Source organism: Allobosea sp. GW822-FHT05A11 (genome assembly GCF_058800455.1).
Map to the genome: position 1 here is coordinate 838,235 of NZ_JBXAMI010000003.1, position 57,671 is coordinate 895,905.

Genomic DNA, 57,671 nt, shown 5'->3' on the forward strand with positions numbered 1-57,671 from the left:
GATGGAACGCACCATCCCCGGAGGCGTTGAACCCGCCGCGAGGTCGCTGTAACGATGCCCGCTCGGACAGGTCTTCTGAAATCTCGGATATCGCGCAGCGTAATGGCTTCCCGTCGTGGTCAGTTTCGGTCGATTGCACCATGATGTCGGCAGTATCCCTGCTTTATCGCAGCCCGCAGACGATCGAAAAGCGTGGCCGCGGCGCGTTCATCCCTGCCCATCCCGAGCCCTTGCAGCATGATCCCAATCTGCTTCAGATCATCATCGGGGCTCGCCGCAATCTGATCGCGGGCTGGACCGAGGGCCACTATCGCTCCGGCATCGACAGCTTCCGGATACTGGGCCGGCAGATCGTGTTCGTGAACAGTCCCGAACACATCCGCTACGTCGTCGTCACCCGGCACGACAATTTCGAGCGGAAGAGCCCGCAGATGCGGCGCGCGCTCGAAACGCTGCTGGGAGACGGCCTCTTCATCAGCGAGGGCGAAACCTGGAAAAAGCGCCGGCCGCTAGTCGCCGACATCGTCCATAAGCGCCGCCTGCCCGAATTCGGCCAAACGATGGAAGATGCCGCGCTCGCCGTTGCGGCCGAATGGGCCGGCCTGCCCGCCGGGGCGGAAATCGAGCTCACCGAGGAAATGGGGCGTCTCACCGCGACGATCATTTCGCGCGCCGTGTTCGGCAACAACATCGCACGCGACGCCGCCCAACAGGTCATCGACGGCTTCAGCGCCTATCAGCACCATGCCGATTCCTTCAATCTCGGCTATTTCCTCGGCGCGGACGAAGGCTGGCCGGCCTTTGGCGGCAAGCGCCGGCGCCGGGCGGTCGCGATGGTGCACGGCGTCGTCGAGAACGTCATCAACGCCCATCTTGCCGGCGAGGGCGATGCCGGCTCGATGGTCGACCTGCTGATCCGGCGCAACCAGAAGAGCGGCGGGGAGCCGCTGGACGTCGCGGCTTTGCGCAACGAGGCCGCGACGATCTTCATGGCCGGGCACGAAACCACGGCGACGACGCTGAGCTGGGCCTGGTACCTGCTGGCCAACGCTCCCTGGGTCAGGCAGAGCATCCATGACGAGATCGCCGCGGCCTGCGGCGACAGGCCGCCGACGCTCGCCGACCTGCCGCAGTTGCGCTGGTGCCGGGCCGTGATCCAGGAAACGCTGCGGCTCTATCCGCCGGTTCCGTTGCTGCCGCGGCAGGCACGCGAGGCCGACCGCATCGGCCATATCGACGTCGAGAAGTCGGCCCTTGTGATGATCGCGCCCTGGCTGCTGCATCGGTCCCCCGATCTCTGGGACAAGCCGAACCATTTCCTGCCGGAGCGCTTTCTGTCCGGCGCACGGATCGACCCCTTCGCCTATATCCCGTTCGCGGTCGGCCCACGCATTTGCCCCGGCATGAATTTCGGCCTGGATGAAGCGACGCTGTGCCTGGCCATTCTCGCCCAGCGCTTCGAGGTTCTGCCGCGCGAGGGCTACAAGGTCGAGCCGGTCTGCCGCTTGACCCTGCGCCCCAAGGGTGGTCTGCCGGCCCGCGTGGTTGCGCGTGCCCCGCAGCAAGCGATCCGACGGGACGATTAGCCATGCAGGCCCTGGAGAGAGTGCTGCATCGCGCCCTACGGCGCCTGCCGATCCCGCTCGTTTCCGATATCGGCGCCCGGCTGGCCTGGCTCAAGATCCGGCTCATCGATCCCAAGGTCGCCCGGAAGGCCCGCGACAATATCCGGCGCCATTTCCCGGACATGCCTGCAACGGAGATCGAGAGGCTCGTCTGGCGCTTCGTCGACAATGTCGGGCGTCTCATGGCCGAATTCTCCATCGTCCACCGTTTTGCGGAGTCGGGGCGACTGGAATTCCTCGGCGCCGAAGCGGCCCGGGCCCAGGTCGGCAAGGTGCCGACGATCGCGCTCTGCCTGCATCTCGGCAATTGGGAGGTGCTGGCTTCGGCCATGCAGATGATCGGCGTTCCGGTCGCCTCGATCTCGGAGGTGCCGGAGAATGCAGCCCATCGCGACATCGCCGACGCGACGCGCAGCGGCTTCGACGTCAAGGTCCTGCCGCCCGACCGGAACGGGGCGCTCCGGGCCTTGTCCATCCTGAAGGGCAACGGCGTGCTGGCCCTGTTCCCCGACGAGAAGCGGGGCGGCACGATGATGGCGCCCCTGTTCGGGCGGCCGCCGCACGCCAAAGGCAATCTCGCGCTGGCGGCGAAGCTCGCCCGGCGTACCGGGGCGCAGCTCGTGGTGGTCTATTGCGAGCGGCTGGAGGGCGTGCGCTTCCGGCTGCATTTCGAGGGGCCGTTCCACATGGATGCCGGTCCGAGCGATCCGCTCGCGGATGTCGCCCTCCTCAACAGCCGGATCGAGCCTGCGATCCTGCGCCATCTCGACCAGTGGTACTATCTGGACGACTCGCTCGGCCCGATCGCGTAGACCGGACGCACCGCAATCCCCGACGGAGAACGCCCCGTGCCAGCGCCCTCCCCGCCGAAAGTGGCCGTCATCTCCGGCGGCTCCAGCGGTATCGGCCTGGCCTGCGCGCGCACACTTCTCGGGCGCGGCTACCACGTCGCCCTGCTGGCCCGCGACCCGGACCGGCTGCACGATGCCGCCGCCACGCTCGGTGCCGAAGCATGCGTCGATCTCCTGCCTGTCGATGTCGCCGATGCGGCAGCCTGTCAGGCAGCCATCGCCGAAATCGCGTCCCGGCACGGACGGATCGACTGGCTGATCACCTCGGCGGGGATCGTCGAGCCCGGCCTGTTTCGCGATCTCGACCTCGCCGCCCATCGGGTGCAGATGGAAACGAATTATTTCGGGACGCTCCATCTGATCCAGGCCGCCGTTCCGGTCATGCGCGGCCATGGCGGCCGGATCACGCTGGTCTCTTCCGGCGCGGCCTTCATCGGGATCGCCGGCTATAGCGGCTATGCGCCCGGCAAGTTCGCCGTGCGGGCCCTTGCGGAGATCCTGCGCCTCGAGCTTGCGGAGGACGGCATCGTCGTCAGTTTCGTCGCACCGCCCGATACCGAGACGCCGCAGCTGGAAGGCGAGAGACCGAAGCGCCCTGCCGTGACCCGCCTGATCTCCGAACAGGGAGGCACGATGAGCGCAGGAGAGGTCGCCGAACGGATGATCACCCAGGCCGAGACGGGAGCGTTCTTCCTGTCGCCCTCGCGGACGATGGCCTGGCTGGCGCGGTTTCACAGCCTGTACAGACCGGTCCTCGCATGGCAGCAACGGCGCATCCTCAAGCGAAGCCGAGGGACCGACCAAAAACCATGAGCGTATCGACAGCACGCCACCGCCGGGCGATCGGAACACGCGCTCCGCGAGCGCTCGCATGATCTATATCAGCTATGGCATCACGAAATCAGCGAGCACCTTCCTCTACCAAATGACCGAAGAGGTCTTCAGGGCAGCCGGGCGGCCGGTCGTGCGGCTCGGCAAGCCGTTCCGGAAGGCGGATTCCGTCGAGAACTATTTCAATTTCATCGATCATGAGCTGCTGAGCCAGATCCAGGCCCAGATCGGCGACAGGGACATCGTCCTCAAGACGCATGGCCCGCCGCGCGGAAACGTGGCGCAGATGGTGGCCGCGGGCGAAGTCCTCGCAAGCGCCTCCATCCGGGACCCGCGCGAAATCGCCTTGTCGATGGTCGATCACGGCACCCGCTCGCGACGCTGGCGCAACAATGCGTTTTCGGAATTCGTCGATGTGGCGGATACGCTGAACTCGATCGATATCCAGCTCGGCTGCTTCCAGGACTGGGCTGATACCGGCGCGCTCAAGGTCTTCACCTACAACGCCATCTGCTACGACAGCCCGGCCGTGATCCGGGCCATCGCCGAGCAGATCGGCGCGACCATCGATGCTGTGGCCGTTCTCGGCAAGTTCCGCGACAAGGGCGTCATCGGCCAATTCAGCAAGGGCAAGGCGCTGCGTTATTCCGAGATGAGCGCCACCGACCAGACCGTGTTTCGCGAGCGTTATGCCGCGCTTTATGCCGTCTACGCCTTCGACACTGACGAGGCCCGCCGCGTCGCCGCGGAACAGGCGTCGCTCACGCTGCGCGCCTCAGGAGAGGTCGCGCAGTTCATCACCATGCTGCGGCGGCGCTTCGGCTTCTGAAGGGCGCTGGCCGAGCCGCATCGCCTCAGCCGAGAACGCGATCATAGACCGCCTTCACCCGCTCGGCATGCCGCGCCGGCGAGAAGAATTCGGCGCGCTTCCGCCCGCGTTTGACCAACTCCGCGCGCAGATCCGCATCGGCATCCAGGGTCCGGATCGCATCGCGGATCTCCTCGATATGGTAGGGGTTGACCAGCATGGCCGCGTCGCCAGCCACCTCGGGCAGGGAGCTGGTGTTGGAGGTGATCACCGGGGTCCCCAACATCATGGCTTCCAGGATCGGTAGCCCGAAGCCTTCATAGAGCGAGGGGAAGAGGACGCCCCGCGCGCCGCGGATCAGGGACAGCAGCGAGCCCAGTGGGACATAGGGCAAGCGCTGGACGCGCCGTTCCGGCCGGATATGCGAACCGTCGAACCGCCAGCTCAGCAGGCGCTCATCCTTGAGCATCTCGACATCCTGCTCGTAGAGCCAGCCGAGGCCGCCGACCAGGATGAGCGGCCGGGTCGACCCCGATGCGGCATAGGCCTCGACCAATCGCGAGATGTTCTTCTTGGGCTCAATGGCGCCCAGGAACAGGAAATACTCCTTGAACGCCAACCCGTAGCGATTGTCGACGTCGCGCGCTGCCTCCTCGTCCGAAACGGACAGGGCCGCCTCGCTCATCGAGACCGATTGCCAGGTATTGGTGATGCGATCGTCCGGTATCTTGAAGAATTCCTGGACGTCCTTGCGCGTGAACTCCGAGACCGTGACGATGTGATCGGCCTTTTCCGCAAGATGTTTGATCATGGAGTAGAAGTATTTCTTCTTGTCCAAAGTCGCGTAGGGCAGACGTAGCGGCACGATATCGTGGATCGTGTAGATATTCGCCGCGCCCTTGACGAAGGCCGGCGTCGGGCGCGTCACATGGAACAGGTCATGCCGCCCCTCGGACCGCACCGGCATGCGATGCCCGAAGCGGTTGAAATGCATGGAGGCGCGCTCCCAGAGCCGCACCGCGCCATAGGTCGGATGGCTTCGCTCCGTGGAGGCGCCGGAACCTCGGTCGACAACGATGCGCGGGGCCGGGAGGCGCTGGGCCTTGACGCCGCCGGGGACGCCGGTCGTCCAATCGATCGCGCGGGCGACCTGCTTCAGCGGATCGATGGCCTTCGGATCAACGGCATCGTTGAGGACGACTTCCGACAGAAGCGGATCCCGGCGGTTGACGCGCTGCTCGGTACCGATCAGCAGTTCCACATCGTAACCCAGGCCGGTCGCCGTGCTCGCGAGGTTGCGGGCATAGGTCGCGATGCCGGTGCCCTGCTTGAGCAGGGTCGCGTGGGCTTCGAGGAGGATATTCTTCGGCACCGGCTCAGGCCCCTTCTTTGACGGTCTCGTTTCAAGCGGTCGCCCGCAGAGTGATGCGGTCAGGCACGCTTCATCAAGCTCCGATCCGGACCGACCGACCGAGCGCCGATCGATGTCCGGCTCAGCCTTGCAGGATCTGTTTCAGCGACGCATCGCCGAGATTGCGGATTTCCCGGACAAGACTGTCGACGGCATCGTCGATCTGGCTGTCGGTATGGCTCGCATTGATGAAGAAGCGCAGGCGCGCCGCCTTCTCGGGCACGCCCGGCGGAACGATCGGAAAGGCGTTGATGCCCTGATCGAGCAGGCTCTGCGCCAACATGACGGTCGGCACGGTCTCGCCGATGACGACCGGCACGACGCCGAAACCCCAGCTTTCGCCGGTATCGAGCCCGGCATTCTGCGCCCGCGTGCGGAAACGCTGTGATTGCTGCTGGAGCCGCGCGATGCGATCCGGCTCGCGCGCCATCAGATCGAGCGCGACAGTGGCCGCTACCGCATTCGATGCGGGCATGCCGACGCTGTAGACGAAGCCGGGCGCCTGATGCTTCAGCAGATCGACCACGGCGGCGCAGCCGGCGACATAGCCGCCGCAACTGACGAGTGACTTCGACAGCGTCCCGAGCCAGAGGTCGACGCTATCCGGCGCGACGCCCTGATGCTCGAAAATGCCGCGCCCAGTGGCGCCGAGCACGCCCAGGCCATGGGCGTCGTCGATCATCAGCCAGGCGGAGAAATCCTGCTTGATCGCGACGAGGCGCGCCAGATCGGGGCCGTCGCCATCCATCGAGAACAGGCCTTCGCTGACGATCAGCACGCGCTCGAAACGATGCCGGTCCGCCGCCAGCATGGCTTCGAGCGCGTCGAGATCGTTATGCGGGAAGAACCGCCGCGTCGCGCCGGACAACTGGGCGCCGACCACGACGCAGTTATGGATCAGGGCGTCATGGAGGATGAGATCCTTCGGCCCGAGCAGCGTCGCGATCGAGGAGACCGCGCCGGCATGGCCGGAGACGAAGGCGATACAGTCCTCCGCCTCGTAATTGCGGGCCAGCGCCTGTTCGAGATCGCGATGGACGCGGCGCTCGCCGGCCGTGATCCGGCTGGCCGAGACCGAGGTCCCGAACGCCGCCACGGCCTCGCCCACGGCATCGGCGATCTCGCGGTGGCCGTTCAGGCCGAGATAGTCGTAGGAGGCGAAATTGACGACAGATTTGCCAGCGATCACCGAGGTCGCGCCGGCCTGGGCATCGTGCAGGCGGTAATAGGGATTCTGCAGTTTGGCGAAATCGGCAAAGCCCCTCTGGAACTTCATCTGCTGGTAAAGCGGATGATCCTCGAAGGCCATGCTGACGCGCGGTCGCGGCCGGGCGGTCCGCGCAGCCGAAGCCGTCGCGGTGAGCGGCGCCTGCTTCATCTGCATCAGCAGATCGGCGAGGGCGCCATCGGACAGGGGCTTGTTCTCGTCACTCATTCTGCGGCGCCGCGGCTGGGCCGGCGAACCATCTCCTCGATCTCACTCGCCTGTTCCGGGGAGATGTCCATCTTCGAATGGGCAGTGGCAAGCCGGATGATGGTCGCCTGCATGTTCTCCGACGAGGCGGACTCGGCCGCTTCCTCTCCCTCGGTTTGATCGAGCTGGTCGACGATCGTGCCGGCCAAGTCGAGCAGGCTGCGATCGCCGGTGCCGACTACGGCGATCTGGACGCCAATGGCGGCCTCCAGCGCCATGTGAAGCTCCAGCGCCATCAGCGAGTCGAGGCCGAGATCGGCGAGCGGACGCGAGAGATCGACCTTGCCCTCCGCCATGCGCAGGATTTCGGCAACCTCGCGGCGCAGCACACCGGTGACGATCCCGACGGCCTCCTCGCGACTCTTGCCGCGCAAGCTGGAGCCGAGATCCTCGGCATGCATCGTCCGCGCCTCGCCTCCGGGCTGGGCCAGTTCGAGGAAGGCCGCGCTCTTGAGCAGGACGAGCTTATCCGCTCCGGAGCCGGACGAGAGACCGGCATAGAACTGCACGGGATCGGCAGCGTTGCCGAGGCTGAGCAGCCGGCCGAGATGCGCCAGCGCCTCGAAGGCGCGCATCGGGACCACGCCCGTCGCCCGTCGCAGCCGCTGTCCAAGCTGCTTGTCGCGCGCGATCAGGCCGACATCGGAGATCGCACCCCAGCCAATGGCGAGGCCGGGCTTGCCCCGGCTCCGGCGGCCGCGCATGAAACCTTCGAGGAAACCATTGGCGGCGACATAGGCCCCCTGTCCCGGGCTGCCGATCAGCGTCGTCGCCGAGGAATAGGCGACGAAGACGTCGAGCGCGTGTTCTTCGGTAGCATCAGCCAGGTTGATGATGCCGTCCACCTTGGTCCGCAGCACGGCCCGCAGGCGCTCCGGCGACAGATTGGCGATCAGCCCGTCATCGAGATGCACCGCCGCATGGACGACACCCCTGAGCGGGCCATGTTTCCCGGCCAGGCGGCCGATCGTTTCCGCGACGGCGGCCTTGTCGCAGACATCGAGCGCCTCGACGACGACTTCGACGCCGCTCGCGCGCATCTCGGCAAGCTGGGGAGCGAGGTCGTCATCGACGGCGCCGCGGCGGGACAGAAGAGCGATCTGCGAAGCACCCTTCCGCGCAAGCCATTGCGCCGTCGCGAAGCCGAAGCCGGTGGTGCCGCCGACCACGACATAGAGACCGGGGCGGGCGGCATAGTTCAGCGAGGCCAGGTCGGTCCGCGCGGCACGGGGCGGGCGGATCACGATCTTGCCGACATGTTCGGAGGCCTGCATGGTCCGGAAAGCGGCCCCGACCTCATAGGCCTCGAAGCTGCGATATGTCAGCGGCCGCAAGCCCTGCTTGCCGAAAGCCTCGGACAGCTTCGCCATCATCTCGCGCACAAGAGCAGGGTCGGCAGCCAGCAATTCGTCGAGATCGACACCGCTATAGGCGATGTTGCGCAGGAACGGCCGCAGGGCGAGCTGCGTATTGTCGAGGAAGTCGCGCTTGCCGAGCTCGAGGAAGCGCCCGAAGGGCTTGAGCAGGCGGAAGCTCGCCAGCATCGCCGGCCCCGCCAGCGAATTGAGCACGACATCGACATTGCCGATCTGCCTGCGAATCTCGTCAGCGAAGCGCTCCCGGCGCGAATCGAAGACGGCATCGGCTCCGGCAGCCATGGCGATGGCGCGCCGCGCATCGCTGCTTGCCGTGCCCAGGACCTCAGCGCCGTGCAGCTTGGCGATCTGGATCGCGGCAAGTCCGACGCCTCCGGCCGCACCATGCACCAGCACCTTCTCGCCGGCGCGGACATGGCCGCGCTCGACCAGAGCATACCAGGCCGTGGAGAAGGCGACGGGGATCGTCGCAGCAGCCTCGAGGTCGAGGCCTTCGGGGACCGGGAAAAAATGCCAATCGGGGCAGATGATGTGGGAGGCGAAGGCGCCGGCGGCGAAGCCCATCACGGGATCGCCCGGCTGCAGGCGCGTCACGCCGGGCCCGACCCGGCTCACCCGCCCGGCGCATTCGAAGCCGAGCGCCGCGCGCGTCAATCCAGCGCCGAGCAGGTCGTCGTCGAGGAGACCAAGGCCGACCATGAGGTCGCGATAGTTCAGACCGGCGGCAACGACCTCGACCTCGATCTCACCTTCGCCCGGCTCATGGCGTGCTTGCCGCAGCCATTCGAAGCCGTCGAGGCCGACGCCGTCGGCAAAATGCAGGACGGCACGCTCGTCGGAGCCGAGTGGCCCATCGCGCTCCATGCCGCGCCGGACACGGCTAACCTCGATCCCGGAAGCGGTGATCCGCAATTCCCGCTCGGCGTTTTCTGCCTCGAGAATGTCGGCGAGCCCCGCCGCCGGCGAAGACGAGGCGATATCGACGAAGCGCAGGTCGATCTCGGGGAACTCGTTGATCGCCACCCGCATGAAGGCGTGGATACCGGCCTCCTCTCCCGCACGGATGTCGTCGCCGGCCGAGGCAGCCTCGGCCAACACCAGCATCCGGCAAGGACGCTGGGCGGCGGCCAGCAGCTTCAGGACGACGATGAGCGTGTCGATGCGCCCGGACAACCGGTCGAGCGATGTCGAATTCGCGGCTTCAGGCGCCACGACGACCGTCGCGCGCGCGCCTTCCGACAAAGCTTCGAGCCAGGCGGCAAGCTGCCCGCCCCCGTCATCCATGAAGAGCGGAGCCGCCATCAGGCCGTAGTGGCCGCGCGGATCGGCAGCCCCCTGCCCGGTTATGACGGCGACCGCGTTCGGAGCATGATGCGGCGCTTCGACCGAAGCGCCCCGCGCGCTGACCAAGGCCAGCGCCCCATCCTGACTCTGCTCCACTGCGGTGGCGCCGGCCTCCTCAAGCTGGCGGCACATGCCAGCCAGCCCACCATGAGGCAAACTGCCATGCCCCTGCCAGATGGCAGGCGTTGCCGCGCCGAGCAGGAATGAAAGGTGAAGGTCGTCGCCGGGCTGGGCGAGCAGGATCGGCGCGTCACCGGCCAGCAGCCCCAGGGCACCGCGGATCGCCAGCGCATTCGTCTCGTGGAACGGAGACAACGGCATGTCGAAGCCGATCATCGCATCGAAACGACTCGGGGCGGATTTCTCGATACCGTCAATCACGAGCATGTCGAAGACACTGCCCATTCCCGGCCCATGCCTCTGCTCGTCGGCCCTCTCGACATTCGCCACCGCGAAGGTCACCTGGATGCGCCCGGCCTGGACGGCCTCCGCCAGCGCCTCGGTCAACCCGCCATTCCAGCCGCCGGCGACGAGCACGCGCAAGGGCCGCGAGGCCGCCTCGGTCCAGCCGTCGAGTACCTGCTTCGCCACGTCGCGCATCGACGCGCAGATGCCGCGCAGATCCCACTGGTCATAAGCGAAACCGGCGGAGCGGGCGTCGATCTCGCCCCGCCGCAGAAAGGGGCCGGCTTGGACCAGTGCCTGTGCGGCCAGGCGCAATTCACGGTTTGCCGCCGGGAAACGCTGCTGGAGCGTGCCGAGCAGGGCCTGAGGCGACGGCATGGCGAATGTCGCGGAGAGCCGCGTGCCATCCTCCGTGCTGTCCAGACCGCCGGCCCTCGCGAGAATGTCCCTGGCCATGCCGAACAGCGGCTCGGCAACGGCTGCGACCTTGCCCTCGATGACGACACTTTCGAAACTATCGCCACGCTCCGATGAGAGCAGATCGCGGCTGAGGCTCCGCGCCAGGGAAATGGCGAAGGCCTTCAGTAGCAGCGACAGCTGCTGCGCCTCCTCGGACGGGCCGCCAGCTTCATCAAAAGCGGGAGCAGGCAAGGTGACCGGAGCGATTGCGAGACGGTCCTCGCGGAAGGTCCGCTCGATCATGAAAGGCTTGACGAGATGCACGGAGCGCAGGACCGCGGCCTCGATCGAGGCGACGCGTCCGCCATCCTCGTCCATCAACGCGACGGAAAGCGTCTTGAAGCGGTCGGTCTCGGTCTCGAGCTTCGTCACCGAATGGGCGACACCCACGCCCGGCTTCCAGACGCGGATATGCCGGAAGCGGATCGGAAGATGCGCCTTGCGCTCGCCGTCGCGCTGGGGGCGGGCCAGGAAGAGCCCGTGGAAGCTGGCATCCAGCGAGACCGGGTGCAGCACATGCCGGTCGTCGTAAGCGCCGGTTCCGCCCTCGGGAACCCGCAGACGGCTCTCGCCGACGGTCTCGTCCCGGAGCGTCGAGATCACCGCCCGGAAGCGCGGGCCGTAATCGAGCCCGGCACGCTCGGCCGCGGCATAGATTTCGGTCGTCTCGCTCAGGATCGGGTCATGGACCGTCGGGAGCGGCGGTAAGGACAGCGTTGCCGCATTCTGCAAGGGAGCGAGCGCGCCCCGCGCGTGCAGGATCCAGTCGCCGGTGGCGAAGCGGCGCCGACTCCAGATCTCAACGGTGCCGGTATGCTCGAAATAGCGGGTCGAAACCTCGCGGGTCTCGTCATCGCCGAAGGTCATCGCCTTGGTAATGTCGAATTCCGCGATCTCGAGCGGCACCTCTCCAAACAGTTCGCGGCCGGCGGCCAGCGCAAACTCGATCAGCGCTGCGGCCGGCATTACCACGCCACCATCGACGCGGTGATCGTCGAGATAGGGCAGCAGCACGGGATCGAGCAGATTGCGCCACTCCGCCGAGCCGTCCGAAACGCGCGGCCCGAGCAGCGGATGCAGCGGCAGGCTCGCGATCAGGCGGCCATGGACGCTGATCGCCTCGACCGTTTCGTCGAAGCGATATTCCTCCGGCTGGAAAGGGTACGGCGGCAGAGATTCGACCATCGTCGGGGCAGACCCGAAAACCGCCTCCCGGTCATGGGCGACACCGTTGACCACCAGGCGCACGACGACGCCGCGGATCGGGTCGCGGTCGGCAAGATCATTGGCCGCCAATGTCGGCAACACCGGATTCTGCGCCTCTCCTGCTCGCAGGATGTCCGAGATCGGCCCGACCAGGAGCGAGCGCGGCGCGATTTCGACAAAGGCCGCATCCGGCTGAGCAGCCAGTACGGCCGCAACCGCATCGGCGAAGCGGACGGGCCGGCGGATATTATGCCACCAATAATCCGCATCGAGTTCACCGGGGACCAGCAGCTGCCCCGTCACCGTCGAATAGAATGGCACGCGCGGGGCCTGGACAGCTATCGTGCCGAGATCGGCGACAAGCGCCTCCTGAATCTCGTCGAGCGCCCGCGAATGGAAGGGATAGTCGACATGCACCGGGACACCGGCGATGCGGCTCTTGCGCGCTAGGCGCGCCAGCGCCTCAAGCTGGCCGGCAGGGCCGGAGACGGTCGTCGAGGTCGCGCTGTTATAGGCTGCGATATCGACATCCTGCATGCCGGCTTCGGCGAGCAATTCCTCCACTTTCAGTGCGGGGCAGGCGAGGACCAGCATGCGCCCCTTGCCACGCACCGTTTCCTGATGATGACTGCGCTTGTGCATGATCCGCAGCGCATCGCGCCGGGAGATCAGGCCGGAACATTCCACCGCCGCGATTTCCCCGACGCTATGGCCGAGGCTGCCGACGGGACGAATGCCGTATTCGGTCAGAGCGACGGCGAGCGCGGACTGAACCGCGAAAATCAGAGGCTGTGCGATCGAGGTCTGTTCGAGCTCATCGTCCGAAACCCCGTCGCGCAAGCGATCGGCGATCGACCAGCCGGCAATCTCCGCATAGATGCGGTCGATATCGTCGATCTCCCGCCGGAAGGTGGCATTGGCGCGATAGGCTGCGCGCCCCATTCCCACGAATTGCGCGCCATTGCCGCTGAATACGAAGACCGCAGGCCGCTCGGCGCCATGGACCACGGCGGCAGTACTGTCCTTGCGGGAAGCGGAACCTTGCGCGAAGGCCCGCAGGCTTGCCGCCAGATCCGCTGCGGCGGGCGGTTTCTCCTGGATGGGAACGGCGAGCCGATGCGGCAGCAGCTCGCATTGATAGGCGAGCGCACTTGCAACGCGCGCGACAGACAGATCGCCCGAAACTGCCTCTGCAACCTGCAGCGCGCGCGCTTTCAGCGCATCGGCCGTGCTTGCCGAGACCAGCAGCACCTCGGCCGGACGGGAAGCCGCGCCATTCGCTCTGCCCTGCTCTTCGCCGCGCGCCGAGCGCAGGATCGCATGGCCATTGGTGCCGCCGAAGCCGTAATTGCAGACACTGGCGAAGAGATCGCGCCCATCGGACGGCAAGGCGAGGGGCTGGACGAGAGGCCGCAGATTGAGATCGTCGAAAGGAATCGCCGTGTTGGGCACTTCGGAAAACAGCGATCGGGGAACGAGACGCTGTTCCAGCGACAGGCTCGCCTTCAGCAAGCTCGCGAGCCCGGAGGCCGCCTCCAGGTGACCGAGATTAGACTTGATCGACCCGATCGGCAGTGGCGCCGCGCGATGCCGGCCGAGCGCCTCGCCGATGGCAGCCGCCTCGATGGGATCGCCGATCTTCGTTCCGGTCCCGTGCGCTTCCACAAAGGCCAGGGCCTCGGGATCGAACCCGGCATTCCGATAGATCGTCTCGATCAGATGCTGCTGGGTTTCCTGCGACGGCAGCGAGATGCCGTTGGTCCGGCCATCTGCATTCGTGCCGGCGGCGACGACGACGCTGCGAACCCGGCGGCCGGCTGCGATCGCCTCGGTCTCCCGCTGCAGCACCAGCACGACCGCTCCCTCGGAGCGCACATAACCGTCGGCGGCCTCGGAGAACGGCCGGCACAGCCCCGTCGCAGACAGCATGCGCGCCTGCGAAAAGCCGATGAAAGGCACGGGCGAGAGCAGCATGTTCACGCCACCGACGATGGCAAAATCGACTTCGCCGGCACGAAGCGCCGCCACGGCCTGCGCGAGCGCGATGAAGGAAGAGGAACAGGCCGCATCGACCGTGAAGCTCGGCCCCTTCAGGTCGAACACGTAGGATAGCCGGTTCGCCAGAATCGACAGGGCGTTGCCGGTCATGAAGTGGCTGCCGATGACGGCCGGATCGAAGGCGCCGGCACTCTGGTAGTCGGCGAGCGAGGCGCCGACATAGACGCCGACATTCCCGCCGGCCAGCGTCGAGGGCGGCAGGCCGGCATCCTCGAAAGCGCGCCAGGCAGCCGTCAGCAGCAGGCGCTGCTGCGGATCCATCTGCTGGGCTTCGCGCGGGGAGATGTTGAACGGCGTCGGGTCGAATCCGAACGCATCGTCGAGATAGCCGCCGGCGAAACTATAGGAGAATCCGGGAGCGGGATCGCCCGGCCGCAGGAAGCGCTCGACATTCCAGCGCCCGCGAGGCCGCCCGGAAACAACGTTGCGACCTTCCAGCAGCAGCTCCCACAGCGCTTCGAGGCTATTCGCACCGGGTAGAATGCAGCCAGCGCCGATAATGGCTGCCTCTGCGTCAATTGATTGCTTGTGAAACGGCATAGACTTCGACAATCCCAGTGATCTCACGCAATCATGGCCGATATGTTACGGCAAACTAGTCTCGCTCCCATCCTTGCTCGCTGATACGGGGCATTGCGGAAAAAAACAATCCAAACTCAGTCTAAAGCTGCTTCACCGTCTTCGATCCTTCGAATGAACGACGATAGCGCGGCGAAGTACTCGGTCCAGGTCAGGCTGGCATAGTCCGTAGAAGGCGCCAAACGACGCGGCCCGGCCGGCAGGAACGAGGCAATCGCCGCCTCCCAGCCGAGACCGTCGATGGGATCGACAAAAACCGTCTCGGGATGGCCGACTTCACGATGCGCCGGAATGTCGGAGGCGACGACCGGCGTACCAAGCGCCGCCGCCTCCACGACCGGCAAGCCGAACCCCTCGATGAAGGACGGCATCAGCAAGGCACGCGCGCCGCTGATCACCCGCTTCAGTGCGGGCGTGGAAAGGCCGTGGAGCGCATGGATATAGGTGCTCACATCGCCGGAACGCCGCAGACGATCGAGAATCAGATCGCCCTGCCAGCCCTTGGCGCCGGCGATCACGAGATGCGGCGTGGCCGCGCCAAGTCTGCGGTGCAGCCGCTTCCAGACCTCCAGCAGCAGGAGATGGTTCTTCCTGAGTTCGATCGCGCCGCAGACGACGAAATACGGAATCGCGGCGAGCGTCGGGTCGGGGTCGGGCGGCTCTCGAAAGATCGAGGGAACAGGCAGAGGCAGCGCCAGCGTCGGCAGCGTCCTCGCACCGCGGCGCTCGAGTTCAAGTTCGATCGCCAGCTGGGCCGTGCGGGTCGTGACGATCAACCCGGCGGCATAACGCGCCGTCTGATCGACCATCGCCGCGTGAGCCTTGACCGCACCGGGCGAGACATATTCCGGCATCTCCAGCGGGATGACGTCATGCAGCATGAAGAGCGGGCGCACGTCGGGGCGCTTGTTCAGCCAGCGCAGCAGGTACGGGACCGCCAGGCCGATCTGGCCGACATTGACGTAGACCGTCCCGGGTTTGAGGGTTTTCACGACGTCTTTACCGAATCCGATGCCCGTTGCCTTGAGCAGCGAGGTCATTCGGGTGGAGACGGCAAGACCGCCGTTCCGCGGAAGATGCCAGGACGACTTACCTGCCTGCATCGTCGGCGCGAGTGACATCCAGGCGCCGTCGGCCGCCGGCTGCCTGTTCTCGGCCCAAAGCTCCTCGAGCCGCGTCAGTCCGCGTAGAGCTCTCTCCCGCGGGAACGCGCGCGTGCCCCAAGCCGTGGGCAGGATAGCCCAGCAGTCATCGTTCGAATGCTCGAAAAAATGGCGTGCATAGGCGAGATCGACCCGATCGATCCCGCGAGGCGTCAGGGACAGTGGCCCCAAGAATAGCCGTGTTGCATCATAGGCGATCGGCACAACAAGACCCTGGCACAGTCAGCTGAAATCGGTTGCCGATCGTCACAATCTTTACACAGCACAACGAGCCGGAATGCCCAACAGTCGCATGGCATACGTTTCTCGCAACCGCAACACTTGAAACGCATTGCTAGCTCGGCAATAGCTAGCCAACCTCTTCCGCACCGAGCAGTCGACTTCATTGATACGCATCAACAACAGCCTCGTCGGCGCCATCGAGCGTAGGGCCTTGGCCTGGCTCGTCCGGCGGATGCCGCGGAGCGTCACCCCCGACAAGCTGACCGCCTTCGGCATCTTCGGCGCGGCACTCACGCTGGTGGGCTATGTCCTGACGGCCTGGTCGCCAAGCTTCCTGTGGCTGGCCTCGCTCGGCCTCGTCTTCCACTGGCTGGGCGATTCGCTCGACGGCAGCCTCGCACGCTTCAGAAAGATCGAGCGGCCCAAATACGGCTATTTCCTCGACCAGACCATCGATGTCGTCGGCAACCTGCTGATCTGCGCGGGCATGGGTCTGTCCGCCTATGTGCGCATGGACGTCGCCCTGCTGGCGCTCGCCGGCTATCATGCCTTGTCGATCTATTCGCTGGTCAAGGCCTGCGTTTCCGGCGAGCTCCACATCTCGCTGGTCGGCTGGGGGCCCACGGAGATGCGCCTGCTCATCATCCTGATGAACACGACGATCTTCTTCTTCGGCGCACCACCCTTCACAGTCGTCGGCCTGACCATGACCTGGTGCGACGTCACCATCCTGCTCATGGCAGCCGGTCTGTTCACGACCTTCGTCTGCCTGCTCGCGAGCTATGCGGCCCAGCTTGCGCGCGAGGAAGCCGCCAGCCGCAAATAGGGCCAAAGCGGCCGGGAGATGCCGTTTTCGCCGCCCCTTAGCCGTAATAGGCGATGTATTTCCGGAAATAATCTTCCCAGGTCAGCCATTCGCCGCGCACGAGATATTTGCGCCTGGCATCCGCCCAGCCGATCCCCAGGGCGGCCGCCACCTTCGGATGGATCGGCACCTGCAGCCGGCGCAGCGAATTGAGCGATCCCGGCAGCCAGAAATTCAGCGACAGCCCCAGTTCCTTCGTGACCTGCCTGACCAGCATCTTCATGATCCGGCCATTGGGATGGGCCGTCGTGTAGAAGGTCTGCTTCGTCCTGAAATTATCGAGGATATAGGCGCCGATTCCCGCGGGGAATTTCCGATCCATCTCCTCGAGCCTTGTCTGCTCGAACTGATGCAGGCGCTTGAAATCGATCAGCCGCTCGATCGCCAGCGATTCATAGGTCCGGAAGCGGAGTTCGGGGTCGGGAATCTGGCGCCGCAGCCGCCCGAGCAGCCCGTCGAAATAGGTGAACTCGAAATTGGGGAGGTCGCGGTTGCGGGCGAGCCTGTCGTCCGGCCCGTTGAAGGCGTCGAAAGGCCAGGGCGAGGCGAAGCGCACGCAAGGGTAGCGCAGCGTCGGCAGGTCGCTCGGCACATCGGCGCGCAATGGATATTGCTCCCATTCCCGGATGTCCTGGATCAGGAGGAGGTCGCATTCCTGCAGGTCGCGCCGGCCCTGCTCGTGCAGGTTCACCGGCAATTCCATGTAGTGATGCTTGACCGAGAAATGGCGCGTGAAGCCGGAATGATAGCGCAGCGCCTCGGCCAGGAGATTGCCCTGGCAATTGCCGAAGATGACGATCTGCTTCTTCCGGCTCCCGGAGGAAGCGGTCCCCCCGGACGACGCCGGCGACGCCACGGCCGGGGCATCGGCCGAGACGCGACGCAGATCGAGTGAGCGCAACAACAGGCTCGCATTGCGGAAATGGCGCAGGCGGATATCGATCGTGCGCGGCACGCCGGCATCGAGCCCGATATCCTGAGGCACGGTGAATTCGAACGAAACACGGCCTGTTTCCAGCTCGCTCGCCAGGAAGCGGCCCTTTCCGAGCAAAATGCCGTCCCGGGTTTCGACCTCGACCGCCAGAGCAGCCTCCGACGGACGCCGGGCTCGCTTCAGTTCGCAACCGATCTCGGCGCGATAGAGCCCGGCCGGTAGCCGCAGGATCGCCGAACTGCGCCACAGTTTCAGGGGCGTGATGGAAAGCGGCGACAGACGAACCGCGCCGGGCAACGGCAAGGTCCGCAGCCGGCCGAGCAGGCGCCAGGGCTCGAGCTCGGCCGCAACGTTGTCGAGCCCCGTCGCTGCCGGTTCTCTATGCAACGTCACCGCGACCATGGTCAGCAGGGCGTTGCCGAAATGCGTGAAGCGGAACTCGAAGGGAACATCGGCACCGCCTTCGATACCCAGCTCACGCGGCACATCGAAGGCCAGGCTCTGCTCGCCACCGCGCAGCTCCGCCGCGCTGTAGTCGCGCCAGGCGCGCAGGATGCGGTTCTGCGCGACGATTTCGAGTCCCATGACCGGGTGGGCGCCCTGAAGGGGCATGCGCACCCGGCAATGGAAGGACAGGCGATAGCGCCCCTCCGGCAAACGCAGGAAGGGGCCGTAGAGAAAGGCCTGGGCCGGGACCAGCAGGACGACGGAGACCGAGCCGTCCGCCCAGCGTCTTGCCGGCTCGCGCACCTCCATGACGGGCAGCAGCGAGCGGGAAGCGCCGTCATCCGGTTTCGGCATCGGTTCCAGCGGCGTCCCCGCTTGAGCTAGCGTATCCATCCTCGGTTCCAGCGAGTCGCTTTCGGCTTTCATGCGTCCATGACGAAGCTGATCGGCGCATGCTCTAGCATCACTCGCGCGAACATGCAGCCGGCACCTTCGCACCGATGCAGGTTGATCTCGCCGGAAGTGCACTCCATAGAAGGCAACACGCTTTCTCGACCTCATCCCGGCACGGAAGAGCAAGCGACAGTTGCAATATACTCCCGGCCACTGGCGATGCTTGTTCCGTAGATCGATTGCGATGAGCCATTTTTCGTCACTGGCCGAGGTTCTGCAGCACCAGGCCATGTCTCGGCCGGATATCGCCGCCGTGACCGTCTATTCCGATCGCCCCGGCGAACGGCCGAGCCTGACCTTCGCCGCGCTTCACGCACAGGCCGCGGATCTCGCGCGCCAGCTCGCGGCCGAAACCGCACCGGGCGATCGCGCGCTGCTGATCTTCCCCTCCAGCGTCGAATTCGTCGTCGCCTATTTCGCCTGCCTGATGGCGGGCGTGGTCGCGGTGCCGATGATGCAGCCGCGCCGCAACGCAAATCACGACGCCAGCGCGGCGATCATCGCCGATTGCACGCCGCGCCTGGCACTGAGCCCGGCTTCCGATCCCGATCCGCGCGGCCTGCTGCGCGAGCGCCTGGCCGCGCATGGCATCCGCCACCTCCCGGTCGCGCTGGCGCCGGAGCCTGCGCCCCTCGACGCCTTCCGACCCAATGCCGACGGCCTCGCTTTCCTGCAATACACCTCCGGCTCGACCTCATCGCCCAAGGGCGTGATGGTGAGCCACCGCAACCTGATCGACAATCTCGCGATGATGCGGGAGCGGCTGGGGAACCACGCGGATTCGGCGCATGTGAGCTGGATTCCGCTCTACCATGATCTCGGCCTGATCATGAACCTGCTGCAGCCGATCTATCTTGGCGCGCCCTGCGTCCTGCTGACGCCGTCAGGGTTCATGCATCGCCCGCTGAACTGGCTTCGCGCCATCCACGAGCATCGCGCCGAGGTTGGCGCCGCCCCGAACTTCGCCTTCGATCTCTGCGTCGACCGCTTCCGACCGGAACAGATGGAAGGCATCGATCTCAGCAGCTGGAAGATCGCCCTCAACGGCGCCGAACCGGTGCGGGCCGCAACGCTGGAACGTTTCGCCGAGACCTTCGCCCCCTACGGCTTCGCACCCGAAGCGATGCGCCCCGCCTATGGGCTGGCCGAGGCAACGCTGCTCGTGACCGCCGCCAAGCGGGGCTCTCTGCCCCGCACGCTCGACGTCAGCGCGAAGGCGCTCAAGGCCGCCCGCATCGCGCCGCCCGAGGACGCCGCCGATCGGCATGTCAGCGCCAGTTGCGGCTCACCCATGACCGGGCTGACGATCGCCATCGCCGATCCGCAGACGCGGCGCCCGCTGCCGCAAGGGGCGATCGGCGAGATCTGGATACAGGCCTCCAGCGTCGCCGGCGGCTACTGGCAACGCCCCGAGGAGAGCGAACAGACCTTTCGGGCCAGGCTGGAGACAGATGCCCCTGGCTCCGGCGGCTCCTGGCTGCGAACCGGCGATCTCGGGCATCTCGACGAAGCCGGTGAGCTCCATGTCGTCGGCCGCATCAAGGACGTGATGATCATCCGCGGCGTCAATCACTACCCGCAGGATATCGAAGCGACGGTCGCAGCCAGCCATCCCTCGCTGCGACGCGACCATGGCGCAGCCTTCACGATCATCGACGAGCATGACATCGAGCGCATCATCGTCGTCCAGGAAGTCGAGCGCACGCAGCGCCGTGACATCGCCGAGGCCGAAGTCGTCGCGGCCGTGCAGGCGGCGGTGGTCAACAATCACGATGTCGCCCTGCACAAGGTCATGCTGATCCGGACGGGCTCCCTGCCGAAGACGACCAGCGGAAAGGTCCAGCGCAGCCTGACCAGGCTCCGGTGGCTGGAGGGAACGCTCGAGCCCTGGACCCCGTCGGGAGATGCCGAGGAACGCAGCGCGGCCTCCGCTTGACGGAAGTCCGCCAGCGCGGCAAGCGAAAGCCCCGCGCCCAACCCGACGGATCATCATGCCGCCCGCTTCCGAGATCGAACGCTTCTGCCGATCCAGTCTGGCCGCGATGCTCGACATCGACGAGGCCGGGATCGTGCCGGCAACGACGTTCGCCGGCCTCGGCCTCGACTCGGCTGCCGCCGTCCATTTCGTCCTGGAAGTCGAGCAGGAATACCGGGTCGAGCTCTATCCCGGCGTCACCCAGGACTACCCGACCGTCGCCCAGTTCGTGGACTATCTCGGCACCTTGAAACCACTCTAAGCTACGGGCGTTTCAATCGAATTTTTGCAGGACAATCCTGCATCAACTGCCCTTTTCTGCGTGATCCGACCTCGACGGCACCGATGATCGGCGGTAGGTAGGCCCGGCCGACGGACCGATGCGGCAGGACGCTCCACCGGATGGACCAGCGCTGATGGCACATGCTTCAAACACGGCAGGCAGCCAGCACATGGGCAATGCCGAGGACATCATCCCGCGCGATATCCGCTTCGGCATCCTGGAGAACGCCCAGCGTCACTGGCTGGAAGACGACATCATCAAGACCGTGCTGATCGACGGGCTGTCGATCTTCCTGCCCGAGGGCGAGCGCTTCTTCATTCGCTCGCTGAAGCATTACGGCCCCAAGCTGCAGGACAAGGAGCTCGCCGCCGAGATCAACGGCTATTCCGTGCAGGAGGCCTATCACACGCGCGAGCACGAGGAATACAATCGCGCGATGATGAAGCTCGGCTACGATGTCGAGAAGATGGAGAAGCCGATCCGGCAGGGCTTCGAGATCGTCAAGAATCCGCTGCACCGGCTCTCGATTACCTGCGCGATCGAGCACATGACGGCGACCCTGTCGACGCTGACGCTGCGCCACCCGGAACTGATGGAGAAGGCCGCACCGGCCTATCGCCGGCTGTGGATGTGGCATGCGCTCGAAGAGCTGGAGCACAAGGCCGTCGCGCTCGACGTGCTCAAGGCGGCAACGCCGGGGATGTCGAGCTGGAAGCGCTATTTCGTCCGCGTCTTGGGCATGAACGGCACGTTGTTCCCCTTCCTCGCGCTCTTCCTGCGCAACGTGCCGATCTATGCGAAGAACGATGGGGTCAAGACGGGCCTGCGCTTCTGGCTGCGCTTCTTCTGGGTGACCATGGTCTATCCCGGCTATTGGCGGCGCTGCCTGCCGAACACGCTGCGCTACTACCTGCCGGGCTTCGACCCCCGCAACAGCGACGACCAGGAGCTGATGCGCAAGGGGCGCGACTGGCTGGCGGCCAATCTGCCGCCGCCCGCCACGGCTGCCCCCAAGCCCGGCGTCTGAGGCGCAGCACGGTGGCAAGCCAAGCCTTCTCCCGCCTGCTGGAGGCCATCGACAGAGGCGCCTTTCCGCGAACCCGGAAATGGCTCTGGCGCGGCCTCTACAACATCCTGTCGCGGCGCTGGCACGACGATGACTGGCGCTTCATGAATTACGGCTTCCTGCCGCCGGGAGCAGCCTTTCCGCTTGAGCCAGGCGACGAAGCCGACCGCCCTTTCATCGGTCTCTATGCCCAGGCCGTCGCGGGCCTGCCAATGGAAGGCGCGCGGGTTCTTGAGATCGGCTCGGGCCGCGGCGGCGGCGCGCGCTATATCGCCCGCTATCACGGCTCCGCCGCTGTCACCGGGCTGGATTATTCGCCGGCAACGGTGCGGCTGGCGCGCCGCCTCAACCAGGACACGGCAAGCCTGACCTTCGAGATCGGGGATGCGGAGAAGCTGCCGCTCGCCGATGGCTCGGTCGATATCGTCGTCAATATCGAATCCTCGCATTGCTATGGCGATGTGCCGGCCTTTGCACGCGAGGTCGCGCGTGTGCTCGCTCCCGGCGGCTGGTTCACCTTCGCCGACATGCGCGGCAAGAGCGCGCTTCCCCTGCTGCGCCAGCAGCTGGCGGTTCCCGGCCTCACGCTGCACACCGAGACCGATCTGTCGCAAGGCGTCATCGCCGCGCTTGACGCGGCCGAGCAGCGCAAGCGGGCGCGCATCTCCAGGATCCGCTTCATGCGCGGCTTCATCAGCGAATTCGCCGGCGCGAAAGGGTCGGTGCTTTATCGCGAGCTGAGCGAGGGGGGCGTCGTCTATCTCGCCCAGCGCTACCAGAAGAACGGCCGCGCCTGAACGCAGGCCTTCAGCCGTGATGCTTCACGGACGCTCCGGAGCACGCGACTCGGGCGCACCCGGCTCATTCCCGCTCGGCTCGAAGCTTTTCAGCGTGTTGTCGTAGCGCGGATGCAACGTACCCATCCAGCGATCCCAGAGCGAGAAGGTATGGCCGTAATTGAACCTGAACGTGCCGTGATGCTGGTCGTGGAACACCGTGCTGGCGAGCGGCCAGGGCGAACGGCCGGCCGGTGAGGCGAAATGCTCGAAGCCGGCATGGCCGAGCATCCCGCTGATCTGATCGTAGAGCTTCTGCAGCACGAGCATCTGCCACGGGACCGGCAGGACGAAGACGATGATCGCGTAATAAGCCTGATTGAGAAGCGCCTCGACGACGCTCTCGTGATGGTTGCTCCAGACCGTCGGTGCCACGCTCTTATGGTGAAGCGCGTGGAAGCGATAGAAGACGCGGCTGTGAAGCAGGCGGTGCACCCAGTAGAACCAGGCATCGTAGAGCACGACCGAGATCATCAGCATCAACGGTCCGGACCACCAGGAGAGCTCCAGCGGCACCAGAGACCAGCCCTGCTGCTGCGCGAACAGCCCGAAGGCGAAGCAGACCGAGAGCGTGAGGATCGAGATCGGCGCCTGCCGCAATTCCTTCCATTTACGCCGGTTGACCCGGTCCTTCTGGATGCGGCGCTCGGGATGGCGGGCATTCATGATCTCGAAGAACAGCCCAGTCAGCAGCATGACCGCAACGACTGCCCCGACCACGAGGCCGAGAAGGCGAAGAAAATCGAGCAGCAGCGCCACCATCAAACCCTATTCCGATCACCAGCCGCAGCACCACGACGTCCACACTTGACGAACCTGCCCGCGTTGCAGCGCCGCCGGTCGAGGACCGCGCCTATGCAGCACCATCCAGGTAAAGCAGGCGATCCTCGCGATTGGTCGGATCGAGCAGCTCCTGGTCCGAAACCGGAGCAACCTGCGCATAATAGTCGAGGCTCCTCAGCACGGGGTAGGAGGCCCGCAGCCGGACGAGCAGCGCCTGGGGATCACGACACCGCCCCGGATTGAACTCAAGCACGATCCGCGGCCGCCAACGCTCGATGACCTGGCTCAATCCGATGATGATGTCCTCCTCCGCTCCCTCCGCGTCGATCTTGAGGAAATCGACGCGGGGAAAGGCGCGGAGGAGCGAGTCGAGGCTATGGATAGGGACCGCGACCGCTTCCGCCTCGTCGTTCGGCAAGGCCTTGCTGACCAGCGTCGCATTCTTCGGCTCTCCCGCCGGGACCATGAGACGTCCCTCGCCCTCCCCCGAACCCGCCGCGGCCGCCACAATGGTGCTGCGGCCGGCAAAGCCGTTGAGCTCGAGGGTCCGCTTCAGCGTGTCGGCAACGGGGGGGTTGGGCTCGACAGCCAGCAAGCGGCCATCGGGGCCGACGAGATCGGCCAGCAGCAACGCATAATAACCGAAGTTGGCACCGATATCGGCGACATGCATGCCGGGCGCGACGAGGCGGGCAATGAATTGCGTCAGCCACATCTCCCAATAGCCGTCGAGCATGACATGCGCACCGAAGCCCCGATCCCGCGTGTCGAGGAACATCTTGTAGCGCCCCAGAACGCGGGCGAGGACCGCATGCTCGCCAAGATAGACGGTCTGGCTGGCCGCCCGGCAAATACACTCGGCGCGGTAGCGATCCGGCCCGCGCAACTCGTCCAGCGACAGGAGGCTTCCGGGTTGGATCGGCAATGGTGCCGGGATGTGCTTGTTCTTCATAAACCTGCCTACTCCGGCCAGATATCCCGGCACATGAAGGGCTTCGACGGGTGGCCCCATCAGATCATTTTCTTCATGTGGGCGGACCCCGCTTCGCTCGACGGCGCCCCGGAATCCACCAGGGACCATCGGATGATCCGACGCCGACGTCTGGTGCTAATCCAAGGTGCCAAAGGACGCAAACCTTCCGGGGCACGACGAAGAGCGATACGGCAGCCGCGCAAAGGCGCAAGCCCTGCCGATAAGGTCAAATTGCTTCCATGGCTCGTAACAGCCTCTGGAGCCGGAACGGTGGCTTCGCGGGCCAGAACGCCTTGGCAGCCAGATGGGCGAGGACCGTCGAATCCTTGCCTATCGAATAGAGCATGACCGGGTTCCGAAACAGGGCGGCCGTCTCCCGCAGCAGGAAGACCGCCTCCTCCTCGAGCCTCTGGAGCTGGTTCACGTTCCGCTTCTTCGTCCAAACACCGCGCTGTCTTCGACGAGCGTCGTGCAGTGGCGACGCTCGTATGTTTCGCCTCGTCTCGCCTATGAGAACCTGGCGGCGACGCTGGTGCCCTGCACGATGGGCGAGGTCAGGCTCTGGAAGATGGAGAAGGCCTTCTGCACATCGGTCAGAGGCGCGTTCGAGACGTAGAGGATATCGCCCCGCTGCATCCGCAACCCCTGCGCCACGAAGAGCCCGTTGGGATCCCGCAGATTCACGCGATAGACGACCGGAATCAGGCGGCGGCCCTGGCCGAGAAGCGGACTATCCGGCTTGATCCGCCGCAGCGTCTCCGCGGTTTCGAACCGGTACAGGAACACGCCCTGCGGGTCCGCCCGGAAGTCGAGCAGACCGCCTGCCTTCGCGATTGCCTGCGCCAGGTTCATGGCGTCGGCGTTGAAAGGAATCTCGGTATTCTGACCGGTGGCACCGGCCGCGATGAAAGTCTGCGGGTTGCGCACCAGCGTCAACGTATCGCCGCCGCGCAGGTAGATGTTCTCCCGCGGGTTGTTGACGATCGTGATCATCGGCACCGCGAGTGTGCGCGAGCCGCGCGTCAACCGGACTTCCGTCTCGTTGACGGGCGCGCGGATACCACCGGCGGCAGCGATCACCTCGAGGACACGGTCGCCCTTGTTGGACAGAGGAATGCGGCCGCCCGATGCCACCTCGCCAGTGACGGCGACCGAGCTGCTGATCGCCCGGCTCAGCGTCACCAGAACCTGCGGCTGGATCGCCTTGCCGGCAAGCCGTTCCTGGATCGCGGCCTCAACCTGAGCGCTGGTCTTGCCGGCCACGTTGACGCGCCCGGCATAGGGCACGGAAATCGTGCCGTCACGGGCGACGGCCTGTTCGGGAATCGTCGCCGTACGCGATCCCGGCGTGAAGCGATCTGTCGTCAGCGGCGCGGAGAAGAGGCCACCGGCGCCGGCTTCCCAAATCGTCACCGCGAGAAAGTCGCCGATTCCAATCCGGGTCTCGGTCGCTCCGCTCCGGTCGCCAAAGCTTCCGCTAAAACTTTGATCCGAGCGGCCATTGATCGCGACCAGCGAAGTCGGCGCCAGATCGACCAGCTCGAAGCCGAGATTTACATCCTCGCCCTGCCGGGAGACGATATCGGCGGTGGACGGACCACTGGCGGGCAAATTAGAACAGCCCGCCAGCACCATGGCGGACAAAATCGCGACTATCCCAACCCGCACCGATCCCATCTCCTACACTCCCCGCCGACTACCATTGATCGCCCGATTTGAAAACCAAGCTGGGGCGACGGGGGGCCATTCGCCGAGGAGTGTGGTCTCATCGCATCGCCGACCGGTTACGACGGCCGCGGCTTCGGTAAACATGATTACTAAAATGCCAAGGAACCGGCCGAGAGCCGGCCGCCCGCATCGGACGCAGTGTCCATACCGACGAATGCCGGATGCCTGCAGAAAGCCAGACGTCGCGCCCAGCCGCCCCCCGATGCGGCAACCCGCAGCCTATTTCATCTTGATCGCGTGCTCGCGAACACCGGCGAAGAGCAGCCAGCCCACGAAGAACAGGAGCAAGCTCCCGGCGAAGGTCAACAACACGCCTCGCAACCGACGCGGCCGCTCGGCGAAGTCGGCGACATGGGGTTCCACCACACGCTCGAGATAGAGCTGCTGGCGACGCGCCTCGTTTCGGGCGACTTCGAGGCTGCTCATGGCGGAAGCGAGCGCCTTGACCGCAAATTCACGCTGAAGGTTGAGCCTTTCATAGCCGGCGACCTTCTCCGCCAAGCCGTCCGAAGCATTCGACACGCGCCGGCGCTCCAGCGTGATCTGCCCTTCGAGAGCTCCTATCCGGCGTTGCAGGCCGGAAATCTGAGGAGAATTCGGGGACGAAGCCTCGATTTCCCGGAGTTGCGCCGTCACGGCGGCGAGTTCGCTCGACAGGCGGCCGATGAGCTCGGCAATGAAGAGCGAATTTTGCGACGGGTCGAACATCAACTCGCGATTCCGGAATTCCGTAATCGCGATCTGAGTCTCGACCAGTCGTTCCTCGCCCCGCTTGACCTCCGTTTCCGCGAAGCGGATGGCATCGGCGCGAATCCGTTCGTTCATCCGATTGACCACCGCTTCGCCCAAGCCGAGCAACGTCCGGTTGATCTCTACAGAATCTTCAGGGCGGAACGCCTCCACGCTCAGGGTCGTCAGACCGGTCGTCGCACCATGGACGACGGTGACGCGCGACTTGTAGTATTGGAACAGTTCTTCCTCGCTGGGCCCGCGAATCAGATTGGGATATCGCGCGACAAAATCCGCGCCCGGGCGGTTGAACATCTCTCGCAACGGCAAGCGCTGCGAGAGCGCAGTCACCGCATCACGCGACAGAAGATATTCCTGCACGGAATAGCTGTCGTCCTGTGACCGGGTGATGCCAACGATCTGCAAGAGCCCACCGAGCCCGCCGGACAACGGCGCCTTGGCCGAGCGAACCACGAATGTGGATTCGGAAACGAACCGATCCGTGGCGATCAGGCCGAAATAAAGCGCCGAGACCAGCGTCGGCAACGCGACAAGCAGCAGAAACGCGGCATGGCTCCAGCTGAGACGGATGGTGCGGCGGGGCCGCGACGCGGCATCCGGCACCGTCCCCACGTCGTCGGCCGTTCCGGGCAGCGGCAGGCGAAAGTGTTTGGCCGCGAGAGGCCGCGCCACATGAACGACCGGGCGCAACCGGCGAGAGATCTTCTCGAAGCGCTGCCTCATGCCGGTACCATATCATCCTGGCCGGTTCTCGAAGATGAACTCATCGCAGATATATACCCATGGCAGCGGCAACTCCCGGTTCGCCATTCCTATCGAGTGGCCAGCCTGCTATCTAGCATCCAAGTGTCGAGATCAGAAGACGACGATGTCCCAAGGTATAATAGAGGAAAATGTCACTGATTATGTTGAACTCGTTCCCCTGCGAGTCAACGAAACCGGTGTCGACTTGCCTTTGCGGAAGCCTCTACCGGGCTGGCTGGTCGCGCTGCGCCGGCATGCGCTGATCCTCGTCACATTTGCTCTGCCATGCCTTCTGGCCGTTCTCTATTTCGGATTGATCGTAGCGGACCGCTACACCTCCGAGGCGCAGTTCGTGGTTCGAAGCCCCAGCCGGTCGGGCCTCGGTCAGTTGGCGGGTATGATGCCGGCGACGGGAACGGAGCGCGCGCCCGACGAAGCCAGTGCCGTCCATCAGTTCGTACAGTCTCGCGACGCCGTCGAACTGCTCGTGCGGAAGGCGGATCTGCGCGCTATTCTGTCACGACCGGAAGGCGATCCGTTCTGGCGCTTCCCGGGATGGTTCTCCAGGGACCTGCGGGAAAAGCTCTTCGACCGCTATCTTGATTTCGTCTCGATCAAATCGGACAGCAGCACCGGCATCAGCACCTTGATGGTGCAGAGTTTCAGGCCCGACGATTCCGTGAAGATGGCTCAGGTCCTCCTCGAAGGGGCGGAGGCGCTGATCAACCGGCTGAACGAGCGCGCCCGAGCCGACACGATAAGCGCCGCCGAACGCGAAGTGGAAACAGCCAAGGCCCGCGCATTTGACAGGCGGGAGGAACTTACAGCCTTCCGGATGAAAGCCGGAACGGTCGATCCGGCGAAATCCTCCCAGAACCTCCTGGAGACGATCGGAAAGCTGTCTTTCGAGGTCGCGCAGCTCAACGCCCAGCTCGCCGAAGCGCAACGGAATTCGCCTCAGGGGCCGCAGATCGCGAATCTGCGCAATCGCATCCAGGCGATCGAACAGCAGATCATCGAGGAGAAGCGGCAGATCGGCGGCTCGGCTCAGGCCTTGGCCCCGATCATCGCGGACTACGAGCGCCTGGTTCTCGAGCGCGAATTCGCCGACCGGGCGCTCGCCTCTGCTCTCGTCTCCCTCGAAAACGCCCGCATCGAATCGCAGCGCCAGCAACTCTATCTCGAACGCGTCGTGGAACCGCACGCCGCCGACTACCCGAGCCAGCCGAAACGCCTGCTCTGGATCGGCATCATTTTCCTGCTCAGCTTTTCGGTCTATTCGATTGGACGCTCGCTGGGCAATTACCTCCGCCAGCGCGAGGATTGAGGCGATGCCGCCCACCGCCGCTTCGTCTCGGCCCGATGCCGCCCCGCAGGCACGCATCGAGCGCGCAGTGCGCGCCGACAACATCGTCAAGGAATTTCATACCGAACACGGACCCCGGCGCGTGCTGGACGGAATATCGTTCAGCGTCGGCGTCGGCGAGCGGATGGCGATCCTGGGCCGCAACGGCGCCGGCAAGTCGACGCTGATCAAGATCCTCGCGGGTGTCGAGCGGCCGACCCATGGCACGATCCATCGTGGCTTGAACATGTCGTGGCCGCTGGCCATCGGGGGCGGTTTCGAAGGGCAGATGACCGGCTACGACGCCTGCCGTTTCATTTCCGCGCTGTACGGCGCCCCCCTCAAGGACACCATCGAATACGTTGCCGATTTCACAGAGCTCGGCAGCCAGCTCTTTACCCAGGTCCGCTTCTATTCGGACGGGATGAGGGCGCGCCTGGCTTTCGCTCTCTCGCTGGCGATCGACTTCGAATGCTATCTCATCGACGAGGTCATCCTGGTCGGCGATCGACGCTTCCAGCAACGCTGCCACGACGAGCTCCTCGTCAAGCGAAAGAGCCGGGCCATGCTGATGGCGATCCATTCCGTGGAATTCGCCAAGGAATTCTGCAGCTCCGCATTGGTTCTGAAGCAGGGGCGCGGCCGCGTCTTCTACGATCTCGACCTTGCCTGTTCGATTTATGCGACCTTGTGAACCGACAAGCAGCGCGCTCCGTCTCCCGGTGAGTTCCCCGATATGACCGTCATCGTTCTAGGCGTCCCGAGCGCATTCTCCGCCTGGGGCTTCGACGTCATGCGCCGGCTCGCGAAGGCGACCCGGCCCGCAGCAGAGTTGCGCTGGATCGATCGCGGCGATTTGTTCGAAGACGATCCGGACGCCAACGAAATCATCTGTTCGCAATTCCCCTCACGCTCGCTGCGCGAAGCGGCGCGGAGGCCGCAAACGCGCCTCATCGTCTTCACCGCCGACAGCCTGGAAGCCGTCAGCTTTCAGCGGCAGCGGCAGCCGAAACTGCTCGACGCCGTGCGGACGGTCGGCGCCAGCGTCGCCATGATCGGTGACTGCCAACCGCAAAAGCGGGCGCTCTTCCTCAACGCTGCCGCGCTCCCTTCGGCCGAACTGGCGACGCAGCTCATCGCCAGCCACATCGATTGGCCTCTGCCTGCCAATTTTGCCGGTGTTCTAGCATCCGCGGGTCCGATACCGACCAGCTCCGCGCCGGCCTCCTCCCTCACGGAAGCAGAGGAAGGCATCGTCACGCTCGTCCTGGAGAATGGCATCGCGCATCTGCGTGACGCCAGCATTCCCCTGAGGTCGATCTGGCCGCACCGCGTCTTCTTCGCGGGGGACCGGCCGAACGAAGAGGCTCCGCTCGTGACCGACGCGACCGGCGGATCACGCATCCTGTATTACGGTCCCTATTTCCACCTCGCCGAGGGTAGATGGCGAGCCAAACTGACCCTCGGCTTCACCAAGGAGGCCGTCGGGTTACCGCTCAAGATGTCGGCATTCGGGCCGAATGTTCTAGGCGAGGCACGGCTGCGGCCGCGCAAGGAAGGGATTTTTGCGGCCCATTTCACCTTCTCCGTCACGGAACCGGAAAACCCCGTGGAATTCCACGTTCGCACCGAGGAAGGTGCCATCGAAGGGCGGATCGCGCTCGCCCAGGCGGAACTCAGCTATCTCGGCTCTGAACCGGCCCAGCCATAAGCGCCTGCGTGCCGGTCCACCCGCTTGCCGGCGACACTCTGAAACTTCGGCCCGCTGCCGGTTTCCGTGGGCACCGAGATCAGGTGTTTCATGAAACTGGAGGTGGCGTATGCAGCGAAGACAGTTTGGGTGTGAGTTCAAGATCGAGGCAGTCCGCCTGATCAAGGATCGGAGAGCAAATGTGGCGCAGGCATCTCGGGACTTGGCTGAACGACCTCGAAATCAGCCGCCGTCAGCCACTTTGGCCCGCGCTGCGTCGCTGGCTGCACTCCTGGCACCGTGTTGTATGGAGCAGAGACGACGATATTGTCGTCAAGCGGCCGGCATCGCTATGAGTGGTTTACGGTCTCAGCAAAGCTAAGCAAGGGTGTAGCAGCTCATGTCCGATGAGGAGACCGTTCAGTCATGACAGGCGAGACACCCAGGCTCACGCTCGATTTTTTGATCGGCATGCTGAAGCAGGTTATCGAGCAAAATTCATCGCGCGCTTTCGGAAAAAGCACGAGCACAGCTTGGGGTCCGGAGACCTTGCTGGAGGACACCGGCTTCAACTCTTATGATTTCGTCGAGATGATATTCAAACTTGAAGACCATTTCGACATCGAGATCGACTACAATGCCAATAACAACATCAACGACGTGAAGACGATCGGCGAGCTCTACAACGAAATCCTAAAGCTGCTGGCAAACAAGCAGGCGGCATGACGCGTATCGTTGTTTCAGGCCTCGGCATCGTTTCGCCAATCGGCAACGACACCGGCAGCTTCTGGCAGACTCTGCTGACCGGAAGCGGGAATTTCAAGGAAGCCTCGGCCTTGCCGGGCAAGGGCATTCGCGTCGCGGAAGTCCAAGGCCAAAGCTTCATGGAGGGGTTGGGCCTTTCTCCATCGGCTTGTGACCGCAACGCGCTGTTCGCCGTCGCAGCGGCGCGCCACGCCCTGACAACCGCCGGCCTGGACGCAGGCTTGCCGCGCCCCGAGCGCGTCGGCGTCATCCTCGGGAATTCCGCCGGCGGGCAATGCAGCACCGATGAACAATATGCCCGGCTCTATACCCAGAACAAGCGACCGCACCCGATGACCGTGGCCAAGGTGATGGTGAGTTCTTCCGCCAGCTGGGTATCGATGACATCGGGCGCAACCGGGCCCTGCTTTGTGACGTCAAGCGCCTGCGCCTCGTCCAGCCACGCTATCGGCACAGCCATGCAGTTCCTGCGCGCCGGCCTTGTCGATATTGTCATTGCCGGTGGTACGGAAGCCCCGCTCTCGGCAGGAACCCTGCTCGCCTGGGACGCCATGAAGATCATGTCGCGTACCGCCTGCCGGCCGTTTGCCCTCGGCCGCGACGGCCTCATGCTCGGTGAAGGTGCCGGCATCATCGTGTTGGAGACGGAAGCCCATGCGCGCGACCGCGGGCTCATTCCCAAGATCGAGGTCGCTGGCTTCGGCTTCAGCGCCGATGCAGGCGATATTGTCGCGCCCAATCTCGACGGCATGACGCGCGCCATGTCCCTCGCGCTGGTTGATGCAGGGCTACAGGCTGGCGACGTTGCCTATATCAATGCCCACGGTACCGGGACGCGCGCGAATGACCGTGCCGAGACGCAGGCGCTGAAGCGCCTGTTCGGCGACCGGCCCGTGCCCCCGACATCATCGATCAAGGGCGTGACCGGCCACGCGCTAGGCGCCGCCGGAGCCTTCGAGGCGATTGCGACGATCATGGCGATCGAGAACGGCATCGCCCCGCCGACCGCCAATTTTGATGCAGCGGACCCGGAATGCGACATCGACTGCATCCCTCATCAGGGCCGTGCGATGCCGATCCCGGTCGCCATGTCGAATTCCTTCGCATTCGGCGGGCTCAATACCGCGCTCGTCTTCAAGGACATGCGATCGAATTGATGGCTTTCGGCAAGCTTGCCGCCGGACTCAAGCCGCGCTTTCGGCTTCCCTGCCCTCCGGCACGACGATGCCGCGGCCGACATCGACATAGGTGAAACCCTTCTCGCGCACCTGCTCGGCGCGATAGACGTTGCGGAGGTCGACGAGAACCGGCGCCGCCATCGCTGTCTTGACCCGGTCGAGGTCGAGCGCGCGGAAGATGTTCCATTCGGTCACGATGACCGCCGCGTCGGCACCCGCCACACATTCATAGGCGTCGCGGCAATAGGTGACGCCCGCCGGCAGCACAGCCTTCGCCTGCTCTATCCCTTCCGGATCATAGGCGCGGATCGTGGCGCCGCCGTCCATCAGGGCGGTGACCACTGCGATCGAGGGTGCGTCGCGCATGTCGTCGGTGTTCGGCTTGAAGGTGAGACCGAGCACCGCGATCGTCTTGCCTCGCACCGAGCCGCCGCAGGCCGCGACCACCTTGCGCCCCATCGCCCGCTTGCGCTGCTCGTTCACCGCCGCCACCGTCTCGACGATGCGCGAAGGCGTGCCGTGATCCTGCGCCGTCTTGATCAGCGCTAGTGTATCCTTCGGGAAGCAGGAGCCACCATAGCCCGGCCCGGCATGCAGGAACTTGCCGCCGATACGGTTGTCGAGCCCCATGCCGCGGGCAACGTCCTGGACATTGGCGCCGACCTGCTCGCAGAGATCGGCGATCTCGTTGATGAAGGTGATCTTCGTCGCCAGGAAGGCGTTGGCCGCGTATTTCGTCAGTTCCGCCGTGCGCCGGCCGGTGTTCAGGATTGGCGCGTTGTTGAGATAGAGCGGCCGGTAGATATCGGCCATCACGGCGCGAGCGCGCTCGTCATCCGTGCCGACGACGATACGGTCCGGCCGCTTGAAATCCTCGATCGCCGCGCCCTCGCGCAGGAATTCCGGGTTGGAGACGACGGCGAAATCGGCATCGGGCCGGAGCTCGCGGATGATGCGCTCGACCTCGTCGCCGGTGCCGACCGGCACCGTCGACTTGGTCACGATCACCGTATAGCCGCTGATCGCCCCGGCGATCTCGCGGGTCGCGGCGTAGACATAGGACAGGTCGGCGAAGCCGTCGCCGCGGCGCGAGGGCGTGCCGACCGCGATGAAGACCGCATCGGCACCCGCGACCGGGCCGGCGAGATCCGTCGTGAAGGACAGCCGCCCCGCCGCCGCGTTGCTGCGCACCAGATCCGACAGGCCGGGCTCGAAGATCGGAATCTCGCCGCGCTTCAGCGCCGAAACCTTGCTCTCCAGCTTGTCGACGCAGACGACCTCATGGCCGAAATCGGCAAAGCAGGCGCCGGAGACGAGCCCGACATAGCCCGAGCCCACCATCACGATCTTCATCGTTTGCTCCTTGTATCAAGCGCTCCCGGCAGCCCGGGAGGCGCCGTTGTCGCTTTGGCATAGTGCAATCGTTGCAAAACCAAAACCGGGTTCTCGCCGGCCAATTCAGGGAAACCGCGGGATGGCGGCCCTTTCGGCCGGTCATCCCGCCACTGCGCAGATGCCCCTGTATCGGCAGGCAGCCTATCCTGCACCACGATAAGGCACCGGAATTTGACATGTTCCCGCTTCGGAGGGCATCGAAGCGGGCGCGCCTCCGCGGACCCGGCAAGGCATGCGCCCGAACCTGATATCGACGGACCACCCGGCATGACCAGCCTGAAATTCGGCACCTCCGGCCTGCGCGGCCTCGTCACGGAGCTGGTCGGCCTGCCGACCTATGCCCATGTCCGCGCCTTCTGCGCCATGCTGCAGGAGGACAGGGCGGCCGGAACGCGCGGGGAGGTCCTGATCGGCCGCGACCTGCGATCGTCGAGCCCGCTCATCGCGGCGCAATGCGCGCAAGCCATCGCCGATGCCAGGCTTGAGCCGGTGGATTGCGGCGCCGTGCCGACGCCTGCCCTGGCACAGGCGGCGATGGCCGCCGGAAGCCCGGCCGTGATGGTGACCGGCAGTCATATCCCCGATGACCGGAACGGCCTGAAATTCTACCGCGCCCAGGGCGAGATCGATAAAGCCGACGAAGCGCGCATCCTGGCCCATCATGAGGCGCTGGCACTGACGGCTGCTCCGGATGTCTCGGCGGAACCGCAGCGGCGCGACGTCGTCTCCGGCTATCGCGCCCGCTATGTCGATTTCTTCGGGCGCGCCCTGGAAGGCCTCACCGTCGGCGTCTACCAGCATTCCTCCGTCGGCCGCGACGTCATCTGCGACGTGTTGTCGGCGCTTGGAGCCACGCCGATCGTGCTGGGGCGCAGCGACAGCTTCATCCCCGTCGATACCGAGGCGCTCCGTCCGGAGGATGAAGAACTGGCCCGGCGCTGGGCCGGCGAGCGCAGGCTCGACGCGATCGTCTCGACCGATGGCGACGCCGACCGTCCGCTGGTTGCCGACGAAACTGGCCGCTTCCTGCGCGGCGACCTCGTCGGCGCGCTCACCGCGCGCTTCCTCGGCGCGGATGCGATCGTGACGCCGGTCACGTCGAACTCGGCGCTGGACCGCCCCGGATCGTTCGCGAGGGTCGTGCGTACCCGCGTCGGCTCGCCCTATGTGATCGCGGGCATGGCGCAGGCTCAGGCCGAAGGTGCCAGGACCGTCATCGGTTTCGAGGCGAATGGCGGCGTCCTGCTCGGTTCGGAGGTCGTGCGGGACGGCCGGCGGCTTGCCGCCCTGCCGACGCGCGACGCCATGCTGCCGATCGTGGCGACGCTCGCGCTGGCGCGCACCGCGCAAAAGCCGTTGAGCGCCATTGCGGCGGAAGCCCGCTTCGCCATCGCCCTGTCGAACCGCCTTCAGGAGGTCCCGCAGGACAGGACCACCGCCCTGATCGCCCGGCTCGACGCCGAGGATTCCGGTTTCCGCGATACGGCTTTCGCGGCCCATGGCGGGGTCGCGGGGCGCGATCGCCGGGACGGGCTGCGCCTGACGCTCGGCAATGGCGCGACGGTGCATTTCCGGGCCTCGGGCAACGCTCCGGAACTGCGCGTCTATGTCGAGGCCCCGGCGCTGGCAGCGGCCGAAGCCCTGCTCGCCGAGAATCTCGCTTTCGCAGCGGCGCAAACGCGCTGAGTGACGACTTCCAGCCCATCCGCCAGACCGGCAAAGCCATTCGAAGCCGCGCCTGACCAAACCGCCTTCGAGACAGCAGGATCCGTGACATGACCGAAGCCTTCATCTGCGCCTATGTCCGCACGCCGATCGGCCGGTTCGGCGGCTCGCTGTCCTCCGTCCGTGCGGACGACCTCGGTGCGGTGCCGCTGAAGGCCCTGGTCGAGCGTCATCCGCAAGTCGATTTCGGCGCCGTGGACGACGTGATCTTCGGCTGCGCCAACCAGGCGGGCGAGGACAACCGCAATGTCGCGCGCATGTCGCTGCTGCTCGCCGGCCTGCCCAAGGAGGTGCCGGGCACGACGATCAACCGGCTCTGCGGCTCCGGCATGGATGCCGTCATCGCAGCCGCGCGCGCGATCAAGGCGGGCGAGGCCGAGCTGATGATCGCCGGCGGCGTCGAGAGCATGTCGCGCGCGCCCTTCGTCATGCCCAAGGCCGACAGCGCCTTCTCGCGCCATGCCGAGATCCACGACACCACGATCGGCTGGCGCTTCGTCAACCCGCTGATGAAGGCGCAGTACGGCATCGATTCCATGCCGGAAACCGGCGAGAACGTTGCGGCCGACTGCCATATCAGCCGCGCCGACCAGGATGCCTTCGCATTGCGCTCGCAGCTCAAGGCGGTCGCCGCCCAGCAGAACGGCCGGCTTGCTAAGGAGATCGTCCCGGTCCTGATCCCGCAGCGCAAGGGCGATGCGATCCGCGTCGAGATCGACGAGCACCCGCGCGGCGACACCACGCTGGAGAAGCTCGCCAAGCTCGGCACGCCGTTCCGCAAGGAAGGCGGCACCGTCACGGCCGGCAACGCGTCGGGCGTCAATGACGGCGCCGCGGCGCTGATCATCGCCTCGGAGAAGGCCGCCGCGAAATACGGGCTGACGCCGATCGCCCGCGTTCTGGGTGGCGCGACCGGCGGCATCGCGCCGCGCGTCATGGGCCTCGGCCCGATCCCGGCGACGCGCAAGCTCTGCGAAAGGCTGGGCCTGAAGCCGACCGATTTTGACATCGTCGAGCTGAACGAGGCCTTCGCCTCGCAGGGCATCGCGGTGCTGCGCGAGCTCGGCATCGCCGAGGACGGGGCGCATGTGAACCCGAATGGCGGCGCGATCGCGCTCGGCCATCCGCTCGGCATGTCCGGTGCCCGCATCACCGGCACGGCCGCGCTCGAACTGTCCCTGACCGGCAAGAGGCGCGCGCTCGCCACCATGTGCATCGGCGTCGGCCAGGGCATCGCAGTGGCGCTGGAACGGGCGTAGGCGCCGTCACGGCCGGTTTTTCCCGCACCACAGGCTCCGCCCCCTAACCATAAGGGGCCTTTGTTTCGCCGCGGTTCGGGCGTTTCGCTGTCGCGCAAAGGCAGTTCATGATAGGGCCGCAAGGTGAAAGGGGGGTATGAGTTGAGACCGACGGCCAGAACCGCCGATCCGGGCGCGTGCGCCTCGTCCGCTCATTCTCCGCGCCTTCGCGATCGCGGCCGCCAGGATTACCTCTTATGCCTCTGAGATTTCTCGTGACCGGCGGCGCCGGCTTCATCGGCTCGGCGGTGGTGCGCAAGCTGATCGGCGAGACGGAGCACGAGGTCTGCGTCGTCGACAAGCTGACCTATGCCGGCAACCTCGCCTCGCTGGAACCGGTCTCCGGCAGCAACCGCTACCGGTTCGAACAGGCCGATATCGGCGACGGGGAGCGGATGAAGGCGATCTTCGCCGATTTCCAGCCCGATATCGTCATGCATCTGGCAGCCGAGAGCCATGTCGACCGCTCGATAGACGGACCGGCCGCCTTCATCGAGACCAATGTCGTCGGCTCGTTCATGCTGCTGCAGGAAGCTCTGCGGCATTTCCGGGGGCTGCCGGAGGAGCGCAAGGGGCGCTTCCGCTTCCACCATATCTCGACCGACGAGGTCTTCGGTTCGCTGGGTGCTGACGGCTTCTTCCGCGAGGACACGGCCTATCAGCCGAACTCGCCCTACTCTGCCTCCAAGGCGGCGTCGGACCATCTCGTCCGCGCCTGGCACCATACCTACGGCCTGCCGGTGGTGATGACCAACTGCTCGAACAATTACGGGCCCTATCATTTCCCCGAGAAGCTGATCCCGCTGATGATCATCAATGCGCTCGAGGGCAAGAAGCTGCCGGTCTACGGCAACGGGCTCAATGTGCGCGACTGGCTCTATGTCGACGACCATGCCGATGCGCTGATCACCGTCGCGACCACCGGCAAGCTGGGCGAGAGCTACAATATCGGCGGCCATAACGAGAAGACCAATATCGAGGTGGTGAAGACCATCTGCGCCCTCCTCGACGAACTCCGACCCGACTCGAAGGGTCCGCGCGAACGTCTGATCAGCTATGTCACCGACCGACCGGGCCATGATGCACGCTATGCGATCGACGCCGGCAAGATCGGCCGCGAGCTTGGCTGGACACCGAAGGAGACCTTCGAGACGGGCCTGCGCCGCACGGTCGAATGGTATCTCGCCAATCCGGCATGGTGGGGCGACATCCGTTCCGGCACCTATCGTGGCGAACGCCTCGGCGCGGCCTGAGCGGGGGGAAGACATGCTGAACGTCGAAGACACGGCGATCCCCGCCGTCAAGATCATCACGCCGAAGAAGTTCGGCGACCATCGCGGTTTCTTCTCGGAAACCTGGAGCCGCAACGCCTTTGCCGAGGCCGGGCTCGATCTCGATTTCGTTCAGGACAATCAGTCTCTGTCGGCCCCGGTCGGAACGCTGCGCGGCCTGCATTTCCAGTCCCCGCCCTGCGCGCAGGACAAGCTGGTGCGGGTCACGCGCGGGCGCATCCTCGATGTCGCCGTCGATATCCGGGCCTCCTCGCCCAGCTTCGGCAAGCATGTCGCGGTCGAGCTCTCCGCCGAGAACTGGAGGCAGCTCCTCGTCCCCATCGGCTTCGCCCATGGCTTCGTCACGCTCGAGCCGGATACCGAGGTGCTCTACAAGGTCACCGCTCCTTATGCGCCCGCGAACGATCACGGCCTTGCCTTCGACGACCCGGCGCTCGGCATCGACTGGCGCCTGCCGCTCTCGGGCCTCACCCTCTCCGACAAGGACCGCAAGCATCCGCACCTCGCCGAGATGCTGCGGTATTTCGACTGATGACACTTCGCATCGCCGTCACCGGTTGGACCGGCCAGGTCGTCTGCGCCATGCTGGAGCGCGTGCCCGTCGGCGTCGAGGTCATCGCGCTGCGCCGGCCCGATCTCGACCTCGCCGTCCCGAAGACGGTCGCGCCGGCCCTGCGTTCGGCGAGGCCCGACGTGATCGTCAACACGGCCGCCTATACCGTCGTGGATCAGGCCGAGAGCGAGCCCGAACTCGCCATGCGCGTCAATGGCGAGGCTGCCGGCGAAGCGGCGCGTGCTGCAGCGGCGCTGGGCATCCCCATGATCCAGCTCTCGACCGACTATGTCTTCGACGGTGCGCTCGACCGGCCCTATCGCGAAGACGATGCGACCGGCCCGATCTCGGCCTATGGCGCGAGCAAGCTCGCCGGCGAGCAGGCCGTCGCGGCCGCCACCGACAACCACGCCATCCTGCGCACGGCCTGGATCTACAGCCCCTTCGGCAAGAACTTCGTCAAGACGATGCTGCGCCTCGCCGAAACGCGCGACGAGGTCGGCGTCGTCGCCGACCAGGCGGGATGCCCGACCAGCGCGCTCGACATCGCCGATGCGATCTTCACCGTGGCGCGCAACCTGACTGCGCGGGCGGATGATGCGGACTTGCGCGGCGTGTTCCACATGAGCGCGGCGGGCGAAGCCGTCTGGGCCGATGTCGCCGAGGCGATCTTCGCCGAGCGCGAACGGCATGGCCGCGCACCGGTCAGGGTCAGGCGCATCGCCACGGCCGATTATCCGACGCCGGCGCGCCGGCCCACCAATTCCCGGCTCGATTGCGGCAAGCTCGCGCTCGCCCATGAGGTGCGGCTGCCGGAATGGCAAAGCTCGCTCCGGCCTTGCGTCGCACGACTTCTCGAAGATCAGGCCAAGGACCAGAGGTAACGATGAAGGGCATCATCCTGGCCGGCGGTTCCGGCACCCGGCTGCACCCGATGACGCTGGCGATGTCGAAGCAGCTCCTGCCCGTCTACGACAAGCCGATGATCTACTACCCGCTCTCGACGCTGATGCTCGCCGGCATCCGCGACGTCCTGATCATCTCGACGCCGCACGATCTGCCGCATTTCAAGCGCCTGCTCGGCGACGGCTCGGACTGGGGCATGAGCCTCACCTATGCCGAGCAGCCGCATCCCGGCGGGCTGGCGCAGGCCTACCTGATCGGCGCCGATTTCGTCGCCGGCGAGCCCTCCGCCCTCGTTCTTGGCGACAATCTCTATTACGGCCACAGCCTGCCGGAGATGATGGCCCGGGCGACGGCCCGCACGGAGGGCGCGACCGTCTTCGCCTACCATGTCCGCGATCCCGAGCGGTACGGCGTCGTCGCCTTCGACCAGACCGGCAAGGCGGTTTCGATCGAGGAAAAGCCCGAGGTTCCCAAGTCGAGCTGGGCCGTCACCGGCCTTTACTTCTACGATGCCGAGGTGGTCGAGATCGCCCGGTCGCTGAAGCCCTCGGCGCGCGGCGAGCTCGAAATCACCGACGTCAACCGGATCTATCTGGAGCGCGGCCAGCTCTCGGTGGAATCGATGGGCCGCGGCTTCGCCTGGCTCGATACCGGCACGCCCGACAGCCTGCTGGAAGCCGGCGAGTTCGTCCGGACCCTCGAAAGCCGCCAGGGCCTGCGCATCGCCTGCCCCGAAGAGATCGCGGCACGACAGGGCTGGATCTCGACGGCACAGCTGACACGGCTCGGCGAGAAGCTCGCCAAGGGCGATTACGGCCAGTACCTCATGCGGATGGCCCGGGATATCGCCGGCTGAGCGGGAGATGCCGGGCTCTCTCGGCAAGCCCCTTACGGATACCCGCCCCGCTCCGTTATCGCTTGACAGCAAGGCCCGCCGCTCGTCATCTGCTCCCGTTCCCAGGGGGGCCTCGCTAGGAGGCTGAGATTCCGCCGGCTGGGCTTTCGAGCCTTAGGCAACGCGGTGACCCTCCGAACCTGATCCGGATCATACCGGCGTAGGGATGCGGGACATGCGGCCTTGAGGCCCTGATTCCAGCTTGCGCTCGTGATCCTCCAGCGATCGACGCCCCGGCTTCGCCGTGTGCGTCCGAACGGAGTGGCTTCAAGTGACGCAAGCCGAGATCATCGCGGCGCTCCTGGCGTTCATCGCGCTTCCCGACGCATCGGAAGCCGAATTCGAGGCCGTGGCGCTCAAGGTCTTCGCCTATCAGTTCCGCAACAACGAGCCCTATAAGCGCTTCTGCCTGCAGCGCGGCCGCACGCCGCTCTCGGTCCGGCGTTGGCGCGATATCCCGGCCGTGCCGATCACCGCCTTCAAGGACCTGACGCTGAGCTGCAGCCCGCCGGAAGCCGCAAGCCACGTCTTCATGACCAGCGGCACCACGCAAGGCATCCGCGGCCGCAGCTACCATCCGACGCTCGACGTCTGGAAGCGCTCGATGCTGGCGAATTTCCGCGCGCGCTTCATGCAGGGCCGCGAGCGCATCCGCATGGGCATCCTCTTCCCCAACGAGGCGGAGCTGCCGAATTCCTCGCTCGCCACCTATCTCTCGCTCGCCAAGCGCGAATGCGGCACGGCGGATTCCGAGACCTTCATCGATGCCGCCGGGCTCGATCTCGACGGTCTTCTGTCGGCACTGGAGCAGGCTGAGACAAGCGGTGAGCCCTATGCCCTGCTCGGCGCGAGCTATTCCTTCGTGCCCGTGCTGGACGCGCTCGCGGCCAGCGGCCGACGCTTCGCCCTGCCGGAGGGCAGCCGCATCCTCGATACCGGCGGCTTCAAGGGCCAGTCGCGCGAACTCGGGCCCGACGAATTCTATGACGGGCTCAGCGCCGCCTTCGGCGTGCCGCGCGCGTCCTGCATCAACATGTACGGGATGACTGAGCTGAGCTCACAGCTCTATGACGACGGCAATGCCGTCTGCCCGTCGGTCAAATCCGGCCCGCACTGGATCCGCAGCCGCGTCGTCGACCCGCTGACCGGCGCGGACCTGCCCGAAGGCGAGCGCGGCGTGATCGTCCATCACGACCTCGCCCATTTCAATTGCGTCGCGGCGATCCTGACCGAGGATGCCGGCGAGATCGTGCCCGGCGGATTCAAGCTGCTCGGCCGCGTCGATGGCGAGGCCTCGAAGGGCTGCTCGGTCGCCGTCGCCGAATTCCTCGCAGCGGCACGAGGCTGACGACGGTGATCGAGCATGCGGGTCATCTGCCGGGCCTGAACCGCGCGGCGCTGCGCTGGCGCGAAGTTAGCCATAGCGCCTGGGGCGAGAGCGTCGCCATCGCGCTGCCGGAGCTCGACGAAGTGCAGGCCGCGGCGCTCTGTGCTCACGTGCGCGACAACGCGCGCGCCCGGCTGAAGCGGATGGAGACAGCCCGCATCGTCACGGCGATCGATGCCGCCATCGCGCGCTTGCTCGATCGCGAGCACCCGCTGCGGCGCAAGGCTGAACATCTGCTGCCGATCGTCACCGGCTATGATCGCGAGACGGTGCGCCTTGGCCTGACCGGCTATCTCAAGACCTTCCGCAAGCCGCAGCTCCTGCGCTTCCTTGCCGAGGATTTCGCCAATCCCGGCGTGCTCGACCGTTTCCAGCCGACGCCCAAGGGCGGCTATCTGCGCGCCCATGGGCCGGGGCTTCTGCTCCATATCTGGGCCGGCAATGTGCCCGCGCTCTCGCTCTGGAGCCTGATCTGCGGATTGCTGGTCAAGGCCGGCGGTGTCGGCAAGCTCGCCTCGGCCGAGCCGCTGACCGCCGGCTGGTTCGCGAGCCTGCTGGCCGAGATCGATCCCGAGATCGGCGAATGCCTCGCGATCACCTGGTGGAAGGGCGGCGAAGCGGCGGCCGAGCCGGTCTTCTTGCGCGAGGCGGACACCGTCATGGCCTATGGCGGCAACGAGACGCTGACGGCCCTGCGCGCCAAGCTGCCGATCACCACGCGCTTCCTGCCGCATGGCCACAAGATCGGCTTCGGCGTGATCGCGCGAGAGGCGCTCGACAGCCGCAAGGCTCCTACCTTGGCCCGGCTCGCGGCGCATGACGTCACCCGCTACGAACAGCAGGGCTGCTACTCGCCGCAGATGCTCTTCGTCGAGCGCGGCGGCAAGGTCAGCCCTGCAGAGTTCTCCCGCTACGTCGCGCAGGAACTCAGCTCCCTCTCCTCCCGCCATCCGCGCCGCGCGCTTTCGCAAGACGAGGCCTCCTCGATCGCATCATGGCGCGGGGCGCAGGAAACCCGCGCGATGGATGGCACCGCCGAACTTCTCGGCGAGCTGTCCGATCCCTGGAACGTCGTCCATGTCGAGACCCAGGAGGCCCTGAGCCCGACCGGGCTGAACCGCACGCTCAAGCTGGTCGCGGTCGAGAACCTCGACAATGTCCCTGCCCTCGTCGCCCCCTATCGCAGCTTCCTGCAGACAGCCGGCATCGCCGCATCGCCGGAGCGGCTGTTCCGGCTTTCCGAACAGCTTGGCGCAATCGGTGTCAGCCGCATCGCCCCGCTCGGCCGCATGACCGCGCCGGAGGCGGGCTGGCACCATGACGGGCGCTTCAGCCTGCTCGACCTCGTCACCTTCACCGAGATCGAACAATTGGCGGAAGCCGCGGCAGAGGGGTTTGCGCCCTATGTCGACTGACCCCACCAAAACCGGTTTCGTCACGATCGAACGTACCAGCTATCGCTATGACGCAACCGGCCCGGCCGTTGTCGATGCGATCGACTGGACGATCCCGCGCGGCGAGATCCATTGCCTGCTCGGCCGCAGCGGCTGCGGCAAGACCACCTTGCTCAAGCTCGCAGCCGGCCTGCTGCTGCCGAGCGAGGGCACGATCCGCATCGGCGGCGAGGCACTGGCCGGGCCGAGCCCACACGCCGGCTTCGTCTTCCAGGCGCCGACGCTGCTCGACTGGCTGAGCGCGCTCGACAACGTCCTGCTGCCGGTCTCGCTGAAGCGCCGCCCGACCATCGCCGACAAGGATGCCGCGCTCGACCTGCTGGAGCGTGTCGGCCTCGCGGATTTCGCCACGCGCCGCCCGGCCGAACTGTCCGGGGGGCAGCAGAGCCGCGTCGCGGTTGCCCGCGCTCTGGTCGGCAATCCCGACCTGCTGCTGCTCGACGAACCCTTCGCCGCGCTCGATGCCTTGACGCGCGAGGAATTGCAGGACGATCTGCTGCGCCTCTGCGCGCTCAACGGCACCACCGCGCTCTTCGTCACCCATGATATCGGCGAGGCCGTCTATCTCGCCGACACGGTCGCAGTGATGGAAGCAGGCCGCGTGACGCATGTGCGCCGGATCGAGCTCGTCCGCCCGCGCCATCGCGACATGCGCTATGCGCCCGCTTTCATCGCCGCCTGCCGCGCCTTGCGCGACGCGATGGATGGCGTCGCCACGGCCAGCCGGAGGCCGGCGGCATGATGGCGCGCCTACCCTCTCTCCTGCTGCTCGTCGTCCTGTTCGCCGGCTGGGAAGCCTGGTGCCAGCTCGGCGGCTTGTCGCCGCTCGTGCTGCCTGCGCCTTCCAGCGTGCTCGCGACGCTGTGGAGCGAGATCGCGACCGGCCGGCTCTGGCCGCATCTGGCGATGACGGCCACGGAAATGGCGCTCGGTCTCGGCATCGGCGCCGTTGTCGGACTTGGTGTCGGCATCCTGCTGGCGGAATTCCCGGCGCTCAGCCGCCTGCTGCGGCCCTATGTGCTGGCGAGCCAGCTCGTGCCGAAGCTCGCGCTCGGGCCGCTCTTCATCATCTGGTTCGGTTTCGGCATGACGCCGACCGTCGTCATCACCGCGCTGATCTGCTTCTTCCCGCTGATGGAGAACACGCTAACCGGCATCAGCGAGGTCGATGCTTCCAGGCGCGAACTCTTCCGCATGCTCGGTGCCGGGCGCCTCCAGACCCTGCTGCGCCTTAAGTTGCCGGCGGCGCTGCCCATCATCATGGCGGGCCTGCGCGTCGCGGTCGTGCTGGCCTTGGTCGGCGCGGTCGTCGGCGAGTTCATCGGCGGGCGCATCGGGCTCGGCGCCTCGATCATCGCCGCACAGAGCGTAATGGATTCGAGCCTGATCTTCGCGCTCTTCATCGTCATCACCGCCCTTGGAATGCTGCTCTACGAGGCCGTGCGCCTGATCGAGCGTCGCGTCCTGCACCGCTTCTCGAAAGGCTGATCCCCATGTCTGCGCTGCGCGCCTTCCTCATGCTTGCCCTCTCCTGCCTCGTCGCGGCGCCCGCGACGGCTCAATCGCTCGACAAGGTCACCGTCGCCGGCTGGAGCCAGCCGATCAGCGAGATCACCAACCTGCTGGCGGAGCCGGACAAGGGCTTCTTCAAAGCCAAGGGCATCGCGCTCGACTATGTCCCCGGCAATGGCGGCGGCGCGGCCTTGCAGAACATGCTCGCGGGCCAGGCCGACATCGCCTTCACCGATCCGGCTGCGCTCTATCTCGCGCTCGACAAGGGCGAGAAGCTCGTCGCGATCTACAACATCTATCCGCAGAACGTCTTCAACGTCGTCGCGCTGAAGAGCAGCGGCATCCGCTCCGCCGCCGATCTCAAGGGCAAGCGCATCGGCGTCTACAGCCTCGCCAGCGGCACCTACCAGAACCTGCTCGTGCTGCTGCATCAGGTGGGGTTGGGCGAGAAGGACGTCACCATCCAGCCGACCGGCCTGCTCAATTTCGCGCCGCTGATGCAGGGGCAGGTCGACGCCACCGCCGCGACCGATACCGGCCTACTCGTCGCCCGCGCCAAGGGTCTGGCCGAGGCCAACGTCATCGAAGTCCGCGACCAGCTCAACCTGCCGAGCGACATCTTCGTCGTGAAAGAAAGCTATTACGAGCAGAACAAGCCGCTGCTGAAGCGCTTCCTCGCCGCCTATCGCGATTCTGCCGCCTGGATGATCGCCAAGCCCGAAGAGGCCGCGCGCATCGCCGTCACCCGCGCCATCAATGGCCGCGACGAGGCCGTGAACCTCGAGATCATCAAGCTGCGCAATGCGTCGAGCGTCTCGCCGACCACCGAGCGCGAGGGGCTCGGCCGCTTCGATCTCGAGGCCCTGCAGAAGGGCGCCGACACCTTCCGCAGCCTCGGCCTTATCGCCCGCCAGATCGACATGAAGGCGGTCGTGAAGAGCGACCTGATCCCGCCGAAGGATGGCGCGCCGTGAAATTCCGCGACCGGGCCATCCTCGTCACCGGCGCGAGCCGCGGCATCGGGGCGGCGATCGCGAAAGCCTTCGCCGCTGAGGGCGGGATCGTCATCGTCAATTACCGGACGGACGAGGCGGCTGCCGAGGCCGTCGTCGCGGAATGCCGCGCGCTCGGCGGCGAAGCATTGGCCATCGCCGCCGATGTCACGTCCTCCGACGCGGTCGCCGCCATGGCGACGCGCATCGCGGAGGAGGTCGGCCGGCTCGATGTCGTCGTCAACAACGCCTTCGCGCCCTATCGCTTCGACCCGGGTAACCGCGCCCGCTTCTGGGAAACACCCTGGGAGGCCTATGAGCAGCAGTTCGAGGGCGCGGTGAAGGCGGCCTATACGGTCAGCCGCGCGATGCTGCCGCTGCTCCAGCGCCGCAGCGGCGGGGCCATCGTCAATCTCGCCAGCGATCTGGTGACGCGGCCGAGCATCCCCTATCACGACTACACCACCGCCAAGGCGGCACTGGTCGGCTTCAGCCGCAATCTCGCGGCCGAGCTCGGCCCGCTCGGTATCCGTGTCAACTGCGTCGCGCCGGGGCTGGTCTATCCGACGCAGGCGAGCGCGACGACGCCGGAAGAGGTGCGGGAAATGCTGATCGCGCAGACGCCCTTGCGCCGCATCGCGACGCCGGAGGATGTCGCTGGCCCGGTGCTCTTCCTTGCCAGCGACTGGAGTCGCTTCGTCACCGGGCAGGTGCTCCATGTCGATGGCGGGCTGGTCATGACCTGAGCAGAGGGCGAGGAGCAGGCCTCCTCTCCGCTCGAAACCTGTGGCATGCCTGAAGGCTCAGCTCCGTGAGGAAGCCATGACCCGGCTCGACTTCATCTTCATGCTCACGCGCCATGACCGGACGGTGCCGGACGCCATCGACCATGTCGCGACCGCGCTGGCGGCCGGCATCCGCCATATCGGCTTCAAGGATATCGGCCTGCCCTTCGCCGAACTCCGGACCGTCCACCGCCTGATCAAAGCCGGCGGCGCAACGAGCTATCTCGAAGTCGTCTCGCTCGATCGCTCCAGCGAGATCGCCTCGGTGAGAGCGGCCATCGATCTCGGTGTCGACAACCTGCTCGGTGGGACCCATGCCGAGGACGTGCTGCCGCTCCTGCATGGTACCGGCATCCGCTACTATCCCTTTGCCGGACGCATCTCCGGCCATCCGAGCATTCTGGAAGGCTCCGTCGCCGAGATCGCCGGCAGCGCCCGTGCCATCGCCAACCGGGACGGCGTCGATGGGCTCGATCTGCTGGCCTACCGCTCGAATACGGATGCGGAAGCGCTGATCGCGGCGGTCTGCGCTGCGACGGACAAGCCCGTCCTCGTCGCCGGCTCGATCGAGCGTCCCGAGCAGATCGCAGCGATCCATCGCTGCCGAGCCGCCGGCTTCACCATCGGCACGGCCGCGCTGGAAGGCCGTTTTCCCGCCTCCGGCCCGGCCTTGCGGGCGCAGCTCGACGCCATTGCCGACTGTCTCTGAGCAAGAGCAGCCGGACCATTTCACGAGGTCCGGCACCAGAACGTCGTCACTCAGCCTTCTTGCCGGCGGCGTCGAACTGCTTGAGATAGGCTAGGAGGTCGGCGACGCGCTTCTCGTCCTTGAGACCGGCATAGATCATCTTCGTGCCAGCGACCTTGGCGCGGGGGTTCTGGATGTATTCGGCGAAGGTCGCCTCGTCCCAGACCAGGCCCGAGGCCTTCATCGCCGCGCTGTAGCTGTAGCCTTCATGCGCGCCGGCCTTCTGGCCGATGACGCCGTTGAGGGCCGGCCCGACCAGATTCTTGGCGGTTTCGCCGACCTGATGGCAGGCGCGGCACTGGGCAAAGACCTTCTCGCCGGCAGCGGCGTCCTGGGCACGGGCGGGCTGGACGGCGGCCGCCAGCAGGGCGGCGCCGGCGAGGACTGCGAATTTCATCACGAGATATCCTATGGCTTCGGAGCGAAGGGATTGACCCAGCCACCGTTCTGGGCCGGCGCCTTCGGCGGGAAGGCCTGGGCGAGATAATCGAGCAGGGTCTTGCGCATCTCCGGATCGGGTTCCGGCATGCCGTGCTTTTCCGCCATCCAGTGGAGCGTCTCGTCCCAGCGGGCGCGATCCATGCCCTGCCGGCCGACAACCGTCATCGAATGGCAGGCTATGCAGTAGCCGAAGGTCTCTTCGCGGCCGGGGAAATCGGGCAGCGTCTCGGCGGTCTCCTCCTGCGCGAAGCTCAAGGAGGGGGCGAGGAGGATGGCCGCGAGAGCGGCCATCCGAAGCGATTGCGCGAATACCATCGTCAGCCCACCAGGACCGCGATGCGGTGGAGCGGGTTGGAGCCGTAGCCCTGCGGGTTCCAGTTGGTCGCGACATGCGGCTGGGCGACGCCGCGGGAATCGGTCGCGCGGGCCCAGAGCTCGAAATAGCCGTCGCTCGGCAGCTTGATCTTGCCGGTCCAGCGCACCCAGTCATAGCGGTTCTTCGGCTTGGCGAGCGTCATGGCGTGCCAGCGCTGGCCTGCGTCGAAGGAGACCTCGACCTTCGCGATGGTGTGGTCGCCGGCCCAGGCTGCACCGCGCAAGGCGACCTCGCGCGTCGCCGCCGGCAGGCGCGCGCCGTTGGCGGGCGCGGTGATGATCGAGCGCACCGGCATCGAGGTCAGGTCGGCGAAGTTGGTCTTGCCGTCGGCATTCGAGCCGGGGACGATCGGGACGGTCGGGACGCGGTAGGAGGTGCCGCCCATGCCCTGCCCGTCATGCGGCGTCGCCCGGACCAGGATGCGGTTGAGCCATTTCGACGAGAGCGAGGCCGGCCAGCCCGGCACGACCAGGCGCAGCGGGCCGCCATGGATATGCGGCAGCGGCTCGCCGTTCATCGCCCAGACGATGAGAGAGTGCGGCTCCAGCGCCTTCTCGATCGGCATGCCGCGCGAGACCGCGTCCTTGGTGGTGTCGCCGGAGAGATGCGGATCGGCGCCGTAATGGCCGGTGAACTTGGCGGAGGCCTTGAGGCCGGCCGCCTTCAGCACGTCGGCAAGGCGCACGCCGGTCCATTCGGCGCAGCCCGCGCCGCCATTGGTCCACTGGTTACCGCGCGCCGCCGGCGTGTAGAAGGAGCGGCCGTTGCCGCCGCATTCCAGCACCATGCGGAAGGTATGCGCCTTGAAGCGGGATTTCAGCTCCTTGACCGTCAGCGTCAGCGGCTTGTCGACCTCACCCTCGATCTTGAGCTGCCAGCCATCGACATCCTTGATCGGCTCCGGGATCTGGCCGTTATTGCGGACGAAGAATTTCGCGATCGGCGTGGTGTCGTCGTCGAGCAGGTTTGCGGGCGTCTCGGCGACGAGGGGGCGATCGCCGAGCAGGGTCAGACCCTTGTCCTTGCCGGGATAGTCGAAGGGCTGCGGCCCCTTGGGCGGCGCAGCGGCGGGGGCAGCGCCCTGCGCGGCAGCAGGCGAGATCATGGACAGGCGCGGCAGGCCGCCGGTAGCCAGACCCAGAGCGGCGAGGCTGCCGCCGAGCAGAAGACGTCGCGATGTACGGGGGGTATCAGGGGCGCCGGCAGCAGGCACGGCATCGGTAGCGGCTGCGCCATCGCGCAGGTCTGCTTCGTTGAGCATGGCGTTTCTCCCGAGGACATATTCCTCACTGGAGACGACGCATCAGCTCTTCGATTTATTCCAACCTAAGAGAATCTTTTTTCAGCCGAGGCAGGCCGGCCCCACACTGCGGGCCTCGGCCAGCGCCGCGACCTGCTCGCGCGGGACGCCGGGCTCGTCGCGCGTGATCCTTGCGACCAGCGCGGCGATGCCGTCGAGGCGGGCGGGGTCGATGCCGCGCCCGAGCAAGGCATAGCTCGCGCGCTCCCCCCGCCATGCACGAACCAAGAGGCCATCTCGATCCTGCACGGCCGGCTGCTGTGGCAGCGCCGCCTCGACCGGCGCAATCCAGAGGCCAACGCGGCAGCCATTCGGACCGACATAGCCGGCGAGCATGCCGCCGCCGCCACGCCCGGCAGGGTCGAGCGAGAGATGCACGAGACGCAGCGAGGCGAGCGACAGGTCCGGCAGAGCCCCGGCTTCGGCACCAGCGAGCTCGACGCCGAGACGCGGCGCCGTGCCCGTCGGAGACTGCGCCAGCCAGAGCTGATGGGCGGCGATCGCGGCGGAGAGGGACGAGGCGCCCGACTGCCGCTGGCCGATGCCGAGCGAAGCCGCACCGATGAACAGAGCAAGACAGGCCGCGGCAGCCCAAGGCGCCCAGCGCATCGCCCGCGAACGGGCTCGCGGCAGCGCGAAAGGCGGTGGCGCGGACATCGGCGATGCGGCTTTCACCGCCGCCCGCAGCCGCGTCAGCGTCGCGACCTGAGCGGCAGCCGCGCGATCATCGGCGAGTGCCGCCGCGACCTTGGCGGCTTGATCGGGCTCCAGCTCGCCGTCGACATAGGCGTTGAGCATGGTCCAGGAGAGGCGTTCGCTATCGGTCACGTGTCGTTGGCTCGTTTGCGCTGCCGCGCGGCGAAGGGGCGGACAGTGCCGCCCTCGATCGCATTCAGAAGCAAAAGCCGCGCCCGGCTGAGGCGGCTCATCACGGTTCCCACGGGCACGCCCAGGATATCCGCCGCCTCGCCATAGCGGAAGCCGGCGAGATCGACCAGTTCGATGACCTCGCGATGAGACTGGTCGAGACGTTCGAGCGCCTGCCGGACGGTGATGACCGCGATCATCCGGTCGTCGCGGCGCCATTGCTCGTCTTCCAGCGCCTCCTCGGCTGCCGCGGCATTGACCGCGCTGCGGCGATGCTCGTCGATCCAGATATTGCGCAGGATCGCGAAGAGCCAGGCGCGGATACGTTCCCCGTCTTCCGGCGGTGAAGCGGCGAGTGCCTTGGTCGCGCAGGATTGCAGGAGATCGGCCGCGCCGTCGCGATTGCCGCTCAGGCGCAGCGCATAGGAGAACAGGCGCTCCCAGTTCTGGCGCAGCGCATGCTCGACGATGATACGCAAGGACGAAGCCCTCCGCAGCGGATTCGCCCTGTCTAACCCGGCCGTGAGGCGGCTCCAAGCCTCGCCATGGGAGCAATGCCGACAGAAAGCCCCGCCGGCTGGGCCGGCGGGGCTTTTAGCGAACCGATGCTTCCGCTCGATCGTCTCAGGCCAGATCGGCGCGGTCGGCGTTCATCACCTTGGCCCAGGCCGCGACGAAGTCGTCGACGAATTTCCGGGCATTGTCGTCCTGGGCATAGACCTCGGCATAGGCGCGCAGCACCGAGTTCGAGCCGAAGACCAGATCGACGCGGCTGGCGGTCCACTTCACCGCGCCGGTCTTGCGGTCGCGGATCTCGTAGAGCCCGTTCGCCGCCGGCACCCAGGCGTAGGCCATGTCGGTCAGGTTGACGAAGAAGTCGCTGGTCAGCGCGCCGACCCGGTCGGTGAACACGCCATGCTTCGTGCCGCCATGGTTGGTGCCGAGCACGCGCATGCCGCCGAGCAGCACCGTCATCTCAGCCGCCGTCAGGCCCAGCAGCTGGGCGCGGTCGAGCAGCATCTCCTCGCCGGTGACGACATAGGCTTCCTTCTGCCAGTTGCGGAAGCCGTCGGCGAGCGGCTCCAGTGGGGCGAAGGAAGCCGCATCGGTCTGCGCATCGGTGGCATCGCCACGGCCCGGCGCGAAGGGCACGGTCACGTCGAAGCCGGCAGCCTTCGCCGCCTTCTCGACCCCGACATTGCCGGCGAGCACGATGATGTCGGCGACGCTCGCGCCGGCAGCGGCCGCAATCGGCTCCAGAACAGCCAGAACCTTGGCGAGACGCGCCGGCTCGTTGCCGGCCCAGTCCTTCTGCGGGGCGAGGCGGATGCGGGCGCCATTGCTGCCGCCGCGCTTGTCCGACCCGCGGAAGGTGCGGGCGCTGTCCCAGGCGGTCGAGACCAGATCGGCGGTCGAGAGGCCGCTTTCGGCGATCTTCGCCTTGACGGCAGCGACATCGTAGCCGACGCGGCCGGCCGGGACCGGGTCCTGCCAGACCAGCTCCTCGGACGGAACGTCCGGGCCGAAATAACGCGAGGCCGGGCCGAGATCGCGATGGGTCAGCTTGAACCAGGCGCGGGCGAAGGCATCCGAGAACGCCTCGAAATCGTTGAGGAAGCGCTCCGAGATCGCTCGGTAGGCGGGGTCGACCTTCAAGGCCATGTCGGCATCGGTCATCATCGGGTTGTGGCGGATCGCGGCGTCCTCGACGTCGACCGGCTTGTCCGCATCGGCGATCGAGACCGGCTCGTACTGCCAGGCGCCGGCCGGCGACTTGCGCAGCTCCCAGTCATGACCGAGCAGCATTTCGAAGAAGCCGTTGTCCCAGCGCGTCGGATGGGTGGTCCAGGCGCCCTCGATGCCGCTGACGACCTGGTCGCGACCGATGCCGCGACCCTTGCGGTTCATCCAGCCGAGGCCCTGATCCTCGAGCGAGCCGCTTTCCGGCGCCGGGCTGAGATTGGCGGCATCGCCATTGCCATGGCTCTTGCCGATGGTGTGGCCGCCGGCGGTCAGCGCCACCGTCTCCTCGTCGTTCATCGCCATGCGGGCGAAGGTCTCGCGCATCATCGCGGCGGTCTTGAGCGGGTCGGGCTTGCCGTTCACGCCTTCCGGGTTGACGTAGATCAGGCCCATCTGGACGGCGGCGAGCGGGTTCGCCAGCGTCTTGGCATTGGCGAGATCGCCATAGCGGTTGTCGCTCGGCGCCAGCCACTCCTTCTCCTCACCCCAGTAGATATCCTTCTCGGGGTGCCAGATGTCCTCGCGGCCGAAGGCGAAGCCGAAGGTCTTCAGGCCGGCGACTTCATAGGCGATCGTGCCGGCGAGCGCGATCAGATCGGCCCAGCTGACGCGGTTGCCGTATTTCTTCTTGATCGGCCAGAGCAGGCGGCGTGGCTTGTCGGTATTGGCGTTGTCCGGCCAGGAGTTCAGCGGGGCGAAGCGCTGGTTGCCGGTGCCGGCGCCGCCGCGGCCGTCGGAGATTCGATAGGTGCCGGCGGCATGCCAGGTCATGCGCGCCATGGTGCCGACATAGCTGCCCCAGTCGGCCGGCCACCAGTCCTGGCTGTCGGTCATCAGCGCGCGCAGGTCGTTCTTCAGCGCCGCGACGTCGAGCTTCTTCAGCTCCTCGCGGTAGTTGAAGTCCTTGCCCAGCGGGTTGGTCTTGCTGTCCTGCTGGTGGAGGATGTCGAGGTTCAGCGCGTTCGGCCACCAGCTGGTGACGGAGCCGCCGGTCTGGGTCATCCCGCCATGCATGACCGGGCACTTGCCGGTCGTCTTCGCGTCACCACCGCTCATGATATCCCCCTTCGGAGCCTGCTGAATTGGATCTTTCCGGAAGGCGATCGCCGCCTCACGCCGGAACACGGCTACGTCCCGCATCCGCCCTCGCAGATGCCGCGCCGTTCCATTCGAATGGTTCTAGGGAAAAGCCACCATAATGAGAACTTGAATTTTCAAATCACTACGATAATTTTTTCAAATGATATCGATCAAGCATCTGCGCTATTTCGCGGCCCTGGCGCAGCACCGCCATTTCGGCCGCGCGGCGGATGCCTGCGCCATCAGCCAGCCGGCGCTGTCGCTGCAGGTCAAGGATCTGGAGGCGCTGCTCGGCGCGCAGCTGGTCGAGCGCGATCGCCGGCAGATCCGGCTGACCAGCCTCGGCGAGGCCTTTGCCGGGCGGGCGCAGCAGATCCTGCGCTCGGTCGACGAGCTGGCCGATCTGGCCCGGGCTTCAAGCCCGTCGCTCGGCGGCCGATTGCGCATCGGCATGATCCCGACGGTCGCGCCCTATCTGCTGCCGGCGGTGATCCGGCGCCTGACGGAGCGATTTCCCGCCGTCGACCTGCGTCCGCGCGAGGCGGTGACCGGCAAGCTGACCGAGGACCTCATCACCGGCGGCCTCGATGTCGCGGTGATGGCCCTGCCCGTCTCCGAGCCGTCGCTCCAGGATCATCCGCTATTCGAGGAGGAGTTCGTCCTGGTGCGCGCCCTGGCCGACCGCGGCAAGCCGCCGCCGGGCGTCGAGAGCCTGCGCGCGATGCGCCTGCTGCTCCTGGAGGAGGGCCATTGCTTCCGCGATCAGGCGCTGGCCTTCTGCAAGATGACGCCCGGCCTCTCGCAGGACCCGATGGAAGGCAGCTCGCTGGCGACACTGGTGCGCATGGTCGGCGCCGGCATGGGCGTGACGCTGATCCCGGAGATGGCGGTAGCCGCAGAAACATCCGCCGTGGAGGTCAGCATCGCCCGGCTGGCGGAGCCGCGGCCGGCGCGCAGCATCGGCCTGATCTGGCGCAAGACGAATCCCCTGGCCGAGCATTTCATGCAGGTCGGCGAGATCGTCCGTCAGGAACACGACATCCTGCGGCAAGGATGCGTGGTGTCCCCGATCTGACGAACAGCTCCGATCGAGGTCGAAAAAAAGCGGCCCGTCACCGGGCCGCCGATCCGTTGCGAGTACTCTGCGTCCCGATTACCAGCCGCGGTGACGACGATAATGGGGGCGCGGGCCGTAGCCGGGACGCGGGCCGTAGCCATAGCCCCGGCTATAGCCATGACGGGGGCCATAGCCGTAGCCGCCGCGACCATAGCGCTGTTGCCGCTGGGTTTCGCGCATGATCATGTGCCGCCGCTCGGCAGCGGCCGACCAGGTGTATTCTGCGTCCTGCTTGTCCAATCGCTGCGCCATCGACGCGGGCAGCTGTTCCGAAGCCATCGCCGGGGCGGCCAGCGAAACGCCAAGGCCCAGGGCAGCAAGTACGAGGAATTTGCGCATATGTTTTCTCCTTGATCCGATCGCATTAAACGCGCCAACGCCTCAACGGTTCATGAACCGCGTTGTTGGCTTACGTTCATCACGCACCGATTGCCGCCCTATTATCAGGCTCCGGCTTTCCGCAACGCCATTCGAAGGCCGAGTTTTGCAAGGGTGCGACACGGTTTCAATGCCTGGGAATGGAAGGGCGGCGATGCGCTCAACGTGCATGGCGCGGCCGATACACAGGTCCGCAAAGCGCTTGCGCCCGCCAATTCGGCCATTCTAGGATCGGTGCATTGGGATTGCAGCGACGTAACCTTAAGCGTCCTTTCCATCTCCTCGGCAGAGGGCTCACGGCATGAAGCGTCGGACATTTCTGGGTGTCGCTGCGGGTGCTGCGGTCTCCGCGATTGCAAAGCCGGCTCTCGCGCAGCCGACGAAACTGCTGAAATTCATTCCGGAATCGGATGTCGCGATCGTCGACCCGGTCTGGACGACGGCGACCGTGACGCGCAATCACGGCTACCTCGTCTTCGATACGCTTTACGGCCAGAACGCCGCCTACGGTTTCGAGCCGCAGATGGTGGCCGGCCATACGGTCGAGGACGACGGCAAGCTCTGGCGGCTGACGCTGCGCGAGGGCTTGCGCTTCCATGATGGCGAACCGGTCCGCGCGCAGGACGTCGTGCCGAGCATTCGCCGTTTCTCGGCACGCGACGCCTTCGGCCGCGCCCTGATGGATGCGACCGACGAGCTCTCGGCCGAATCCGATCGCGTCGTGAAGTTCCGGCTCAAGCGGCCTTTCCCGCTGCTGCCGGCGGCGCTCGGCAAGACGGGAACCTCGATGCCCTGCATCATGCCCGAGCGCTTCGCCGTCACCGACCCCAACAAGCAGGTCACCGAGATGATCGGCAGCGGGCCGTTCCGCTTCAGGGCCGATGAGCGCGTCCCGGGTGCGCTGACCGTCTATGAGCGGTTTGCCGATTATGTTCCGCGCGCCGATGGCTCCGCCACCTTCACCGCGGGCCCCAAGCACGCGCATTTCGAGCGAATCGAATGGCACATCATCCCCGATCCGCAAACGGCCGCGAATGCGCTGAGCAACGGCGAGATCGACTGGTGGCAGAACCCGACGCCCGATCTTCAGGCTGCGCTGAAAGGCAAACCGGGCCTCAAGCTGGAGGGGCTTGACCCGGCCGGCGGCATCGGCTGCCTGCGCTTCAACGCACTGCACCCGCCCTTCGACAATCCGGCGATCCGGCGGGCGCTGCTCGGCGCCATCGACCAGAGCGAGTGCATGACGGCGGTTGCCGGGGACGAGCGCTCGCTCTGGAAGGATCATGTCGGCGTCTTCAGCCCGGACACGCCGATGGCGACGACGGCCGGGACCGAGATGCTGGTCGGCAAGCGCGATTTCGCCGCCGTCAAACGCGCCCTGGCGGAGGCCGGCTACAAGGGCGAGCGCGTCGTGCTGCTCGATCCGACCGACTACCCCTCGACCCATGCGCTCGCGGCCGTGGCGGCCGATGCCCTGCAGAAATCCGGCATGAACGTCGAGCTGGTCTCGACCGACTGGGGCACGGTCGTCCAGCGCCGCGCCAGCCGGCAGCCGGTCGACAAGGGCGGCTGGAGCATCTTCCTCACCTACCTGAACGGCACGAATAATTTCGATCCCGCGAGCCAGCTCGGCATCCGCGGCAATGGCGACAAGGCCTGGTTCGGCTGGCCTACATCGCCGCGCCTCGAAGAGCTCAGGCTCGACTGGTTCGCCGCCAAGGATGTCGCGGCCCAGAAGGCGATCTGTGCCGAGATCCAGAAGCAGTTCTTCATCGACGTGCCCTATATCCCGCTCGGCGCCTACTACGAAAAGACGGCCTATCGCGGGATCACCGGCATGCGTATCGGTTTCGCCCAGTTCTACGACGTCAGGCCGCTGTGACACATTCCAAGCTTCGGATCGCCGTTCTTCAGTTCGCTCATGAGACGGTGACGTTCCTTCCAAACGACACGACGCGGGAGGATTTCATCTATCCGGGATCTCCGGCCTCCGGCGAGGACCTGCTTGCCACCGATCCCAAAGGCTACATGGGCGGCTTCGTGCAGGTTGCCCGCGAGTTCGAGGATGTCGAGCTGATCGGCATCACCTCGCCTCTCTGGCCGCGGACCGGAACGGGCTCGGGCTGGGTGACCGAGGATGCCTACGAGCATTTCATGGGCATCATGATCGCGGAGCTGAAGGCGCAGCCGCAATTCGACGGCGTCTATCTCGCGCTCCATGGTGCGCTCGCGGTACGTGGGGTGCCGAAGCCGGAAGCCGATATCGCCCGGCGCGTCCGCGAGGTGGTGGGCAAGAGCGCCTTCATCACCGCGACCTTCGACCCGCACGGCAACGAGGACGAGGCCTTCCTGGCGCAGGCCGACATGGCGTTCTGCGTGAAATACTTCCCGCATTACGACATGCATCTGCAAGGCGAGCGCGCGGCACGCATGCTGGTCCGGTCGATCCGCGGCAGCTTCAAGCCGGTGCATCGGACCCTGCGCATCCCGATCATCGCGCCGACCGTGGTGATGTGGACCGGCGCCTCGCCCTGGTCCGATCTCATCCAGCGTGCACTGATCTGGGAGGCGCGCGAGCCCGATGTCTTCGTCAACGTGTTCTTCGGCTTTCCCTGGTCCGACGTCCCCGATGCCGGCATGTCGCTGCAGGTGCTGACAAACAACGACCCCGACCTCGCCGAGCGCGTCATGCGCGACATGGCGGATTGGATCTGGCGCCGGCGCCAGGCGCTGCTGGATACCGTCAAGATCTACAAGGCGAAGGAGGCTGTCGCTCTGGCCCGCGAGGCTGTCGCCGGCG

48 protein-coding genes, 1 pseudogene and 1 riboswitch (2 of these 50 running past the window's edge) are annotated in these 57,671 nt (G+C 66.1%); of the genes and pseudogenes, 31 read left to right on the plus strand and 18 right to left on the minus strand.

Annotation, left to right across the window (positions count from 1 at the left end):
- The 5 genes from AC1RLU_RS13500 to AC1RLU_RS13520 form a co-directional block, all read left to right on the plus strand.
- Positions 1 to 2, plus strand: partial view of a glycosyltransferase family protein gene (locus tag AC1RLU_RS13500; RefSeq protein ID WP_492796131.1) — a 2-nt sliver only. Its footprint begins 2,317 nt before the window's first position; a 2-nt sliver of its 2,319-nt coding sequence is all that appears in the window; its start codon lies beyond the left edge, outside the window; only part of the stop codon is in view: it crosses the left edge, with 2 bases visible at positions 1 to 2.
- A gap of 138 nt (positions 3 to 140) precedes the next feature.
- Positions 141 to 1,586: a cytochrome P450 gene (locus AC1RLU_RS13505; protein WP_492796132.1), complete on the plus strand. Its 1,446-nt coding sequence runs from the start codon at positions 141 to 143 to the stop codon at positions 1,584 to 1,586.
- 2 nt (positions 1,587 to 1,588) lie between these two features.
- Positions 1,589 to 2,437, plus strand: a complete 849-nt coding sequence (locus AC1RLU_RS13510) for a lysophospholipid acyltransferase family protein (protein WP_492796133.1) — start codon at positions 1,589 to 1,591, stop codon at positions 2,435 to 2,437.
- A 36-nt stretch (positions 2,438 to 2,473) separates the two neighbouring features.
- Positions 2,474 to 3,289, plus strand: a complete 816-nt coding sequence (locus AC1RLU_RS13515) for an SDR family NAD(P)-dependent oxidoreductase (protein WP_492796135.1) — start codon at positions 2,474 to 2,476, stop codon at positions 3,287 to 3,289.
- Between the two features lie 58 nt (positions 3,290 to 3,347).
- Positions 3,348 to 4,136: a hypothetical protein gene (locus AC1RLU_RS13520; protein ID WP_492796136.1), complete on the plus strand. Its 789-nt coding sequence runs from the start codon at positions 3,348 to 3,350 to the stop codon at positions 4,134 to 4,136.
- A 25-nt stretch (positions 4,137 to 4,161) separates the two neighbouring features.
- On the opposite strand, the gene AC1RLU_RS13525 is transcribed toward AC1RLU_RS13520, so the two are convergent.
- From AC1RLU_RS13525 to AC1RLU_RS13540, 4 genes are all read right to left on the minus strand, one after another.
- A complete protein-coding gene (locus tag AC1RLU_RS13525; RefSeq protein ID WP_492796138.1) occupies positions 4,162 to 5,487 on the minus strand; it encodes a glycosyltransferase family 4 protein in 1,326 nt (441 codons plus the stop codon).
- Between the two features lie 121 nt (positions 5,488 to 5,608).
- Entirely contained in the window at positions 5,609 to 6,961 is a 1,353-nt protein-coding gene (locus AC1RLU_RS13530) for an aminotransferase class I/II-fold pyridoxal phosphate-dependent enzyme (RefSeq protein ID WP_492796140.1), read from the minus strand.
- Positions 6,958 to 14,388 carry an SDR family NAD(P)-dependent oxidoreductase gene (locus AC1RLU_RS13535; protein WP_492796141.1) on the minus strand — a complete coding sequence of 2,477 codons (7,431 nt, stop codon included), beginning with the start codon at positions 14,386 to 14,388 and terminating at the stop codon, positions 6,958 to 6,960. Before AC1RLU_RS13535 ends, AC1RLU_RS13530 begins: the two co-directional genes overlap by 4 nt.
- Positions 14,389 to 14,504: 116 nt before the next feature.
- On the minus strand, positions 14,505 to 15,794 hold the full coding sequence (locus tag AC1RLU_RS13540; RefSeq protein ID WP_492796143.1) for a glycosyltransferase family 4 protein: 1,290 nt from the start codon (positions 15,792 to 15,794) through the stop codon (positions 14,505 to 14,507).
- A 181-nt stretch (positions 15,795 to 15,975) separates the two neighbouring features.
- On the opposite strand from AC1RLU_RS13540, the gene AC1RLU_RS13545 reads away from it, so the two are divergent.
- Entirely contained in the window at positions 15,976 to 16,638 is a 663-nt protein-coding gene (locus AC1RLU_RS13545) for a CDP-alcohol phosphatidyltransferase family protein (RefSeq protein WP_492796144.1), read from the plus strand.
- Between the two features lie 37 nt (positions 16,639 to 16,675).
- Here AC1RLU_RS13545 and AC1RLU_RS13550 read toward each other — a convergent pair whose 3' ends face one another.
- Entirely contained in the window at positions 16,676 to 18,451 is a 1,776-nt protein-coding gene (locus AC1RLU_RS13550) for a WcbI family polysaccharide biosynthesis putative acetyltransferase (RefSeq protein ID WP_492796145.1), read from the minus strand.
- 244 nt (positions 18,452 to 18,695) lie between these two features.
- On the opposite strand from AC1RLU_RS13550, the gene AC1RLU_RS13555 reads away from it, so the two are divergent.
- From AC1RLU_RS13555 to AC1RLU_RS13570, 4 genes are all read left to right on the plus strand, one after another.
- Positions 18,696 to 20,447, plus strand: coding sequence for a fatty acyl-AMP ligase (locus AC1RLU_RS13555; protein ID WP_492796147.1), 1,752 nt, complete (start codon positions 18,696 to 18,698; stop codon positions 20,445 to 20,447).
- A 55-nt stretch (positions 20,448 to 20,502) separates the two neighbouring features.
- A complete protein-coding gene (locus AC1RLU_RS13560) occupies positions 20,503 to 20,748 on the plus strand; it encodes an acyl carrier protein (protein WP_170843427.1) in 246 nt (81 codons plus the stop codon).
- Positions 20,749 to 20,902: 154 nt separating this feature from the next.
- Positions 20,903 to 21,796, plus strand: a complete 894-nt coding sequence (locus tag AC1RLU_RS13565; RefSeq protein ID WP_492796149.1) for a metal-dependent hydrolase — start codon at positions 20,903 to 20,905, stop codon at positions 21,794 to 21,796.
- An 11-nt stretch (positions 21,797 to 21,807) separates the two neighbouring features.
- Positions 21,808 to 22,632: a class I SAM-dependent methyltransferase gene (locus tag AC1RLU_RS13570; protein WP_492796151.1), complete on the plus strand. Its 825-nt coding sequence runs from the start codon at positions 21,808 to 21,810 to the stop codon at positions 22,630 to 22,632.
- 24 nt (positions 22,633 to 22,656) lie between these two features.
- On the opposite strand, the gene AC1RLU_RS13575 is transcribed toward AC1RLU_RS13570, so the two are convergent.
- The 5 genes and pseudogenes from AC1RLU_RS13575 to AC1RLU_RS13595 form a co-directional block, all read right to left on the minus strand.
- Positions 22,657 to 23,433: a sterol desaturase family protein gene (locus AC1RLU_RS13575; RefSeq protein WP_492796153.1), complete on the minus strand. Its 777-nt coding sequence runs from the start codon at positions 23,431 to 23,433 to the stop codon at positions 22,657 to 22,659.
- A gap of 91 nt (positions 23,434 to 23,524) precedes the next feature.
- A complete protein-coding gene (locus AC1RLU_RS13580) occupies positions 23,525 to 24,406 on the minus strand; it encodes an FkbM family methyltransferase (protein WP_492796154.1) in 882 nt (293 codons plus the stop codon).
- A 286-nt stretch (positions 24,407 to 24,692) separates the two neighbouring features.
- Positions 24,693 to 24,902, minus strand: a pseudogene (locus AC1RLU_RS13585) (phosphoadenosine phosphosulfate reductase domain-containing protein); the annotation flags it as partial.
- 32 nt (positions 24,903 to 24,934) lie between these two features.
- The gene (locus AC1RLU_RS13590) at positions 24,935 to 26,104 is read right to left on the minus strand and encodes a polysaccharide biosynthesis/export family protein (RefSeq protein WP_492796156.1); all 1,170 of its coding nucleotides are present in this window, start codon (positions 26,102 to 26,104) and stop codon (positions 24,935 to 24,937) included.
- A gap of 270 nt (positions 26,105 to 26,374) precedes the next feature.
- Positions 26,375 to 27,628 carry a KpsE/RkpR family capsule polysaccharide export protein gene (locus AC1RLU_RS13595; protein ID WP_492796157.1) on the minus strand — a complete coding sequence of 418 codons (1,254 nt, stop codon included), beginning with the start codon at positions 27,626 to 27,628 and terminating at the stop codon, positions 26,375 to 26,377.
- Positions 27,629 to 27,773: 145 nt separating this feature from the next.
- On the opposite strand from AC1RLU_RS13595, the gene AC1RLU_RS13600 reads away from it, so the two are divergent.
- The 5 genes from AC1RLU_RS13600 to AC1RLU_RS13620 all read left to right on the plus strand — a co-directional run bounded on the left by AC1RLU_RS13600 (position 27,774) and on the right by AC1RLU_RS13620 (position 32,606).
- On the plus strand, positions 27,774 to 28,976 hold the full coding sequence (locus AC1RLU_RS13600; protein WP_492796158.1) for a KpsE/RkpR family capsule polysaccharide export protein: 1,203 nt from the start codon (positions 27,774 to 27,776) through the stop codon (positions 28,974 to 28,976).
- Positions 28,933 to 29,688, plus strand: coding sequence for an ABC transporter ATP-binding protein (locus AC1RLU_RS13605; protein WP_492796159.1), 756 nt, complete (start codon positions 28,933 to 28,935; stop codon positions 29,686 to 29,688). The genes AC1RLU_RS13600 and AC1RLU_RS13605 overlap by 44 nt, the downstream gene beginning before the upstream one ends.
- A gap of 42 nt (positions 29,689 to 29,730) precedes the next feature.
- A complete protein-coding gene (locus AC1RLU_RS13610; RefSeq protein WP_492796160.1) occupies positions 29,731 to 30,705 on the plus strand; it encodes a hypothetical protein in 975 nt (324 codons plus the stop codon).
- 405 nt (positions 30,706 to 31,110) lie between these two features.
- Positions 31,111 to 31,410, plus strand: a complete 300-nt coding sequence (locus tag AC1RLU_RS13615; protein WP_492796161.1) for an acyl carrier protein — start codon at positions 31,111 to 31,113, stop codon at positions 31,408 to 31,410.
- Positions 31,407 to 32,606 carry a beta-ketoacyl-[acyl-carrier-protein] synthase family protein gene (locus tag AC1RLU_RS13620; RefSeq protein WP_492796162.1) on the plus strand — a complete coding sequence of 400 codons (1,200 nt, stop codon included), beginning with the start codon at positions 31,407 to 31,409 and terminating at the stop codon, positions 32,604 to 32,606. Before AC1RLU_RS13615 ends, AC1RLU_RS13620 begins: the two co-directional genes overlap by 4 nt.
- Before the next feature lie 27 nt (positions 32,607 to 32,633).
- Here AC1RLU_RS13620 and AC1RLU_RS13625 read toward each other — a convergent pair whose 3' ends face one another.
- Positions 32,634 to 33,980 carry a UDP-glucose dehydrogenase family protein gene (locus AC1RLU_RS13625; protein ID WP_492796163.1) on the minus strand — a complete coding sequence of 449 codons (1,347 nt, stop codon included), beginning with the start codon at positions 33,978 to 33,980 and terminating at the stop codon, positions 32,634 to 32,636.
- 309 nt (positions 33,981 to 34,289) lie between these two features.
- Here AC1RLU_RS13625 and AC1RLU_RS13630 point away from each other — a divergent pair, with 309 nt between their 5' ends.
- From AC1RLU_RS13630 to AC1RLU_RS13690, 13 genes are all read left to right on the plus strand, one after another.
- Positions 34,290 to 35,708 (plus strand): phosphohexomutase domain-containing protein, encoded by a 1,419-nt coding sequence (locus AC1RLU_RS13630; protein WP_492796164.1) that lies wholly within the window; start codon positions 34,290 to 34,292, stop codon positions 35,706 to 35,708.
- Positions 35,709 to 35,797: 89 nt separating this feature from the next.
- On the plus strand, positions 35,798 to 37,006 hold the full coding sequence (pcaF, locus tag AC1RLU_RS13635; protein ID WP_492796165.1) for a 3-oxoadipyl-CoA thiolase: 1,209 nt from the start codon (positions 35,798 to 35,800) through the stop codon (positions 37,004 to 37,006).
- Positions 37,007 to 37,242: 236 nt separating this feature from the next.
- Entirely contained in the window at positions 37,243 to 38,298 is a 1,056-nt protein-coding gene (rfbB, locus tag AC1RLU_RS13640) for a dTDP-glucose 4,6-dehydratase (protein ID WP_492796166.1), read from the plus strand.
- 13 nt (positions 38,299 to 38,311) lie between these two features.
- The gene (rfbC, locus tag AC1RLU_RS13645; protein WP_492796167.1) at positions 38,312 to 38,869 is read left to right on the plus strand and encodes a dTDP-4-dehydrorhamnose 3,5-epimerase; all 558 of its coding nucleotides are present in this window, start codon (positions 38,312 to 38,314) and stop codon (positions 38,867 to 38,869) included.
- The gene (gene rfbD / locus AC1RLU_RS13650; RefSeq protein WP_492796168.1) at positions 38,869 to 39,774 is read left to right on the plus strand and encodes a dTDP-4-dehydrorhamnose reductase; all 906 of its coding nucleotides are present in this window, start codon (positions 38,869 to 38,871) and stop codon (positions 39,772 to 39,774) included. The genes rfbC and rfbD overlap by 1 nt, the downstream gene beginning before the upstream one ends.
- Before the next feature lie 2 nt (positions 39,775 to 39,776).
- Positions 39,777 to 40,652, plus strand: a complete 876-nt coding sequence (gene rfbA, locus AC1RLU_RS13655) for a glucose-1-phosphate thymidylyltransferase RfbA (RefSeq protein WP_492796169.1) — start codon at positions 39,777 to 39,779, stop codon at positions 40,650 to 40,652.
- 93 nt (positions 40,653 to 40,745) lie between these two features.
- A riboswitch (TPP riboswitch) is annotated at positions 40,746 to 40,876 on the plus strand.
- An 86-nt stretch (positions 40,877 to 40,962) separates the two neighbouring features.
- Positions 40,963 to 42,039, plus strand: coding sequence for a LuxE/PaaK family acyltransferase (locus tag AC1RLU_RS13660; RefSeq protein ID WP_492796170.1), 1,077 nt, complete (start codon positions 40,963 to 40,965; stop codon positions 42,037 to 42,039).
- Positions 42,040 to 42,044: 5 nt separating this feature from the next.
- Positions 42,045 to 43,493: an acyl-CoA reductase gene (locus AC1RLU_RS13665; RefSeq protein ID WP_492796171.1), complete on the plus strand. Its 1,449-nt coding sequence runs from the start codon at positions 42,045 to 42,047 to the stop codon at positions 43,491 to 43,493.
- On the plus strand, positions 43,483 to 44,274 hold the full coding sequence (locus AC1RLU_RS13670; RefSeq protein WP_492796172.1) for an ABC transporter ATP-binding protein: 792 nt from the start codon (positions 43,483 to 43,485) through the stop codon (positions 44,272 to 44,274). The genes AC1RLU_RS13665 and AC1RLU_RS13670 overlap by 11 nt, the downstream gene beginning before the upstream one ends.
- Positions 44,271 to 45,020, plus strand: coding sequence for an ABC transporter permease (locus AC1RLU_RS13675; RefSeq protein ID WP_492796173.1), 750 nt, complete (start codon positions 44,271 to 44,273; stop codon positions 45,018 to 45,020). The genes AC1RLU_RS13670 and AC1RLU_RS13675 overlap by 4 nt, the downstream gene beginning before the upstream one ends.
- A gap of 5 nt (positions 45,021 to 45,025) precedes the next feature.
- Positions 45,026 to 46,018, plus strand: a complete 993-nt coding sequence (locus AC1RLU_RS13680) for an ABC transporter substrate-binding protein (protein ID WP_492796174.1) — start codon at positions 45,026 to 45,028, stop codon at positions 46,016 to 46,018.
- Positions 46,015 to 46,782, plus strand: a complete 768-nt coding sequence (locus AC1RLU_RS13685) for a glucose 1-dehydrogenase (protein WP_492796175.1) — start codon at positions 46,015 to 46,017, stop codon at positions 46,780 to 46,782. The genes AC1RLU_RS13680 and AC1RLU_RS13685 overlap by 4 nt, the downstream gene beginning before the upstream one ends.
- A 76-nt stretch (positions 46,783 to 46,858) precedes the next feature.
- The gene (locus tag AC1RLU_RS13690; RefSeq protein ID WP_492796176.1) at positions 46,859 to 47,530 is read left to right on the plus strand and encodes a beta/alpha barrel domain-containing protein; all 672 of its coding nucleotides are present in this window, start codon (positions 46,859 to 46,861) and stop codon (positions 47,528 to 47,530) included.
- A 46-nt stretch (positions 47,531 to 47,576) separates the two neighbouring features.
- On the opposite strand, the gene AC1RLU_RS13695 is transcribed toward AC1RLU_RS13690, so the two are convergent.
- The 6 genes from AC1RLU_RS13695 to katG form a co-directional block, all read right to left on the minus strand.
- Positions 47,577 to 47,966 (minus strand): c-type cytochrome, encoded by a 390-nt coding sequence (locus AC1RLU_RS13695; RefSeq protein ID WP_061968527.1) that lies wholly within the window; start codon positions 47,964 to 47,966, stop codon positions 47,577 to 47,579.
- A gap of 11 nt (positions 47,967 to 47,977) precedes the next feature.
- Positions 47,978 to 48,301, minus strand: a complete 324-nt coding sequence (locus tag AC1RLU_RS13700; RefSeq protein WP_142114693.1) for a hypothetical protein — start codon at positions 48,299 to 48,301, stop codon at positions 47,978 to 47,980.
- Between the two features lie 26 nt (positions 48,302 to 48,327).
- The gene (locus AC1RLU_RS13705) at positions 48,328 to 49,647 is read right to left on the minus strand and encodes a sulfite oxidase (protein ID WP_492796177.1); all 1,320 of its coding nucleotides are present in this window, start codon (positions 49,645 to 49,647) and stop codon (positions 48,328 to 48,330) included.
- Positions 49,648 to 49,728: 81 nt separating this feature from the next.
- The gene (locus AC1RLU_RS13710) at positions 49,729 to 50,514 is read right to left on the minus strand and encodes an anti-sigma factor family protein (protein ID WP_492796178.1); all 786 of its coding nucleotides are present in this window, start codon (positions 50,512 to 50,514) and stop codon (positions 49,729 to 49,731) included.
- Positions 50,511 to 51,032 carry an RNA polymerase sigma factor gene (locus AC1RLU_RS13715; protein WP_492796179.1) on the minus strand — a complete coding sequence of 174 codons (522 nt, stop codon included), beginning with the start codon at positions 51,030 to 51,032 and terminating at the stop codon, positions 50,511 to 50,513. The genes AC1RLU_RS13710 and AC1RLU_RS13715 overlap by 4 nt, the downstream gene beginning before the upstream one ends.
- A gap of 145 nt (positions 51,033 to 51,177) precedes the next feature.
- Positions 51,178 to 53,352 carry a catalase/peroxidase HPI gene (katG, locus tag AC1RLU_RS13720; RefSeq protein ID WP_492796180.1) on the minus strand — a complete coding sequence of 725 codons (2,175 nt, stop codon included), beginning with the start codon at positions 53,350 to 53,352 and terminating at the stop codon, positions 51,178 to 51,180.
- Between the two features lie 184 nt (positions 53,353 to 53,536).
- On the opposite strand from katG, the gene AC1RLU_RS13725 reads away from it, so the two are divergent.
- Positions 53,537 to 54,451 carry a hydrogen peroxide-inducible genes activator gene (locus AC1RLU_RS13725; RefSeq protein WP_492796181.1) on the plus strand — a complete coding sequence of 305 codons (915 nt, stop codon included), beginning with the start codon at positions 53,537 to 53,539 and terminating at the stop codon, positions 54,449 to 54,451.
- Positions 54,452 to 54,529: 78 nt separating this feature from the next.
- Here the strand turns inward: AC1RLU_RS13725 and AC1RLU_RS13730 are convergent, their stop codons facing one another.
- Positions 54,530 to 54,832, minus strand: a complete 303-nt coding sequence (locus AC1RLU_RS13730; RefSeq protein WP_142114687.1) for a hypothetical protein — start codon at positions 54,830 to 54,832, stop codon at positions 54,530 to 54,532.
- Positions 54,833 to 55,172: 340 nt separating this feature from the next.
- Here AC1RLU_RS13730 and AC1RLU_RS13735 point away from each other — a divergent pair, with 340 nt between their 5' ends.
- Both AC1RLU_RS13735 and AC1RLU_RS13740 read left to right on the plus strand, forming a co-directional pair.
- Complete coding sequence (locus AC1RLU_RS13735) at positions 55,173 to 56,753, plus strand: ABC transporter substrate-binding protein (protein ID WP_492796182.1); 1,581 nt, start codon at positions 55,173 to 55,175, stop codon at positions 56,751 to 56,753.
- Positions 56,750 to 57,671 carry the 5' portion of a M81 family metallopeptidase gene (locus AC1RLU_RS13740; protein ID WP_492796184.1) on the plus strand. It continues 587 nt past the right edge of the window, so only the first 922 of its 1,509 coding nucleotides appear in the window; the start codon lies at positions 56,750 to 56,752; its stop codon lies beyond the right edge, outside the window. The genes AC1RLU_RS13735 and AC1RLU_RS13740 overlap by 4 nt, the downstream gene beginning before the upstream one ends.

Excerpts from the sequence above, each read along its gene's own strand:
- AC1RLU_RS13735 (WP_492796182.1), top strand. The coding sequence starts at position 55,173 with ATGAAGCGTCGGACATTTCTGGGTGTCGCTGCGGGTGCTGCGGTCTCC.
- AC1RLU_RS13535 (WP_492796141.1), bottom strand. The coding sequence starts at position 14,388 with ATGCCGTTTCACAAGCAATCAATTGACGCAGAGGCAGCCATTATCGGC.
- AC1RLU_RS13725 (WP_492796181.1), top strand. The coding sequence starts at position 53,537 with ATGATATCGATCAAGCATCTGCGCTATTTCGCGGCCCTGGCGCAGCAC.
- katG (WP_492796180.1), bottom strand. The coding sequence starts at position 53,352 with ATGAGCGGTGGTGACGCGAAGACGACCGGCAAGTGCCCGGTCATGCAT.
- AC1RLU_RS13695 (WP_061968527.1), bottom strand. The coding sequence starts at position 47,966 with ATGAAATTCGCAGTCCTCGCCGGCGCCGCCCTGCTGGCGGCCGCCGTC.
- AC1RLU_RS13700 (WP_142114693.1), bottom strand. The coding sequence starts at position 48,301 with ATGGCCGCTCTCGCGGCCATCCTCCTCGCCCCCTCCTTGAGCTTCGCG.
- AC1RLU_RS13505 (WP_492796132.1), top strand. The coding sequence starts at position 141 with ATGATGTCGGCAGTATCCCTGCTTTATCGCAGCCCGCAGACGATCGAA.
- pcaF (WP_492796165.1), top strand. The coding sequence starts at position 35,798 with ATGACCGAAGCCTTCATCTGCGCCTATGTCCGCACGCCGATCGGCCGG.
- AC1RLU_RS13615 (WP_492796161.1), top strand. The coding sequence starts at position 31,111 with ATGACAGGCGAGACACCCAGGCTCACGCTCGATTTTTTGATCGGCATG.
- AC1RLU_RS13555 (WP_492796147.1), top strand. The coding sequence starts at position 18,696 with ATGAGCCATTTTTCGTCACTGGCCGAGGTTCTGCAGCACCAGGCCATG.
- AC1RLU_RS13600 (WP_492796158.1), top strand. The coding sequence starts at position 27,774 with ATGTCCCAAGGTATAATAGAGGAAAATGTCACTGATTATGTTGAACTC.
- AC1RLU_RS13575 (WP_492796153.1), bottom strand. The coding sequence starts at position 23,433 with ATGGTGGCGCTGCTGCTCGATTTTCTTCGCCTTCTCGGCCTCGTGGTC.
- AC1RLU_RS13530 (WP_492796140.1), bottom strand. The coding sequence starts at position 6,961 with ATGAGTGACGAGAACAAGCCCCTGTCCGATGGCGCCCTCGCCGATCTG.
- AC1RLU_RS13510 (WP_492796133.1), top strand. The coding sequence starts at position 1,589 with ATGCAGGCCCTGGAGAGAGTGCTGCATCGCGCCCTACGGCGCCTGCCG.
- AC1RLU_RS13680 (WP_492796174.1), top strand. The coding sequence starts at position 45,026 with ATGTCTGCGCTGCGCGCCTTCCTCATGCTTGCCCTCTCCTGCCTCGTC.
- AC1RLU_RS13560 (WP_170843427.1), top strand. The coding sequence starts at position 20,503 with ATGCCGCCCGCTTCCGAGATCGAACGCTTCTGCCGATCCAGTCTGGCC.
- AC1RLU_RS13705 (WP_492796177.1), bottom strand. The coding sequence starts at position 49,647 with ATGCTCAACGAAGCAGACCTGCGCGATGGCGCAGCCGCTACCGATGCC.
- AC1RLU_RS13610 (WP_492796160.1), top strand. The coding sequence starts at position 29,731 with ATGACCGTCATCGTTCTAGGCGTCCCGAGCGCATTCTCCGCCTGGGGC.
- AC1RLU_RS13730 (WP_142114687.1), bottom strand. The coding sequence starts at position 54,832 with ATGCGCAAATTCCTCGTACTTGCTGCCCTGGGCCTTGGCGTTTCGCTG.
- AC1RLU_RS13520 (WP_492796136.1), top strand. The coding sequence starts at position 3,348 with ATGATCTATATCAGCTATGGCATCACGAAATCAGCGAGCACCTTCCTC.
- AC1RLU_RS13550 (WP_492796145.1), bottom strand. The coding sequence starts at position 18,451 with ATGGATACGCTAGCTCAAGCGGGGACGCCGCTGGAACCGATGCCGAAA.
- AC1RLU_RS13580 (WP_492796154.1), bottom strand. The coding sequence starts at position 24,406 with ATGAAGAACAAGCACATCCCGGCACCATTGCCGATCCAACCCGGAAGC.
- AC1RLU_RS13620 (WP_492796162.1), top strand. The coding sequence starts at position 31,407 with ATGACGCGTATCGTTGTTTCAGGCCTCGGCATCGTTTCGCCAATCGGC.
- rfbB (WP_492796166.1), top strand. The coding sequence starts at position 37,243 with ATGCCTCTGAGATTTCTCGTGACCGGCGGCGCCGGCTTCATCGGCTCG.
- AC1RLU_RS13590 (WP_492796156.1), bottom strand. The coding sequence starts at position 26,104 with ATGGGATCGGTGCGGGTTGGGATAGTCGCGATTTTGTCCGCCATGGTG.
- AC1RLU_RS13595 (WP_492796157.1), bottom strand. The coding sequence starts at position 27,628 with ATGAGGCAGCGCTTCGAGAAGATCTCTCGCCGGTTGCGCCCGGTCGTT.
- AC1RLU_RS13675 (WP_492796173.1), top strand. The coding sequence starts at position 44,271 with ATGATGGCGCGCCTACCCTCTCTCCTGCTGCTCGTCGTCCTGTTCGCC.
- AC1RLU_RS13630 (WP_492796164.1), top strand. The coding sequence starts at position 34,290 with ATGACCAGCCTGAAATTCGGCACCTCCGGCCTGCGCGGCCTCGTCACG.
- AC1RLU_RS13565 (WP_492796149.1), top strand. The coding sequence starts at position 20,903 with ATGGCACATGCTTCAAACACGGCAGGCAGCCAGCACATGGGCAATGCC.
- rfbD (WP_492796168.1), top strand. The coding sequence starts at position 38,869 with ATGACACTTCGCATCGCCGTCACCGGTTGGACCGGCCAGGTCGTCTGC.
- AC1RLU_RS13690 (WP_492796176.1), top strand. The coding sequence starts at position 46,859 with ATGACCCGGCTCGACTTCATCTTCATGCTCACGCGCCATGACCGGACG.
- rfbC (WP_492796167.1), top strand. The coding sequence starts at position 38,312 with ATGCTGAACGTCGAAGACACGGCGATCCCCGCCGTCAAGATCATCACG.
- rfbA (WP_492796169.1), top strand. The coding sequence starts at position 39,777 with ATGAAGGGCATCATCCTGGCCGGCGGTTCCGGCACCCGGCTGCACCCG.
- AC1RLU_RS13670 (WP_492796172.1), top strand. The coding sequence starts at position 43,483 with ATGTCGACTGACCCCACCAAAACCGGTTTCGTCACGATCGAACGTACC.
- AC1RLU_RS13625 (WP_492796163.1), bottom strand. The coding sequence starts at position 33,980 with ATGAAGATCGTGATGGTGGGCTCGGGCTATGTCGGGCTCGTCTCCGGC.